This is a genomic window from Conexibacter stalactiti, from assembly GCF_033542075.1.
In the GTDB taxonomy this organism is placed as follows: domain Bacteria; phylum Actinomycetota; class Thermoleophilia; order Solirubrobacterales; family Solirubrobacteraceae; genus Conexibacter; species Conexibacter stalactiti.
On sequence record NZ_JAWSTH010000037.1, the window covers coordinates 1 to 53,354 of the forward strand.

The window sequence follows — 53,354 nt, forward strand, 5'->3', positions numbered from 1 at the left end:
CCGGTGGCGCAGCGGCGGCGACCGCCGCCGGCCCGGACACCGCGCTGCCCTCGGCGCGCAGCACCTGCAGCAGGCGCCGGAGCTCGTCGAGCGCCGCCGTCGTCGTGCGCGCGATCGCGCCCAGCGCGGCGAGCGCACGCTGCTCGTCGGCACCGAGCTGGGCGCGCGCGTCGCGCGCCAGGCGCGCGATCGCCGCCAGGTCGCGCGTGACGATCGCGTGCAGCTCGCGCGCGATCCGGCGCCGCTCGGTCTCGACGTCGTGCCGCAGCCGCTGCTCGTGCGCGGCGCCGGAGCTGGTCGCGAGCGCGGCGGCGCGCTCGGCCTCCTCGCGCCGCGTCCGCACCGCCCAGCCGGCGCTCAGCGCCAGCAGCAGCATCACGACGAAGACGATCACATCGTGGAGCGTCGCCGTGACCTCCTGCTCGCTGAGCGCGAACAGCGGCGGCATCACCACCAGCGCGAGCGCGACGACGGCGACCGCGCGGCGACGTGGACGACCGTACGCAGCGACGGCGTAGAGGCCGACGCCCATCCCGGGCAGCGGTGTGACCGCCTGGTAGGGCAGGAACGTCAGCAGGCCGTCGAGCACCAGCACGGCTGACGCCCACGCGAGCACGAGGAAGGGATGGCGATGGCGCAGCGCGAGCGGCAGCGTCGCGAGCAGGGCGAACGTCAGCCGCTCCCAGGCCGGCCAGGCGCTGGGGATCAGCAGCGCTTCGACGATCGCCCACGCGAGCAGGCCGACCGTGAACGCGATCTCCAGCCGAGACCCGAGCAGGCGACGCACCTGCGGACCGTAGCGAGCCCCTGCACCGGTCTACGCGCCGTTGGACGAGGTCGAGGGAACCCCCTCACAGGCCCCCGATTCAGGCCGCGCCCGCCGCGCCGCTCAGGCGGCCACGCGCACCAGCCGCACGCCGCGGCCGGGCACGAGCGTGACGCCGGTCGCGCGGATCGGCTCGGGCCGGCGGCTCGCCAGCCGCACGTCGGCGCGCGCGAGCACACGCAGGATCGTCGCCAGCTCGAACTGGGCGAAGCTCGCGCCGATGCAGCGGCGCACACCGCCGCCGAAGGGCAGCCACGCGTACGACGGGACGGCGCCGTCGAGGAACCGCTCGGGCCGGAACTCGCCGGGGGAGGGGTAGACGTCGGGCCGGTGGTGGGTCAGCACGATCGAGGCGATCAGCCCGGCGCCGGCCGGCACCTCGTGCTCGCCGATCCGCACCGGCTCGGTCACGACGCGGCCGACGAACGGCACGACCGGTCGGATCCGGAGGATCTCCTGGCAGACCGCGTTGACGTACTCGTCGTCGCCGTCGGGCCCGGCCGCGCGCATGCGCGCCAGCACGGCGGGGTGGCGCAGCAGCAGGTCGATCGCCCACGTCAGCGCGGTGGCTGTCGTCTCGTGGCCGGCCATCACGAGCGTCATCAGCTCGTCGCGCAGCTCCTCGTCGCCCATCGGGCTGCCGTCCTCGTGCGTCGCCTGCACGAGCATCGAGAGGATGTCGCGGCGCTGGTCGAGCTGCTCGCCGGGGACGCGGCGGCGGTCCGCGATCTCCGCCAGCAGCAGCGCGTCGACGGCGTCGCGGCGCAGCTCGAAGGTCTCGCGCAGCCGCAGCGGCCCGAAGTTGCGCTGCGCGATCGGACCCCAGAAGACGACGTGGCGGCTCGACTCGACCAGCGGCGGCAGCAGCCGGCGCAGGTCGTCCTTGCGCGCGGCGTCGGTGATCCCGAAGACGACGTCGAGGATCACCTCGAGCGTGAGCGCCTGCATCCGCTCGTCGAGCCGGAACGGGCGGCCGAGCGGCCAGCCGGCGACCTCGCGCTCGGCGAGGTCGCGGATCAGCTCGCCGTAGGCGCGCAGCCGCTCGCCGTGGAAGGGCGGCAGCAGCAGCTTGCGCTGCTGCATGTGCGGTGCGCGGTCGAGCGTCAGCAGCGACCAGCGGCCGAGGACTGCCCCCAGCGGGGCGTTCGAGAGGCCGGCGTGGAAGACGTCGGGCCTGCCCGTGACGACCTGTCTGACCAGCTCGGGCGAGCTGAAGACGATCCCGGCGCCCATGCCGGGGAAGCGCATCGTGAACGGCTCGCCGTAGCGGCGGTGGAGCCGCAGCGCGGAGCCGATCGGGTCGCGCGCGACCCGCGCCGCCTGCAGCAGCGGCGGCAGCGGCGAGCCGGGTGGGAGCGACGAATACGGTGGCGCGGGTGGAGCGGAAATCGTCGGGTCGATCGTCGTCGTGCTCATCGCACACCTCCGGAACGCGGGCGTACCGGTGATGATGCCCGTTCAGCGCGCGCGCCGCGCCGCCAAGTTGGCCGGCCAGCCAAACGCGCGGGAAATCCCTCAGACGATCTCGCGCAGCCGGCCGGTGCCGACGTCGAGCACGAAGCCGCGCACGAGCCCCCGGTCGAGCAGGAAGGGGTTCGCCTCGATCCGCGCGATCGACTGCCGCACGTCGGCATCGATGTCGGCGAACGCCTCCGCCGACCAGCTCGGCTTGATGCCGGTCTCGCGACGGATCTCGTCGCGGAAGCTGTCGTCGTCGAGCGCGTGCAGCTCGCAGTCGGTGTGGTGGATCAGGACGACCTCCTCCGTCCCGAGCTTGCGCTGCGAGATCGCCAGCGAGCGGATCGTGTCGTCGGTGACGACGCCGCCGGCGTTGCGCAGCACGTGCACGTCGCCGGGTGCCAAGCCGAGCAACGCGGCCGGGTCGATCCGGGGATCCATGCAGGTGACGATCGCGACCTTTCTGCGCGGCGCCGCGCCGAGGTCGGTCCGGGCATGGTCGGATGCCCGTTCCTCGGCCGTGCGCAGCAGCTCATCGGTGACGCTCAATGCGACCTCCAACGTCGCTCGGTGGCATCACCCAAAATAGAAGAAAACCGCCTGGCTTACCTGAGTTTGAGCGGCAAGCGCGCGCGGGCGCGACGCGCGCGCACGCACACGCGCGAGCGCCCAACCGCCCCAGGCGGTGGACATGTCGACCGCGCCGGCGAGCAGGAAGGCGACCGGTCCGGTCGCGAGTCGGGCGAGCAGCCTGGTGGTCACCCGCCCACGGTATCGTTCGGCGCCTCATGCCTGAAGCCCTCAAGACCAACGTCACCGAGCTGCCCGAGTCGCGCGTCCGCGTCGAGGCCGAAGTCTCCGCCGCCGAGGTGGAGAAGAGCCTCAACCGCGCTGCGAAGCAGCTGGCCCGCGACATGCGCGTCCCGGGCTTCCGCAAGGGGAAGGTCCCGCCCCAGGTCGTCGTCCGCCGCGTCGGGCGCGAGTACGTGCTCGACGAGGCCGTGCGCGCCTCGATCAACAGCTGGTACTCCCAGGCTGTCGACGCCTCCAGAATTCACCCGGTCGGCGAGCCCAGCCTCGACCTCGGCGATCTGCCGGGGGAGGGCGAGCCGCTGACGTTCAGCGTCGAGATCGGCGTCCGCCCGACGGCGGAGCTGGGCGACTACAAGGGCCTCGAGGTCGGTCGCAGAGAGCCCGGCGTCGACGAGCACCAGGTCGAGCACGAGCTCGATCACCTGCGCGAGCACCTCGCGAGACTCGAGACGGCCGAGCGCGAGGCGAGAGAGGGCGACTTCGTCGTCGCCGACTACGTCGGCTCGATCGACGGCGAGAACTTCGAGGGCGGCGAGGGTCGCGACCAGCTGATCGAGCTGGGCGGCGGCCGCCTGATCCCGGGCTTCGAGGAGCAGCTCACCGGCGCCAGAGCGGGCGAGGAGCGGGTCATCAACGTGACCTTCCCGGACGACTACGGCGCCAGCCATCTCGCCGGCAGAGAGGCGCAGTTCGCGCTGACGGTCAAGGAAGTCCGCGAGAGAGTCTTCCCGGAGCTGAACGACGACCTCGCCTCCGACGCCGCCGGCTTCGACACGCTCGACGAGCTGAAGGACGACATCCGCAGACGGATCGCCGAGCAGCAGGACCAGGCGATCGACAACGAGTACCGCGAGGCCGTGCTCGACGCGGCCGTCGCGAACGCGACCGTCGAGGTGCCCGAGGCGCTCGTCGAGGCGCGCGCGCAGGAGCTGTGGGACCAGACGGCCCGCACGCTGCAGGAGCGCGGCCTCTCCAAGCAGGCGTACATGCAGATGTCGGGCAGAAGCGAGGAGGAGATCCTCGAGGAGGCGAAGCCCGACGCCGAGCAGGCGCTCAAGCGCGAGGCGGTGCTGGCCGCCGTCGTCGCCGCCGAGCAGATCGAGCCGACCGACGAGGACCTCGCCGAGGCGCTGGAGCACACTGCCTCGCACGAGAACACGACCGGCGCGAAGCTGCTCGCCCGCGTCAAGAAGACGGGCAACGTCGACGCGCTGAGCGAGGACGTCGCGACGACCAAGGCGCTCGACCTGATGGTCGAGGCGGCCAAGCCGGTCGCTTGGAGAGAGCCGGCCGCCACCGTCACGGTGAGAGCGCCGGCCGCCAGAGGCGACGACGACAGAAGAGCGCCGGCCAGAAGAGCCGCGAGAGCCAGAGCGGCGGCCAGAAGAGCGCCCGCCAGAAGAGCCGCCAGAGCGAGAGCCAGAAGAGCCTCCGGCTCCGACGACTGACCCCTTTTGACGCGTTGCTGCGCCCCGACGCGTGCGTCGGTGCGCAGCTTTGCGACGTACTCCTGCACACCTGCAAAGCCGGTGGAAACCGGTTGCTAGACTCGCCCCACCGGACGGGCGCCAGAGCACTCGGCTCTCCCCGGAAGGATTCGAGCCGAGGAAGCGAAACAAAGCGAGGACTATGAGCCCCCTGGTACCGATGGTCGTAGAGCAGACGTCACGAGGCGAGCGCGCCTTCGACATCTACTCGCGCCTCCTCAACGAGCGCATCATCTTCCTCGGCACGCCCGTTGATGACCAGATCGCGAACCTGATCGTGGCCCAGCTGCTCCATCTGGAGTCAGAGGATCCCGACAAGGACATCTCGATCTACATCAACTCGCCGGGCGGCTCCGTGTACGCGGGTCTCGCGATCTACGACACGATGCAGTTCATCAAGCCGGACGTGCAGACGATCTGCGTCGGCATCGCGATGTCGATGGGCGCCCTGCTGCTCTCCGGCGGCGCGAGAGGCAAGCGCATGGCGCTGCCGAACGCCAAGATCCTGATCCACCAGGTGTCGTCCTCCTTCCAGGGACAGGCGACGGACATCGAGATCCACGCGAGAGAGATCATCGACATCCGCCGTCGTCTCGACGAGATCATCGCCTTCCACGCCGACAAGCCGGTGGATGAGGTCCGCAAGGACACCGAGCGCGACTACTTCATGAGCTCGGAAGAGGCGAAGAACTACGGGATCATCGACCGCGTGATCGCGCAGCACTAAGGTAAACGCGCGCAGGTGCCGACTCCTGGGGAGTGACCGACATGGCACGACCAACAGATTCCAACGAACAGCTTCTCTGCAGCTTCTGCGGCAAGTCGCAGCGACAGGTCAAGAAGCTGATCGCCGGTCCGGGTGTCTACATCTGTGACGAGTGCATCGATCTCTGCAACGAGATCATCGACGAGGAGCTGACCGCTCCTCCGACGTTCGACATAGAGAACCTGCCGAAGCCGCGCCAGATCTACGACGTGCTCAACGAGTACGTCGTCGGTCAGGAAGCGGCCAAGCGGACGCTCTCGGTGGCGGTCTACAACCACTACAAGCGCGTCCAGATGATGCAGTCGGACGACGACGACATCGAGCTGCAGAAGTCGAACATCCTGCTGCTCGGCCCGACCGGCTGCGGCAAGACGCTGCTCGCGCAGACGCTCGCGAAGATCCTCAACGTCCCGTTCGCGATCGCCGACGCGACCGCCCTCACCGAGGCCGGCTACGTCGGTGAGGACGTCGAGAACATCCTCCTGAAGCTGATCCAGGCGGCTGACTACGACGTCAAGAAGGCCGAGACGGGGATCATCTACATCGACGAGGTCGACAAGATCGCGCGCAAGGCCGACAACCCGTCGATCACGCGCGACGTCTCCGGCGAGGGCGTGCAGCAGGCGCTGCTGAAGATCCTCGAGGGCACGACCGCCTCCGTGCCGCCGCAGGGCGGTAGGAAGCACCCCCATCAGGAGTTCCTCACGATCGACACGACGAACATCCTGTTCGTCTGCGGCGGCGCGTTCGCCAATCTCGACAAGGTGATCGAACGACGGGTGGGGGCACAGGGCGTGGGCTTCGGCGCATCGATCCTGAACAAGGCCGACCGCGACCTCGGCAACACCTTCGAGGACTGCCTGCCCGAGGATCTCGTCCACTACGGCCTGATCCCCGAGTTCATCGGTCGTCTGCCGGTGATGTCGGCCGTCCATCAGCTCTCCAGAGCCGAGCTGATGACGATCCTGACCGAGCCTCGCAACGCGCTCGTCAAGCAGTTCCAGCGCTTCTTCCAGTTCGACGGGATCGAGCTCGTCTTCGCCGACGAGGCGCTTCAGTCGGTCGCGGACAAGGCGCTCGAACGCGAGACCGGCGCCCGCGGCCTGCGCTCGATCATCGAAGAGGTCCTCCTCGAGGTCCAGTTCGAGCTGCCCTCCCGCCGCGACGTGAAGAAGTGCGTCGTGACGAAGGAGACGATCGACAAGGGCCTCTCGCCGACGCTCGTCACCGAAGCCGTCTCCGACGACGGCGGCGAGGGCGACGGCGACCTGCGCGAAGAGTCGGCCTAGCGCCGACTCGTCCCGCGCGGCCACCCGGCCGCGCGGCAGATCGCTCAGCCGTTTCGGCGCACCCGTTTGACCGCTTCGAGCGCGTCGATGTCGGCGAGGTCCTGAGGCCGGCCGGCGGCGCGCTTCATCGCGAGCAGGTCGTCGATGTCGACGACGCGGATCTCCGCGCCGTCGAGGTCGATCACGTCCGCTCGTGCACGCAGCTGTTCGTAAGGCGCCGCACCGTCGGGTCTCACGAGCAGGTCGAGCGGACCCTCGGAGGTGTCGAGCGTGAGGATCGCCATCCGTCTGAGCGTCGGCGCGTCGGGGACGAACGGCACCTCCTCATCCACGCCTCGCAGCCGGGCGGCGAGATCGATCAGCGCGCGCCCGAGTCGCTCGAGGTTCGCGGCGTTGGTCGCGTACGTGATGTCGAGATCTTTCGTCGAGCGGCCGTAGCCCTGCACCGCGACGGCGACCCCGCCGATCACGACGAAGTCGACGCCGGCGCCCGCGAGCCGGTGCAGCAGCGCGACGAGCTGAAGCTCAGAGATGGCGGTCACGAGAACGTGCTCCGGCGCGCAGAAGGGTGTTCATCGTCGCGTTCTGCTCGTCGAGCGCGCGGATGCGATCGGCGGGCGAGAGCGCCAGTTGACGTCGGATCAGGCTCTCGTCGACGGTGTCGAGGCCGGTCGAGACCGCATGCAGCTCGAGCCGATGTCCGGCTGCCTGGAGCGCCCGCTGAATCGTCTCGAACGTCGGATTGGCGTCGGCCCGTTCGAGGCGCGCGACGACGGGCTGGGTGGTGCCGAGGCGCTCGGCGAGCTGGGCCTGGGTCAGGCCGGCGCTGTGGCGGGCGTCGCGGACGAGGGTGGAGGGCGTCATCGCCACATGCTCGATCGGATCGCTCATCGTGTCTACAGCATATGCCTTTGATGCAATATAGACCTGGCAGCACACCCGCTGCGAGGGGGCCGCAATACACTTCCGGCCACACATGTCTGAGCTGGAGACCAAGACCCGTTACGACGCCGCCGAGGCCGAGCCGCGCATCCTGCGCCGCTGGCTGGACTCGGGCCTCTTCCACCCGGAGCCCGAGGGCACGGCGGAGGAGAACTACTCGATCGCCGTCCCGCCGCCGAACGTGACCGGCGCGCTGCACATGGGACACGCGCTCAACGGGTCGATCCAGGACGCGCTGATCCGCTTCCATCGCGCGCGCGGGCAGCGCGCGAAGTGGATCCTCGGCACCGACCATGCCGGCATCGCGACGCAGAAGCAGGTCGAGAAGCAGCTCAGAGGGGAGGGGACCGGCCGCGAGGAGCTGGGCCGCCCCGCCTTCACCGAGCGCGTCTGGCAGTGGCGCGAGCAGTACGGCAACACGATCGTCGGCCAGTTCCAGCGGCTCGGCGCCTCGCTCGATTACGACGACGAGCGCTTCACGCTCGACGAGCGTTACGTCGAGGCGGTCCTGAAGGTCTTCGTCGACCTGTACGAGAAGGGCCTGATCTACCGCGACAACTACATGGTCAACTGGGATCCCGGCAGCAGATCGGCGATCTCGGACCTGGAGGTCGAGGAGCGCGAAGAGGTCGACACGCTCTACTACGTCGACTACCAGTTGGCGTCGGGCAACGGCACGATCACGGTCGCGACCGTGCGGCCGGAGACGATGCTGGCCGACACCGCGATTGCGGTCAACCCGACCGACGAGCGCTACGCGCCGCTGATCGGCGAGGAGGCGGTGCTGCCGCTCGTCGGCCGCCGCCTGAAGATCATCGCCGACGACTACGTCAAGCCCGAGTTCGGCACCGGCGCGCTCAAGATCACGCCCGGCCACGACCCCAACGACTTCGAGATCGGCCGCCGCCACGGGCTCGAGGAGCTGACGGTGATCGGCGAGGACGGCCGCATGACCGAGGCGGCCGGCGAGCGTTTCGCCGGCCTCTCCGTGAAGGAGGCGCAGGCGGCTGTCGTCGCCGCGCTGCGCGAGGAGGGCGCGCTCTCGCGCGAGGAGCCGTACACGCACGTCGTGCCGTTCTCGCACCGCTCCGGCGAGCGGATCGAGCCGCTGATCTCGCTGCAGTGGTTCATGAGAATGGACGAGCTGGCGCAGCCGGCGATCGACGCCGTCAAGGACGGCCGCGTCAACATCCATCCCGAGCGCTGGACGCGCGTCTACCTCGACTGGATGGAGAACATCCGCCCCTGGTGCGTCTCGCGCCAGCTGTGGTGGGGCCACCAGATCCCCGTCTGGTACCGCGGCGAAGAGACGTACGTCGGCACGACCGCGCCGGAGGGCGATGGCTGGGAGCGCGACCCCGACGTGCTCGACACCTGGTTCAGCTCCGCGCTGTGGCCGTTCGCGACGCTCGGCTGGCCGCACGACACGCCTGAGCTGAGGGCGTTCTACCCGACCGATGTGCTCTCGACGGCGCGCGACATCCTCTTCCTGTGGGTCGCGCGGATGATCATGATGGGCCTCGAGTTCGTCGGCGACGTGCCCTTCAGAGACGTCTACATCCACTCCGTCATCCAGGCGCCCGACGGCCGCCGCATGTCGAAGTCGCTCGGCACCGGGATCGACCCGCTCGACGAGATCGAGACGCACGGCGCCGACGGCGTCCGCTTCGGCCTGCTGGCGATGTCCTCCTCGCAGGACGTGCGCTACTCGGCCGAGAAGGTGCAGCAGGGCCAGCAGCTCGCGAACAAGCTGTGGAACGCCTCGCGCCTGATCCTCACGCGCGTCGGCGAGACGCCGCCCGCGGCCGCGGCGCGCCCGCGCACGGTCGAGGACCGCTGGATCCTCTCGCGGCTCGCGCGCACGCAGGCCTCCGTCGAAGAGCGGATCACCGCCTACGACTTCTCGCACGCCGTCCTGGGCCTCTACGACTTCGTCTACGGCGATCTCTGCGACTGGTACCTGGAGCTGGTCAAGCCGCGCCTCTACGAGGCCGAGGGCGACGAGCGCGCCGACCTCGAGGCGACGCTGCTGCACGTGCTGGGCGAGACGCTGCAGCTGGCTCACCCCGTGATCCCGTTCGTGACCGAGGAGATCTGGTCGCACGTGCCCGGCGCCGACGGCCTGCTGGCCGCGCGCACGGCGCTGCCGGTCGATCCCTCCGCGAGCGACGCGGAGGCCGAGAGAGCGATCGCGGACGCGATCGAGGCGGTGCAGGCGCTGCGCGGCTGGCGCGACTCGGTCGGCGCCCCCGCCGGCGCGCGGATCCCCGCCCGGATCGACGCCGCCGGCTACGGCGAGACGGCCGCGCACGTCGCGCGGCTGGCGCGGCTGGAGCTGAACGACCCGTCGGAGTTCGAGGAGGAGCCGGTCGCGCAGGTCTCCGTCCCCGGCGGCGCGGTGGCGATCTTCGCCAGCGACGCGGTCGACCTCGGCGCGGCGGAGAAGAAGCTGGAGGAGCGGCGCAAGACGCTCGCGGCCGAGATCAAGCGCTGCGAAGGCAAGCTCGGCAACGACGGTTTCGTCGCGAAGGCGCCGCCGGCGGTGGTCGACGCGGAGCGCGCGAAGCTCGCCGCGCTGCAGGAGGAGCTGGCCGCGCTGTGAGCACGCAGGCAGGAACCTGGACGCTGGAGGAGGCCGAGCGCTACCTGCTCGGGCTGGAGCTGTTCGGCATGCGCTTCGGTCTCGACCGCATGCGGCGGCTGATGACGACGCTCGACCAGCCGGAGCGCAGCTTCGACTCGATCCACGTCGTCGGCACCAACGGCAAGTCCTCGACGGTGCGGATGATCGCCGCGATCCTGGAGCGCCACGGCCTGCGCGCCGGCGCCTATCTCTCGCCGCACCTCGTCTCGTTCGTCGAGCGGATACGGATCGACGACCGCGACGCCGAGCCGCAGGCGTTCGCGAAGGCCGTCCAGCGGGCCGCGCACGCCGCCGCACTGGTCGACCGCAGCCAGCGCGACGACGACACCGTCACGCAGTTCGAGGCGCTGACGGCAGCCGCCTTCAGCGAGCTGTCGGCGCGCGCCGTCGACGTCGCCGTGATCGAGGCCGGCCTCGGCGGCCGCTGGGACGCGACCAACGTGCTGCCGAGCACCGTGCAGGTGCTGACGAACGTCGGGCTGGAGCACACCCGCTGGCTCGGCCCGACCGTGCGTGACATCGCGCGCGAGAAGCTCGCCGTCGTGCGCGACGGCGCCACGCTCGTCGTCGGCGCCGACCTCCATCCCGACGCGATGGAGGAGGCTCAGCTCGCGGCCGAGCGGCACGGCGCCCGGCTGGTGCAGGCGCCGGACGAGCCGGGCGTCGAGGTCGCCGCGCCGGGCACCTTCCAGCGCCGCAACTTCGCGCTCGCGCGCACCGCCGCGGCCGCCTACCTGGAGGCGGTCGGGCGCCAGCTCGACATCGCCGCCGTGCGCGCCGCCGCCGGCGCGGTGCTCGTGCCCGGCCGCATGCAGGTCGCCGGCCACGAGCCGCTGACGCTGCTCGACGGAGCGCACAACCCGGCCGGGATCGCCGCGATCGCCGAGTCGCTGCCGCAGCTGACGGCCGGCCGCCGGCTCGTCGCGGTGCTGTCGGTGCTCGACGACAAGGACGCGGCCGAGATGCTGCGCGCGCTGCTGCCCCATTGCGAGCAGGTCGTCTTCACGCGCAACCACAGCCCGCGCGCGCTGCCCCCGGCGACGCTCGCGTCGCTGGCGCAGCAGCTCGGCGGCCCGCCGAGCGAGCTGGAGGCCGACCCGCGCCGCGCCCTGGAGCGGGCACGCGAGCTTGCCGGGCCGGGCGGCGTCGTGCTCGCGACCGGCTCGATCTACCTCATCGCCGACCTGCTGCGCCCCGCCGGCCAGCGCAGCGCCTCGATCCTGTGAGCCCCGCCGACGAACCCCGCCCGCCTCGCTTCCTGCCGATGATCGGGCTCGTCGCCGCGATCGTCGCGGTCGTGATCCTCGTCTTCTTCGCGATCGGCTACCTCTTCGGCCGCATGTTCCTCGCATGACGAGAACCCGTTTGCCACGCCGCTTTGCAGGAGGTTCGCGACAGTCAGCGAATCGTCCTGTTGCGCCACCGTGGTGCCCCCGCAACCGGACCCCGGCTACACTCAGCCCGCAATCATGACCCCGTTCGCAATCTTCGGCATCGAGAACAGCGGCCTCAACCTGGCCGTCAACCTCGTGCTCCTCTTCCTCGTCGTCCTCTGGATCGCCCTGATCTACTGGACGTTCGCAGACGCGCGGCGGCGGATCGAGGATCCGATGCTGGTCGGCTGTGCGACGGCGGCCTCGCTGTTCCCGCTCGTCGGGACGCTCGTCTACATGATCGTGCGGCCGCCGGAGTACCTCGACGACGTGCGCGAGCGCGAGCTGGAGATGCAGGCCGCCGAGGCGCGCCTGGCGCAGCTCGGCTACCACCTCTGCCCGCATTGCGACTTCGAGGTGGAGAAGGACTTCCTGCGCTGCCCGAACTGCATGCGCAAGCTGAAGGACCCGTGCCGCAGCTGCGGCAAGCCGCTCGACCCGATGTGGAAGGTCTGCCCGTACTGCGAGACCGAGGTCGAAGCGACCGCCGCGGCACCGCGGCGGGCACGTCGCCGGCGCGTCGAGGACGTCGCCGAGCCGACGCAGTAGCAGCACCCCTCTCGAACTGAACCCCAAGGAGCCCCTCCCGATGAGCCGGACCCTGATCCTGGTCAAGCCGGATGCCTACGCCCGTGGCCTGACCGGCGAGATCCTCGCCCGCTTCGAGCGCAAGGGCCTCTCGATCGTCGCGCTGGAGAAGCAGACGCTGACCGCCGCGACGGCCGAGACGCACTACGCCGAGCACAAGGAGCGCCCCTTCTTCGGCGAGCTGGTCGAGTTCATCACCTCGGGTCCGCTCGTCGCCGCCGTGCTGGAGGGCAACGACGCCGTCAAGGCCGCTCGCCAGATCATCGGCGCGACCAACCCGCTCGAGGCGGCCACGGGCTCGATCCGCGGCGACTTCGCGACCGAGGTCGGCCAGAACCTCGTGCACGGCTCGGACTCCGACGAGTCGGCCGCCCGCGAGGCCGCGATCTTCTTCCCCAGCCTCTGAAGCTCCTTCTCGCATCCCGCTCTCCGCAGCGGAGAGCGATCCTGACGCAGCTGGGCATTCCCTTCGAGGTCTGCCCGGCTGACGTCGAGGAGCTGACCGCCGGCGACCCGGCCGTGATCGCGGTCGAGAACGCCGTGCGCAAGGCGACCGCGCTCGCCGACGGCGACGCCGCGACAGCCGGACACACCGTCCTCGGTGTCGACACGATCGTCGTGATCGAGGGCGAGATCCACGGCAAGCCGGCCGACGCCGCGCACGCTCGCCGGACGCTGGCGGCGCTCGCCGGCCGCCACCACGACGTGCTCAGCGGGATCTGCGTCGTCGAGCCCGGCGGGGAGCCGCGCACGGCGCTCGCGCGCACGCGCGTCAGCTTCCGCCCGCTCGATGCGGAGACGCTCGACTGGTACGTCGCGACCGGCGAGTGGGAGGGCCGCGCGGGCGGCTACGCGATCCAGGGCCGCGGTGCCGCGCTGGTCGCCGGAATCGACGGCGACTACCTGAATGTCGTCGGACTGCCGGTCGCGGCCTTCCTCGAGCTGCTGCCAGCGATCTTGCGAGAGAGCTCCTGAAGCCGCGATTTGCAGCGCGTTCGCGCCATCGCGGGCTCGTCACGCCCAAAGGGCGGCATCCCGCGTCCGCTACACTCCCGGCCGGGATGGGCCCCCGGCCGGACGCCGTGATTCGGCAACTCATGGGGGCCCTTTCTGACATCCCCCTCCTTCACCCATGGGCTTCTTCAGCTACTTGACCGGGTTCGGCGGCCGCGACATGGCCGTGGACCTCGGCACCGCCAACACTCTCGTCTACGTGCGAGGCCGCGGGATCGTGCTCTCCGAGCCGTCCGTCGTCGCGGTCGACTCGCGCTCGGGCGAGGTGCACGCCGTCGGGATCGAGGCGAAGCGGATGCTCGGCCGCACCCCCGGCACGATCTCCGCGATCCGGCCGCTCAAGGACGGCGTCATCGCTGACTTCGAGGTGACGGAGGAGATGCTGCGTCACTTCATCCAGAAGGTGCACCAGAACCGGTGGGCGCATCCGAGGGTTGTCGTATGCGTCCCGTCGGGCGTGACCGGTGTCGAGAAGCGCGCCGTCGAAGAGGCCTGCCTGTCGGCCGGCGCGCGCCAGGCGTACCTGATCGAGGAGCCGATGGCCGCGGCGATCGGGGCCGGCCTGCCGGTCGGCGAGCCGACCGGCTCGATGGTCGTCGACATCGGCGGCGGCACCTCTGAGGTCGCCGTCATCTCGCTCGGCGGCATCGTCGTCTCGCAGTCGATCCGCGTCGGCGGCGACGAGCTGGACGAGGCGATCATCAACTACGTCAAGCGCGAGTACAAGCTGCTGATCGGCCAGCAGACGGCCGAGGAAGTCAAGCTGGAGATCGGCTCCGCCTTCGAGATGGAGGAGGAGGTGCAGGCCGAGATCCGCGGCCGCGACATGGTCTCCGGCCTGCCGAAGACGGTCGTGCTGACCAGCGAGGAGATCCGCGCCGCGCTCGAGGAGCCGATCTCGCAGATCATCGACGCGGTCAAGGAGACGCTCGACCGGACTCCTCCGGAGCTGGCGTCCGACATCATGGACCGTGGCATCATGCTTGCAGGCGGTGGCGCGCTGCTGCAGGGGCTCGACGAGCGGCTGCGGCACGAGACGCAGATGCCCGCGCACCTGGCCGAATCACCTCTCACCTGCGTCGCGGTCGGATCGGGCCGCTCGCTGGAGGAGTTCGAAGCCATCCACCGCTCGCACAAGAATTCGAAGAACAACCGGCGGCGGCGGTACTAGATGCCCAGCCGCGCCGGTGCTTCCACCCCCTTGGAGACACGCGACCCGTGTATGACAGACAAGTTCGCCGCCGACGAGTCACGCTCATCGTGCTCGTCGTGGTCTCCCTGATCCTCCTCACCGCATACTTCGGCGAGGACGAGGGGAGCCCGCTCCACTCGGTGCAGCGTGGGGTGATAGCGGTCTTGTCGCCGATACAGGAAGGCGCCAGCCGCGCGCTCAAGCCGGCCCGCGACCTGTTCGGCTGGTTCGGCGACACGCTCGACGCCAAGAAGGAGCGCGACCAGCTCAGAAGACAGCGCGACGACCTGCTCGGAGAGCGGATCGACTACGAGGTCGCGATCGCGCGCAACAGACAGCTCGAGAGACTCGTCGGCATCCAGGGCACCTACGACCGCGACCGCTTCACGCCGGTCACGTCGCGGGTCGTCGGCCGCTCGATGAACAACCTGCTGCGCGACACGCTGACGATCGACGCCGGCACCGGTGCCGGCGTGCGCGTCGGCGACGCGGTCATCTCCGGCGACGGCCTCGTCGGCCAGGTCACGACCGCCGCGGGCAACACCGCGATCGTGACGCTGATCACCGATCAGAGATCGGCCGTCGCCGCGCGGCTGGTCAGAAGCGGCGACTACGGCCTGATCACGCCGTCGCTCGGCGATCCGCTCGACCTGCGGATGGACCAGCTCGACCGCAGAGCGAGCGCGGCCGTCGGCGACGTCGTCGTGACCGCCGGCACGATCGACGACAGACTCGAATCGCCCTACCCGGCCGACATCCCGATCGGGCGCGTCGAGAGCGTCGATCCCGAGGAGCTGGCCAACTCGAACCGCATCCATCTGTCGCCGTTCGCCGACATCCGCCACCTCGACTTCGTCCAGGTGCTGACCGGTGGCGGCGACAGCGGGGAACGGGCGCAGGCCGGACCGTGAGCATGACCGAGACCAACTGGCAGCTGCCGCTGCGGCTCGCGGCGCTCGGCTTCGTCGCCGTGATCGTGCAGATCGCGGCGATCTCGCAGATCACCGTCTTCGGCGTCAGCGTCGACCTCGCGCCGCTCGTCGTCGCCTCCGTCGGCCTGCTCGCCGGCTCGCTGCCGGGCGCGGTCTTCGGCTTCGCGGTCGGCCTCTTCGTCGACCTCGCGCTGGTGCAGACGCTCGGTGTGACCTCGTTGCTGTACATCCTGATCGGCTACGCCGCCGGCCGTCTGCGCGAGCTGCGCGATCCGGCCCACGGGCTCGTCCCGCTGTTCGTCGGCGCCGCCGCGACCGCGATCGCGACGATCGGCTTCGCGCTGCTGCAGTTCATGCTGGGCGTGCAGGCGCCGGTCAGCTGGCTGCTGCTGCGCCAGGTCGTCGTGACGATCCTGCTCGGCGCGCTGTTCGCGCTGCCGGTCTACGCGCTCGTGCGCCGCATCGTGCAGGGCTCGCTGCCCGACGACCCGCGCCGCCGCCGTCGTCGCGCCTACACGACCGGCGGCCTCTCGCCGCTCTCGCGACCCTCCCAGAGCCGCTGAACCGATGATGGAATCGCCCGAAAGCCGCAATCAGCTCTCGCCGCAGCTCGCGATGCGCGTCGCGCTGCTCGGCGGGATCGCGCTGGCGATCTTCGGGATCATCTTCTTCCGTCTCTGGTTCCTGCAGGTGCTCTCGGGCGACCAGTACCTCGCCGAGGCGTCGTCCAACCGCGTCCGCAACGTGACGATCCAGGCGCCGCGCGGCGAGCTGATCGACCGCAACGGCACGGTCCTGGTCGAGAACCGCAATGCCGTCGCCGTGCTGGTCTCGCCGGCCGCGCTGCCGGAGGACGAGGGCACGCGCGAGCGGTTGATCACGAGACTGAGCAGAGTCCTCGGCAGATCGACGAGACCCGAGAGATGCGAGCTCGGCAGAAGAAGATTCATGAGAATGCCGGTCGAGTGCGCGATCGACTCGCAGGCGGCGGTGACGCCATACGCCGACGCGATCGTCGAGCCCGACGCCTCGCGCGCCGCCTACTCCTATCTGGCGGAGCGGGCGAGCGAGTTCCCCGGCGTCTCGATAGAGAACGCCTGGCTGCGCGAGTACCCGCTCAAGTCGGTCGGCGCCCACCTCTTCGGCACCGTCGGCCAGATCGACGAGGACGGCCTCAGAAACCCCAACTACAGAGGGGTCAGAGGTGGCTCGATCGTCGGCAAGAACGGCCTTGAGTTCACCTACGACAAGTACCTGCGCGGCACCAACGGCGCGCAGCGGATCGAGGTCGACGCGCAGGGCCGCCCGAAGGGCAGACTGACGACTGTCGAGCCGGTCAAGGGCAGCGACGTGCAGCTGTCGATCGACGCGAGACTGCAGAGAGTCGGCCAGCAGGCGCTGCAGACCGGGATCGGGCTGGCGCAGGCGAACGGCAACCCCGCCAGCGGCGGCGCCTTCGTCGCGATGGAACCCAAGACGGGTGAGGTGCTCGCGATGGGCTCCGCCCCGACCTTCGACCCGAACGACTTCACGAGACCGATCTCGCAGAGAGAGTACGACCGCAAGTACACCGCGGAATCGGCGAACAGACCGCTCTTCAACCGCGCGATCTCCGGCGGCTTCGCGATCGGCTCGACCTTCAAGATCGTGACCGCGGCAGCGGCGCTCGCCGACGGCCAGATCACCGAGACGACCCCGTACAACGACACCGGCTCGTGGGTCAGCGGGCTGCAGAGACGGCGCAATGCCGGCGGCGCGGTCTTCGGCACCGTCACGATGGAGCGGGCGCTCGCCGTCTCGGTCGACACCTACTTCTACGAGCTGGGCGCCAAGCTCAACCGCGACCCGGCGAGATATCCGAGAGGCGGCGCGCTGCAGGACTGGGCGCGCAAGTTCGGCTTCGGCGCGCAGACCGGGATCGACGTGCCGAACGAGTACGGCGGTGTCGTGCCCGACTCGAGATCGGCCGACGGGCTGAAGGCGGCCGAGCGTGAATGCCGACGTGTGAGAAGAGTCGACTTCTGCGGCAAGGCGTATCTGGAAGACACCTGGACAGTCGGCGACAATGTCTCGCTCGCGATCGGCCAGGGCGACTTCGTCGGCACGCCGCTGCAGCTGGCGACCGCCTACGCCGCGCTCGAGAACGGCGGCACGCTCGTCAGACCGCACATCGGCGTCGCCGCCGTCGGGGAGGACGGGCGCCTGCAGCAGCGCTTCACCGTCGACCCGATCCGCAGATTCGAGATCCCGGGCCTGGCGACGATACGGCAGGGCCTGCTCGACTCCACCACCCAGCCCGACGGTACCTCGACCGACGTCTTCGAAGGCTTCGGCAAGCCCGTCTACGGCAAGACCGGCACCGCGCAGATCACCAACAGACCCGACCAGTCGTGGTACGTCGCCTACGTGCCGGATGAGAGAAGACCGATCGTCGTCGCCGCGGTGATCGAGGACGGCGGCTTCGGCGCCGAGGCGGCCGCGCCGGCGGTGCGGCAGATCCTCTCGCAGTGGTTCTACGGCAACCCGGGCCAGGTCAGAGCGGGCGGATCGGCGAGCTATTGAGCACGACACCGATACGTCGCAGCGTCGACCAGGCGACGCGCTCCTCCGCACGGCCGCGGCTGCTGTTCGACCCGCTGATGCTGGTCGCCACCTTCGGGCTGGTGATCGTCTCGGTGCTCGCGATCGGCGGCTCGACGCGCACCGACATCCCCGGCGCGCCTGACTTCTTCGCTCACCGGCAGATCGCCTATGCCGTCATCGGCACGGTCCTGATGCTGGTGATCAGCCGTTTCGACTACTCGCGCCTGCGTGAGTTCAAGATCGGCATCTACGGCCTGATGATCGCGCTCAACATCCTGCCGCTGCTGCTCGCCGCGGCAACCCGCGGCGCGCGCAGCTGGATCGAGCTGCCGTTCTTCAGATTCCAGCCGTCGGAGCTGGGGAAGGTGCTGTTGATCGTGGCATTGGCCGGGTTCATCGTCGATCGCACGCGCCGGCTCGGCGAGCGTGAGACGACGGCGCGGCTGATGCTGCTGGCGCTCGGCCCGGCGGCGCTGGTGATGGTGCAGCCGGACCTCGGCTCGGCGTCGGTCTACGTCGTCACGGCGCTGACGATGCTGTTCATCGCCGGCTCTCCCGGCCGCCACATCGCGGGTCTGATCGGGCTGTTCGCCGTCTCGCTCGTGCTCGTGCTGGCGGTCGCGCCGGCGGTCGGCGTCAACGTCCTGAAGCCTTACCAGGTCGACCGCCTGACGGGCTTCCTCAGCCCCAACGAGGACAACAACGAGACGACCTACCAGCTCAACCAGTCGAAGATCGCGATCGGCTCCGGCGAGAAGACCGGGCGAGGGCTCGACAGAGCGACCCAGACCGGGTTGAACTTCCTGCCCGAGCACCACACCGACTTCATCTTCTCGGTCGTGGGGGAGCGCTGGGGCTTCGCCGGCGCCGGCCTCGTGCTGTCGCTGTTCGCGCTGCTGATCTGGCGAACATTGCGATTGCTGACGATGGCGAAGAACCTCTTCGGCACGTTGATCGCGGCAGGAATCCTCGCGATGTTGATGTACCAGCTTCTCGTGAACGTCGGAATGACCATCGGCATCATGCCGATCACCGGCGTGACGCTCCCGCTGATGAGCTACGGCGGAGCCTCCTACTTGACAACATTCATCGCTCTTGGCCTTCTCCAGTCGATCCACATCCAAGCTCGGATCGCACAGGGATCGAAGGGCCGGGGGCTCGTCCTTTCATAAGGAATGCACACACCGTGAAGAAGCAAGTGCTTGTCAGCGTGGACCGGGGAGAGACCCGCGTCGCGCTGCTCGAAGCGACGGGTGACGTCGCTCCCCAGCCCAGAAGCGGCGGCCGCAGGCGCCGTAAGCCGGCCAACCCCGCCGCCGGCTACCGCGTGGCCGAGCTGTACCTGGAGCGCCGCGGCTCGCGCTCGATCGTGGGCAACATCTACAAGGGCAAGGTCGACAACGTCCTGGCCGGCCTCGAGGCCGCCTTCGTCGACATCGGCCTGGAGAAGAACGGCTTCCTGCACGTCGACGAGATCGTGCTGCCGGGCGTCGAGGTGGCCAAGCGCGGCCGCGGCGGCGGCGGCAAGGACGGCCAGAAGATCCACGAGCTGCTGAGACCGGGCCAGGAGGTCGTGGTCCAGGTCGTCAAGGATCCGCTCAAGACGAAGGGCGCGCGGCTCTCGATGGAGCTGACGATCCCGGGCCGCTACATGGTCTACACGCCGCAGGGCGAGGGTGTCGGCGTCTCCAGGCGGCTCCCGGACAAGGAGCGCGACCGGCTCCGCAAGGAGGCCGCCAGACTCGACCTCGACGGCGGCGGCGCGATCATCCGCACCGCGGCCTACGGCGCCAGACGCGAGGACTTCGAGCGGGAGATGCAGTACCTCTTCAAGCTCAACGAGGTGCTCGGCAAGCGCGTCGAGGAGACGCAGGCCCCGGATCTCGTCTTCCAGGAGGCCGACCTCTCGATCCGCGTCGTGCGCGACGTCTTCTCCGACCACTTCGAGCGCGCCGTCGTCGACGACCCGAAGCAGTACCAGCGGCTCGTCTCCTTCTTCACGCGCACCGCGCCGGAGCTGGTCGACCGCGTCGAGCTGTGGGAGGGCGAGAGATCGCCGCTGTTCGAGCGCTACGGCGTCGAGAGAGAGATCCAGGGGACGCTGACCAGACGGGTCGACCTGCCCAGCGGCGGCTATCTGATCATCGACTACGCCGAGGCGCTGACGGTCATCGACGTCAACACCGGCTCGTTCATCGGCCGCGGCAGAGGCGCGCGGCTGGAGGACACGATCACGAGAACGAACCTGGAGGCGGCCGAAGAGGCCGTGCGCCAGCTGCGCCTGCGCGACATCGGCGGCATCATCGTGATCGACTTCATCGACATGGCTCGCGCGCGCAACCGCGACGCCGTGCTGAAGACGCTGCGCAAGGCGCTCGACGAGGACCGCACGAAGACGTTCGTCGTCGAGATCTCGCCGCTCGGCCTGGTCGAGATGACGCGCCAGAACGTCACCGAGGGCGTGCGCGAGATCATGACCCGGCACTGCCCGACGTGCGGCGGCGAGGGCGTGATCCGCTCCGAGGAGACGATCGCGATCGACTTCGAGCGCAGACTGCGCGACCTCGCCTCCGAGCACGAGGCCGAGGCGCTGCTGCTGCAGATCAACCCGCGCGTCGGCGCGGTCTTCACCGGCAACGGCGCGCGGATCCTGCGCGCGCTGGAGGAGGAGACCGGCAAGTGGTTCCACTTCGAGGGCTCCGAGGGCCTGCCGCTCGACCACTTCGCGATCACCTTCGAGGGCTCGCGCGAGGACGTCGCCGAGCGCGCGCTGCCGTTCCGCGAGGGTGACGAGGTGCTCGTCTCGATCGTCGAGCCGCACATGTACAACGTCGACGACGCGGTCGCGAAGATCGACGGCTACATCGTCTCGGTGACCGGCGGCGGCCGCCACGTCGGCGAGAAGCGCCTGGTCCGGATCGACGAGGTCGGCCGCACGGCGGCGACCGCGACGCTGGTCGGAAACGGCGCGTCGGAGGGGGATGACAGCGGGGATTCCGCCGATGGCGTAGACTCATCTGCTCGGCGCCGCGGCCGCAGAGGCGGACGGCGCCGTTCCCGTGCAACGGCGGACTCTTCCGCTGCGACGACCGAGTGACCAGAGAACCCATGTACGCGATCGTGAAGACCGGCGGTAAGCAGTACCGCGTCGAGGAGGGCCAGCACCTGCTCGTCGAGCGGCTTGCCGCCGACGAGGGCGCCACGGTGCCCCTCCAGCCGCTGCTCTACCGCGGCGACGACGAGATCCTCGACGGCGACGACCTCGCGAAGGTCACCGTCGAGGCGAAGATCGTCGCGCACGAGCGCGGTCCGAAGCTGCGCGTCGTCAAGTTCAAGCCCAAGCGCGGCTACAAGCGCCGCAACGGCCATCGTCAGGACCTGACGAGAATCGTCATCACGACGATCAAGGCCGGCGCCGCCGCGAGAAAGACGGAGGCTGCGTAATGGCGCATAAGAAGGGCCTCGGCTCCTCTCGCAACGGCCGTGACTCGAACGCCAAGCGCCTCGGCGTGAAGGTGTTCGCCGGGGAGACCGTCTACGGCGGCGAGATCATCGTTCGCCAGCGCGGCACCAGATTCAAGCCGGGCGAGGGCACCGGCATCGGCAAGGACGACACGATCTTCGCGAAGTCCCCGGGCAAGGTCGACTTCAGAACCGGCCGTCGCGGCCGCGTGATCTCGATCCTCCCGGCCGAGGCAGCTGCCTCGCCGACCGAGTAGCAGCAAGAACTTCAGCAGTGCCTCACGAACGCCCCGGCAGCCGCCGGGGCGTTCGTCGTCGTGGGGCGCCCGGCGCTGGCCCGGGCGCCCCGCGTGTCTCCGCTAGGAGACGGCGATCGCCGTCAGCTGGCGCGACTTCGCGACCGCGGCCTCGCCATTGGTCGACCAGCAGTCGACTCTGACGGTCTGGCCGCTGCCGACCTCCGCGAAGCCACCGAGGTTCACGCGCCCCGGGAACGACGACATCGACATCGAGCTGCCGGAGTCGAGCTGCGCGCCGCCGACGAGCAGCTCGCAGGTGTAGTTCATGTTGTTGGAGGAGGCCGAGGCCACTCTCGGCATCGCGTCGAAGGCGTAGCCGCCGGCCGGCAGGGTCAGTGTCGAGACGGTCACGTGGCTGCCGTCGGCCGGCACGGCGAGGTCGGCGTCGGCGCCGTCCGCATACGCCGTCTGCGTGCCGGCGGGCCCTTCGGGACCTTCCGGCCCCTGGGGCCCTTCCGGTCCGATCGGGCCCTGGATGCCCGGCGTGCCGGGGATGCCGGGCGTACCCGGCGTACCGGGGGCGCCCTGCTCCCCGGGGGCGCCGGCCGCACCCTGCGCGCCTCTCTCGCCTTGGACGCCTCTTTCGCCCTGCGCGCCTCTTTCGCCTTGGGCGCCTTGCGCGCCGCGTTCGCCCGCCGTGCCCGCCGGGCCCTGCGGTCCGGCCGGGCCCTGTGCCCCGGTGGCGCCGGCCGGGCCGCGCACGCTCCAGGCGATCGCCTGCTCACCTCTGCCACAGCGTCTGCCCGCGGCCGGAACGCGCAGCGTGCGGTCGCTCAGCTTCACGCAGCCTCTGATCGATGTGGCCGCTCTCGCGCCCCGCGACTCGATCGCGTTGCCGGCGACGGCGACCCCGCCTGCGAGCGCCACCACCGCAACCGGCGCGGCGATCACGACCGGCACAGGCCGAAGCCCCCTGACCCAACGTTGCATGCTGCCTCCCTGTCGGTGGAAACGGCGATGCTAGGCGGGGTTGCCGTGGCGCGCAAACGCTAGTCCTGAGTGGTCAGACAGGCTGCTCGGTCGGGCGCAGCAGGATCTCGTTGACGTCGACGTGCGGTGGGCGCGTGACGGCGAACATGACCGCCTCGGCGACGTCATCGTCGGTCAGCGGGTTGGGCAGCGGCGCGCCGTTGTCCCAGAACGGCGTCTCGACGGCGCCGGGGGAGAGCAGCGTCGTGCGAACGCCGCTGTCGTTGAGGTCCTGGCGGACCGCCTCCGACATCGCCGTCACCGCCCACTTCGTCGCGGAGTAGAGCGAGCCCGGCATCGCCTTGCGGCCCGCGACCGAGCCCGTCAGCAGCAGGTGACCTCTGCTCTGCTTCAGCGCGGGGATCGTCGCGCGGACCGTGTAGGCGGCGCCGAGCACGTTCGTCAGCACCATCTCGCGCCACTGGTCGGGCTCGCCTTCGAGGAAGCCGCGTGGCCCGCCGAAGCCGGCGTTGGCGAAGGCGACGTCGATGCGGCCGTAGGCGTCGAGCGCGGCGGCGACGAGCGCCTGCTGCTGCTCCCACTCGGCCACGTCGGTGACGACGGCGAGCGCCCGCTCCGGGCCGCCCAGCTCGGCGGCGAGCGCCTCGAGCTTGTCGGCCGAGCGTGCGGCGAGCACGAGCCGGTAGCCGGCTCTGGCGGCGTGGCGGGCGGTCGCGGCGCCGATGCCGGTCGAGGCGCCGGTGATGAGGAAGACGGGATCGTCGGCCATCTGGGTATCAGCTCCAGGTCGGGGTTCTGCCGGGATGCTGCCCGATCTCGCCCGTCGTCGCGCGTGACGCGCCGGGCGTCCGGCGTCCGGGGCTGGCCGTGGGTTGCGGCCCGTGAAGAAGTTGTTTTGACTCATTCCAAACTTCGACTGAGTCCGCTATGGTCTGCCGCCGATGGACGTCGCCGCCGTAGAAGACCGTCTCCGCAGCGCTGGGCTGCGGGTCACCGCATCGCGCGTCGCCGTCCTCAGAGCCCTTACCGAGTCGCGCGACCATCCGCGCGTCGACCAGGTGATCGAGCGTGTCCACGCCTCCGGCGTGAGCATGTCCAAGCAGGCGGCCTACGACGTCTGCGAGGCGCTCCGCGCCGCCGCGCTCGCGCAGCGGATCGAGCTGCCGGGCGCGCCCGCCCGCTGGGAGGCGCGCGCCGGCGACAACCATCACCACCTGGTCTGCCGCTCCTGCGGTGAGACGCACGACGTCGACTGCGCGGCCGGTCAGGCGCCCTGCCTCGACCCCGTGTCCGCCCCGCCGGGCTTCGCGCTCGACGAGGTCGAGGTGACGTACTGGGGCCTCTGCTCCAGCTGCCAAGCGCAAACACGACGAGAGGAATCGGCTCGATGAGCGATGACCGCAGAGTTCTGACCAACCGTCAGGGACATCCGATCGCGGACAACCAGAACCAGCGCACCGTCGGTTCACGCGGCCCCGCAACGCTCGAGAACTACCAGTTCCTCGAGAAGATCAGCCACTTCGACCGCGAGCGCGTCCCCGAGCGCGTCGTCCATGCCCGCGGCGCCACCGCCTTCGGCGAGTTCGAGGCGTACGGCACCGTCGGCGGCGAGCCGATCTCCAAGCACACGCGCGCCAAGCTCTTCCAGGAGAAGGGCAAGAAGACCGAGGTCGCGCTGCGCTTCTCGACGGTCGCCGGCGGCCGTGACTCCTCCGAGGCGATCCGCGACCCGCGCGGCTTCGCGGTGAAGTTCTATACCGAGGACGGCAACTGGGACCTCGTCGGCAACAACCTCGGCGTCTTCTTCATCCGCGACGCGATCAAGTTCCCCGACTTCATCCACTCGCAGAAGCCCGACCCGGTCACCTTCGAGCGGCAGGTCGCCAACCGCGTCTTCGACTTCTGGTCGCAGTCGCCGGAGGCGCTGCACATGATCACGCTCGTGCTCGGCCCGCGCGGCATCCCGACCTCCTACCGCCACATGCAGGGCTTCGGCGTCAACACCTACAAGTGGGTCAACGCCGCCGGCGAGACGAAGCTCGTCAAGTACCACTGGCTGCCGAGACTGCCGGTGCAGTCGTGGACCGAGGCCGACGCCGCCGTCGCGCAGGGTCAGGAGCTGGGCGTCCACACGAGAGACCTCTACGCGGCGATCGCGCGTGGCGACTTCCCGCAGTGGGAGCTGAACGTCCAGCTGATGGACGATCACGACCACCCGGAGCTGGACTGGGATCCGCTCGACGACACGAAGACGTGGCCGGAGAACGACTTCCCGCTGCTGCCGGTCGGCCTGATGACGCTCAACCGCGCGCCCGAGAACTTCTTCGTCGAGAGCGAGCAGATCGCCTTCGGCACCGGCGTGCTCGTTGACGGGCTCGACTTCTCCGACGACAAGATGCTCGTCGGGCGCACGTTCTCCTACTCGGACACGCAGCGCCACCGCGTCGGCCCGAACTACCTCCAGCTGCCGGTCAACTCGGCGAGAGCGGCCGCACACGGCGTCAACACCAACCAGCGCGACGGCGCGATGGCGTACGGCGTCGACGGCCACGGCGCCGACCCGTCGATCAACTACGAGCCGTCGCTGCGCGCCGGCCTGCGCGAGGCCGACAAGCCGGCCCACCAGGCGCAGGGCCCGGTCATCAGCGGCCAGCTGACGCGCGAGCGGATCGAGCGCACGAACGACTACCAGCAGCCCGGCGAGCGCTACCTGCTCTCCGAGCAGTGGGAGAAGGACGAGCTGGTCGCCAACCTCGTCGGCAACCTGAAGCAGTGCGACCGCGCGATCCAGGAGCGGATGGTGTGGCACCTCTTCCTCGCCGAGGACGAGCTGGGCCAGCGCGTCGGCGACGCGCTCGGCATCTCCGCCGGCGACGTCAAGCACCTGCAGCCGGTGCCGACGCAGGGCTGGGGTCCGGCCGAGCAGAGCCGCCTCGACAACCTCGGCAGCAACGGCCCGCGCGACGTGGCCGGCCTCGTGATGACGCATTGCGTGCCGAATCAGCGTGTGCAGCTTGCTCAGGACGAGGAGCCGGCCGCGGTCTAGCCCGCGAGTTCCCACCGGCGTCGCGCGCTGTCGCGCGACGCCGTCGAACTCGCAATGCGAAGCACTCTGCCACCATGGACGCGTGCTTTCAGACCGCGCGAGAATTCACGTCCAGGCCGGCCGCGGCGGGGACGGCTGCATGTCGTTCCGCCGCGAGGCGGGGGTGCCGCTGGGCGGCCCCGACGGCGGTGACGGTGGCCGCGGCGGGGACGTGATCCTGCTCTGCGACGACTCGCTGCGCGATCTGCAGTTCTTCCGTCGCACCTCGCACTTCAAGGCGAAGAAGGGCGGCCACGGCCAGGGCAGACTGCGCCACGGCGCCGACGGCGACGACCTCGTCGTCAGAGTCCCGCCCGGCACGGTCGTCGTGCTCGACGATGGCACCCGCCACGACCTCGTCACGCCCGGCCAGCGCGCGATCGTCGCCAGAGGCGGCAACGGCGCGCGCGGCAACAAGCACTTCGCGACGCCGACGCGGCAGGCGCCGCGCTTCGCCGAGAAGGCGCCCGCCGGCACCGAGGGCTGGGTCGACCTGCACCTCAAGCTGCTCGCCGACGTCGGCCTCGTCGGGCTGCCGAACGCCGGCAAGTCGTCGCTGCTGAGCACGATCACCGCCGCGCGGCCGAAGGTCGCCGGCTATCCCTTCACGACGCTCTCGCCGGTGCTCGGGACGATCCAGAGCGACGACCGCCAGCTCGTGATCGCCGACATCCCCGGCCTGATCGAGGGTGCCAGCGACGGCGCCGGCCTCGGCCACGACTTCCTCGCGCACGTCGAGCGCACGCGCCTGCTCGTGCACGTGCTCGACCTCGCGCCGCTCGACGGCTCCGACCCGTTCGAGAACCACGCGACGATCGAGCAGGAGCTGGCCTCGCACGACTCGCGCCTCGCGTCGCTGCCGCGGATTCTCGCGCTCTCGAAGTCCGACCTCGTGACCCCTGGGGACGCCGAGGCGGCGGAGGAGCTGTGGCGCGAGCAGCTCGGCCCCGACGTGCCGATCATCCGCACGTCGAGCGCGACGCGCGACGGGCTCGACGAGCTGCGCAAGGCGCTGCTGCAGCACGTCCCGGTGACGCCGCCGGTCGAGGTCGCCGACATCGACGACCTCGCGGAGCATCGCGTCTTCAAGCCCGCCAGACCACGCGGCTTCGTCGTCGAGGTGATCGACGAGGGCGTCTTCAAGGTGATCGGCGACGGCGTCGACCGGCTCGTCGCCAGATACGACGTCGAGAACGAGGAGGCGATGGCCTACCTGGAGATGCGGCTGCGTTCGATCGGCGTCATCAGAGCGCTTGACGAGGCCGGCTTCGAGTCGGGCGACGACGTCGAGATCGGCGGCATCGTCTTCGAACTGGACGCCTGATGAGCTGGACCCTGCTCGGCGCGCCGCTGGATTCGGCCGGCGCTGGGGAGGGGGAGGAGCGGGCGCCCGCGGCGCTGCGGGCGGCCGGGATCGCCGAAGCGGTCGGCGCCGGTGCCGACCTCGGCGACGTGACCGAGCTGCTGCGCCCCGCCGAGCGCGATCCGCGCACCGGCGTGATCGCCTACGCGGCTGTGCTCGACGCCTCCGTCGCGCTGCGCGACGCCGTCGCGCGAGTGCTGCGCGGCGGCGAGCGGCCGCTGGTGCTCGGCGGCGACTGCTCGCTGCTGCCCGGCGCGCTCGCCGGCTGCCGGATCGCCGGGCTGGAGCCGGGGCTGTGGATGGTCGACGGCCACCCCGACGCGATGGACGGCGCCAGCTCGCCGACCGGCGAGGCCGCCGACATGGACTTCGCGATCGTCTGCGGACGCGGGCCGACCGCGCTCGTCGAGCTGGCCGCGCCGACGCCGCCGCCGCTGCTGGCGCCGGCCCGCGCGGTGGTGCTGGGGCTGCGGCCGCGCGGCATGGACCCCGGCAACGACGACGACCTCGCGCTGATGGACGAGACCGTCTGGTGGCGTGACGCGCCGTCGATCGCGGCCGCCGGGCCGCGCGCGGTCGGCGAGGAGGCGGCGCGCCGGCTGGAGGCGCCGCCGGTCCACGAGGACGCGCGCGCCGACGACGGGGCGGTCGCGGCCGCCTGGCTGCACCTCGACCTCGACGTGCTCGACGCCGCCGTGATGCCGGCCGTCAGCTACCCGCAGCCGCAGGGGCTGACGTGGGAGCAGCTGGAGCAGCTCGTGACCCCGTTGGCGGCCTCGCCGGCGCTGGTCGGGATGTCGGTAAGCGACCTGCAGGCCGACGCCGACCCCGACGGCGCGCTCGCCCGCCGCACGGTCGAGCTGCTCGGCCGGGTGCTGGCGCGCTGAGCGCCGCGCCGCGCGCGCCGCGACGCCGACACGCCGTAAGCTCCCCGGTCCCGATGGGAACCGTGGTCATCAAGCTCGGCTCGAGCATCGTCTGCGACGACGCCGGCCATCCGCGCCGCGAGGTGCTGGAGCACGTCTGCGACGAGGCGGCTGCCCTGCACGCCGCCGGTCGCGAGGTCGTGATCGTCACCAGCGGCGCGATCGCGCGCGGCATGGGCGTGATGGGGCTGGGGATGCGCCCGCGCGCCGTCGACGAGCTGCAGGCGGCCAGCGCCGTCGGGCAGGGCCAGCTCTACCGCGTCTACGACGAGCTGCTGAACGAGCGCGGCGTCGCGACCGCGCAGGTGCTGCTGACCTTCTTCGACATCAGCGCGCGAACCCACTACCTCAACGCCCGTCAGACGCTGCAGCGGCTGCTCGACTGGCGCGTCGTGCCGGTCATCAACGAGAACGACACGACGACGACGGACGAGATCTCCTTCGGTGACAACGACTTCCTCGCCGCGCAGGTCGCGGTCCTGCTCGGGGCCGAGCTGCTCGTGCTGCTGACCTCGACCGACGGCCTCTTCACCGCCGATCCGCGCCTGGACCCGAGCGCCAGAATCGTGCCGCTGGTGGAGGACTTCGAGGCGCTCGCCGCGCTCGACATCCGCCAGACGACCACGACGCTCGGCTCCGGCGGGATGCGCTCGAAGGTCGTCGCGGCGGAGATGGCGACGGCCGCCGGCATCCCCGCCGTCGTCGCCAACGGCCGCACTCCCGGCGTGATCGCTGCCGCCGCCGCCGGCGAGGCGGTCGGCACGCGCTTCCCGGCGCAGGAGGCGTCGTACTCCAGCTTCAAGCTGTGGCTGAAGTACGCGAAACGCTCGCGCGGCACGCTCGCCGTCGACGCCGGCGCCGCGCGCGCCCTGCGCGAGGGCGGCACGTCGCTGCTGCCGGTCGGCATCACCGGCGTCAGAGGCGGCTTCGACGCTGGTGACGCCGTCGAGGTCGTGCACGACGGCGAGGTCGTCGGCAAGGGGATCTCCAACTACGCCGCCGGCGAGCTGAGAAGAGTCGCGGGCCTCAAGTCGGCGCAGGCGCGCGAGCTGCTGCCGCGCGCCAGCGAAGAGGCGATCCACCGCGACTACTTCGTGCTGGCGTAGCGCAGGCCGCGGCGGGCGGGGCGCGCCCGGCGGCGCCGCGCGCGCGTCAGCCCCCGGCGGGCGCCGTGCCGTCGGCCGGCGGCGTCGCCTGCACCGGCGAGGGCATCAGCGGCCGGTGGACGGTGTCCGTCGGCGAGTTGCCGGGATCGCGGATCTTCCAGGTCGAGGGGCCGAGCGGGCCGGTCGTTCCGCCCATCTTCCCGATCGCGCCCCATGCGCCGCCGAAGCCGTACCACGGGCGCGCGCGGACGTCGACGACGTTCTCCCACGTGCGCCACTGCGCGCAGTCGCCGCACGCCATCGCGTGGTCGTAGATCGGCGCTCTGACGGGCGTGCCGCCGATCTTCGGCAGCGATTCGAAGTCGCCGTCGACCCAGTAGGTCGCGTGGCTGCCGAGCGCGCTGAAGGCGTACGGGTGCAGCCCGCCGTCGAGGCTGGAGCGGGTGACCGACGCCCACGGCACGTCGCGGTTCTCGTCGTGGAAGTGGTAGGTGACCGACAGCGGCTGCCAGCGGTCGGCGGCCGTCTCGCGCACGAGCACGCTGATCCGCTCCCAGTCGCCCTCGTGCACCAGCGCCTTCGTGACCGCGCCGGGGCCGGGCGGCTGGCTGAGGCCGTAGAAGAGCCAGTAGGTGATCCGCTTCGCGGGCTTGCCGTCGGGCGCCTCGTCGGGGTGCTGCTCGACGTAGAGCGGCGTCTTCGGCAGGTACTTCTGGCCGCTCTCCTCGAGCAGCTTGACCTTCGGAGCGCGCCATTCGTCGTCGACGTCGAGCGCGAAGCCCTCGCGCGGGCCCAACCCGGCCGGGCGGTCCTTCGTGTCGAACGGCCGGGTGTGGTCGGCGGCCGTTATCAGCGGGCCGTCATCGGCCTCTCTGCAGCGCTCGTCGGCGTCGCGGTGGGCGTACGCGTCGGGGCCGGCGAGCCGGCGCATGTCGAAGCTGCGCTCGCGCAGCGGGGTGCAGCCGCTGATCGCCCAGACCAGCCGCGAGTGCGCGACGAAGTCGTCGGCCGACATCGGCAGCGAGCGCTCGTCGGCGTGGAGGCTGACGAGCGGCGCGAAGGTGCGGACCGGGTCGGCGGTGTTGACCGGCTCGGCCACGTCGGCCGGCGCGGTCGCGGCGCGCAGGTCGGCCAGCAGCGACTGCGCCTGCCTGCGGCCGCTCTGGTCGTTGTCGAGTCCGGCCGGAGCGCGCAGCACGAGCGCGAGCACTCTGTCGCGGCGTATCTCGGCGATCCGCACGATCGGGGCGTCGGCGAAGGGGTGGTCGACCGCGCCGCCGCCGGGCAGCGGCGCGATGTAGACGCGGTCGCTCGTCTGTCCGACGTAGAAGCCGGCGAAGCTCGACGGTCTGCCGTCGGTCAGCAGCGCGACCGGCTCGAGCTTCGGCGTCACCCACGTGCGCACGACCGCGAGGCCGGCGCCCGCGACGGCGAAGGTGGCGAGCAGGATCCACGACAGCCCGATCGGCCGCGCCTTCGCGATCGCGACCGCGGCGGTGATCGCGCCGGCCAGCAGCAGCACGACGATCGCGGTCCAGCCGAGCGGGGCGTCGGCCGGCTCCGGCATCACCGCGACCATCCGCACGATCACGCCGAGCGCGATCAGCGCGAACAGCATCCACGCGAGCGCCTTCCTTCTCGCGCGCACGAGCAGCGCCAGCGGCAGCGCGCAGAGGATCGCGACGGCGACCGGCAGCGCGAGCGCGTGCAGGCCGGTGATCAGCAGCAGCTGCTTGGGCAGCAGGTTGAGCGCCTGGTCGGCGGGCATGTCGAGCGCCTCGAAGCGCAGCAGCACGATCGCCCCGCCCGCGAGCGTTGCCAGCGCGGCCAGCCCGGCCACTGCTCCCAGCAGCTGCAGCGCGACTCTCACCCGTTCGTTCACAGACACCCCTGGTCGGCCGTGGGGACGGGAAACTAGTTGATCTACACACCTCTTCGCAACGCGCTGACGGCGGCGACGGCGCACTGGCGTTCGCCCGCGCGATGCGGCATCATGAGGGGACCGTGACGCACCCGCGCCTGCACGCCGACCGACTTACGGACGCCATTCGCGTCCTCGTCGGCGTACGCGTATCCGGCTGAGCCTCGCGCTCGCCGAACCGCCGTCCGCTCCGCGCCAACGTCGCGCGGAGCACCGTCTCGCCCCTTCCGAACCAGGAGCCGCACATGCGCCTCGTCGCCCTCGTCGTACTCATCTCCGACCTCGCCACCACCGCTCATGAAGGGAGCGCCCGATGCGCGGCGCCGACGCCCTGACCAAGGCCCTCCTGCGCGAGGGCGTCGACACCGTCTTCGGGATCCCCGGCGGCGCCAACCTGCCGATCTACGACGCGCTCGTCGACTCGCCGATCCGGCACGTGCTGATGCGCCACGAGGCCGGCGCCGGCCACGCGGCGCAGGGCTACGCGCGCGCGACCGGCCGCGTCGGCGTCGCCTTCGCGACCTCCGGGCCCGGCGCGACCAACCTGCTGACGCCGATCTGCGACGCGCACATGGACTCGACGCCGACCGTCTTCGTGACCGGCCAGGTGCGCAGCGACCTGCTCGGCACCAACGCCTTCCAGGAGGCGGACGTGATCGGCATGACGGCGCCGATGGTCAAGCACGCGATCGCGGTCCAGTCGGCCGACGAGCTGCAGCAGGCGATCCACGACGCCTTCCACATCGCGCGCACCGGCCGCCCCGGCCCGGTGCTCGTCGACGTGCCCTCCGACATCGCCCGCGCGCCCGCGCGCGACCGCGAGCCGACGGCGCCCGACACGCCCGGATACCAGCCGCGCCTCAAGCCCAACGGCAAGCAGGTGCGGCTGGCCGCGCAGGCGATCGCGGCGGCACGGCGGCCGGTGCTCTACGCCGGCGGCGGCGTCGTGCACGCCGAGGGCGCGGCCGCGCTGGCCGCGTTGGCGCGGCTGGCGGACCTGCCGGTGGCGACGACGCTGATGGCGCTCGGCGCCTTCCCGGCCTCCGACCGCCGCTTCCTCGGCATGCTCGGGATGCACGGGACGAAGACCGCCAACTGGGCGGTCGACGAGTCGGACCTGCTGATCTGCGTCGGCGCCCGCTTCGACGATCGCGTGACCGGCGCGCTCGACCAGTTCGCCCCGCACGCGAAGGTGATCCACATCGACGTCGATCCGAGCGAGATCGGCAAGCTGCGCCCGGCGCACGTGCCGATCGTCGCCGACGCGCGGCTGGGGCTGGAGGCGATCGCGGAGGCGTACGCCGCGCAGGCACCGGCGGCCGACGCCGCTCGGTTGCGCTCGTGGTGGGAGCGGATCGACGCCTGGCGCGCCGACGAGCCGTTCGACGTGCCGGCGCCGGGCTGGAGCGGTGGCGAGGGACCGGGGGAGGGGGTCGACCCGCACGGCCTGCTCGACGCGGTCCAGCGCGCCAGCGGCGGCGAGGCGATCGTCTCGACCGACGTCGGCCAGCACCAGATGTGGGCCGCCAACCGGCTGCGCTTCGAGCAGCCGCGCCGCTGGCTGACCTCCGGCGGCCACGGCACGATGGGCTACGGCCTGCCGGCCGCGCTCGGCGCCCAGGCCGCGTGTCCCGGCGCGACGGTCGTCTGCGTCTCCGGCGAGGGCTCGCTGCTGATGAACGTGCAGGAGCTGGCGACGGCGGTCGAGGAGCGGCTGCCGGTGAAGATCGTGCTGATGCACAACGGCACGCTCGGGATGGTCCGCCAGCAGCAGGACATGTTCTGGGACGGGCGCCGCCAGGCGGTCGACCTCGGCGCCTCGCCCGACTGGCCGCTGCTGGCGCGCGCCTTCGGCGTCGACGGCCGGCGCGTGACCGAGCAGGACGACGTCGAGGGCGCCGTCGCCGAGACGCTCGCGAGCGAGGGTCCGGCGCTGCTGGAGGTGCGGATCGCGCCCGAGGCCGACTGCCTGCCGATGTTCAAGCCCGGAGGGCCCGCGCGCGAGATGATCGGGTGAGTACCCTATGAGCATGGCCATCAGCACGCCCACGATCTCAGTCGCCGACGTCTGCCTCGCCACGAAGGCCGCCGCCGGCCCGCTCGCCGCGCTCGGCTCGGACGTCAAGGATCGCGCTCTGCTCGCGATCGCGGACGCGCTGGTGGCCCGCACCCCAGAGATCCTCGCCGCCAACGCGCTCGACCTCGAGGCCGGGCGCGCGAACGAGATCGGCGACGCGCTGCTCGACCGCCTCGCGCTCGACCCCCAGCGGATCGCCGGGATCGCCGACGGCGCGCGCGCGATCGCCGCGCTGCCCGACCCGGTCGGTGAGACGATCGACGGCCACCGCCTGCCCAACGGCGTCGACGTGCGGCGCGTCCGCGTGCCGTTCGGCGTCGTCGCGGTCGTCTACGAGGCGCGCCCGAACGTGACGATCGACGCGGCCGCGCTGGCGCTCAAGTCGGGCAACGCGATCGTGCTGCGCGGCTCCTCCTCCGCGATCCACTCCAACCGCGTGCTGGCTGAGATCGCCGGCGAGGCGGCGACCGCGGCCGGCGTGCCCGCCGGCGCGATCTCGCTCGTCGCCGGCGGCGGCCGCGAGGAGCTGGCGGAGCTGGCGACGCAGGACGGCGTCGTCGACCTGATCTTCCCGCGCGGCGGCGAGGGGCTGAAGAACGCGCTGAAGGCGGTCGCGACCGTCCCGGTCATCTACGCCGCCTCGGGCAACTGCCACCTCTACGTCGACGCCTCCGCCGACCTCGAGATGGCGGCCGCGATCCTGCTCAACGGCAAGACGCAGCGGCCCGGCGTCTGCAACGCGCTCGAGACGCTGCTCGTGCACGCCGACGCGGCGCCCGAGTTCCTGCCGCGCGCGGCACAGCTGCTGCACGGCGCGGGCGTCGAGCTGCGCGGCGACGAGCGGGCGCGCGCGCTCGCCGGCCCCGGCGTGCCGTTCGGCGCCGCGACCGAGGAGGACTGGGCGACCGAGTACCTCGCGCTGACGATCGCCGTCAAGGTCGTCGACTCGCGCGAGGAGGCGATCTCCCACATCGGCCAGTACGGCTCCGGCCACTCGGAGGCGATCGTGACGCGCTCGACCGAGTCGGCGCGCGCCTTCCAGCTCAACGTCGATGCCGCCTGCGTCTACGTCAACGTGTCGACGCGCTTCACCGACGGCGGCGAGTTCGGGATGGGCGCCGAGATCGGCAACTCGACCCAGAAGCTGCACGCGCGCGGCCCGATCGGCGTGCGCGAGCTGACGACCTTCAAGTACCTGATCGAGGGCACCGGTCAGGTGCGCGGCTGAGCCCGGCGCCGCGCCCCGCATGCGCGTCGGCATCCTCGGTGGGACCTTCAACCCGCCGCATCTCGCACACCTCGTCTGCGCGCAGGAGGCTCACGCGCAGCTCGGCCTCGACCGCATCGTGCTGATGCCGGCCGGCGAGCCGCCGCACAAGCAGCTGAGCGCCGGCGACCCCTCGCCGGACACGCGCTACGAGCTGTGCCTGGCGGCCGTTCGCTCCGACGAGCGCTTCGTCGTCTCGCGCGCGGAGCTCGATCGTCCGGGCCGGTCCTACACGGTCGATACCCTGCGTCTGTTGCGCGAACGCGATCCGCAGGACGAGCTGACGTTCATCGTCGGCGGCGACATGGCCGCGAGCCTGCCGAGCTGGCGCGAGCCGGAGGCGGTGCTGGGGTTGGCGACGCTCGCCGTCGCCGAGCGCGTCGGCGCCAAGCGCGAGGCGATCGAGCGGGAGCTGGCGCCGTTGGCCGGCGCCGGTCGCGTGACCTTCTTCGACATGCCGCGGATCGACGTCTCGTCGTCGCTCGTGCGCGAGCGGGTCGCCGCCGCGCGGCCGATCCGCTATCTCGTGCCCGACGCGGTCGCCGAAGCGATCGACCGCAACGGGCTCTACCGTGCAGCGGGGGAGGTGACTACATGACACAACAGGAACTGACAGGAGCTGAGCTGGCCGCCGCGATCGCCGAGATCGCCGACGACAGAAAGGCGATCGAGATCGTCGAGCTGGACCTGCGCGGAGTGCTCGGCTATGCCGACTACTTCGTGATCGCGACCGGCAACACCGACCGCCAGGTGAAGGCGCTCCACGACGCCGTCCACGAGCAGCTCAAGCGCGAGCACGGCATGCTGCCGCGCCGCGTCGAGGGACTGCCGCAAGCGCAGTGGGTCTTGATGGATTATCTCGACGTGGTGGTGCACTTCTTCACGCCGGACACGCGCGCGTTCTACCGACTCGAGCAGCTGTGGGGCGAGGCCCCCGCCCGCGCGATCGGGTCGGGCGCGGAGGCGTGAGCCACGTGAGCCGCCGCAGGCACTGAGAAATCGAAGACGGGAGGCAGCATGGGGCGCAATCTGGCAAGCGTTCTGGTCGACACCGCCGAGAAGCACGGCGACCGGATCGCGGTCAAGCTCGACGACGTCGCGCTCAACTACGCGGTGATCGCCGAGGGCAGCGCCCGCATCGCCGGAATGCTCGCGGCGAAGGGCTTCGAGCCCGGTGACCGCGTCGGCCTGATGCTGCCGAACGTCCCGTTCTTCCCGCCGATCTACTACGCGATCCTGCGCGCCGGCGGCATCGTCGTGCCGATGAACGTGCTGCTGAAGGAGCGCGAGGTCAAGTACTACGTCGAGGACTCCGGCGCCAAGCTGCTGTTCGGCTGGCACGACTTCGCCACCGAGGCGAAGCCGGGCGCCGAGGCGGCCGGCGCCGAGTTCATATCGGTCGGGCTCGACTTCGCCCAGCAGGCGTTCGCGCACGATCCGGCCTACGGCGTCAGCGAGCCGGCCGACGACGAGACGGCTGTACTGCTGTACACATCGGGCACGACCGGCCAGCCGAAGGGCGCCGAGCTGTCGCACGCCAACCTGCTCGCGAACGTCGAGACGACGCTGCAGACGCTGATCCAGGTCGACGAGAACGACGTGATCCTCGGCGCGCTGCCGCTGTTCCACTCCTTCGGGCAGACCTGCGCGCTGAACGTCGCGACCGCTGCCGGCGCGACGCTGACGCTGCTGCCGCGGTTCGACCCGGTCAAGGCGCTGGAGATCATCGAGCGCGACAAGGTGACGGTCTTCGAGGGCGTCCCGACGATGTACAACGCGCTGATCTCGGTGCCGGAGGCCAAGCGCGCGGAGTACGACCTGTCGTCGCTGAGGCTGTGCGTCTCCGGCGGCTCGGCGCTGCCCGGCGAGGTGCTGAAGGAGTTCGACGCGGCGTTCGGCGCGAAGGTGCTGGAGGGCTACGGCCTCAGCGAGACCTCGCCGGTGGCGTCGTTCAACCACCCCGACAGAGCGCGCAAGGTCGGCTCGATCGGCACGCCGATCCGCGGCGTGGAGATGAAGGTCGTCGACGACTCCGGCAACGATCTGCCGACCGGCGAGATGGGCGAGATCGTGATCCGCGGCCACAACGTGATGAAGGGCTACTGGCGCAAGCCGGAGGCGACCGAGGCTGCGATCAGAGGCGGCTGGTTCCACACCGGCGACCTCGCGAAGATCGACGAGGACGGCTACTTCTTCATCCTCGACCGCAAGAAGGACATGATCATCCGCGGCGGCTACAACGTCTACCCGCGCGAGGTCGAGGAGGTGCTCTACGAGCACCCGGCCGTCGCCGAGGCGGCCGTCGTCGGCGTGCCCGACAAGGAGTGGGGCGAGGAGGTCGGCGCGGCGGTGGCGCTGAAGGAGGGCGCCCAGGTCGACGCCGACGAGCTGCGCGAGTACGTCAAGGAGCGCGTCGCGGCCTACAAGTACCCGCGCCGCGTCTGGCTCGTCCCGGCCCTGCCGAAGGGCCCGACCGGCAAGATCCTCAAGCGCGCGATCGAGGCGCCGGCGGAGTAGCCGGCGGGCGCGGAGCGGCGCCGGCGGATCAGCCGGCGCTGCGGCGCGCGTGGCGGCGGCGCGGGTGCGCCGCCGCCGGCATCCCTACGGTCTGACCGGTATCGACGGCGGCGCGCCGTCCTTGAAGAGCGTCGCGATCAGGATCTCGATCTGCACGTCGCCGCGGTTGGCGGCGTGGTGGATCGTGCCGGGGTTCTCGACGATCCACTCGCCCGTCTTGACCTGGCCGCGCTGGCCGGCTCTGATCGTGCGCAGCGCTCTGTCGCCGCGGTGGACGGTGACGGCGCCTCTGACGACCCAGTAGGTCAGCGTCCCTCTCGCGATGTTGGCGATCTGCGTGCCGGGATGGCGGTGCAGCGCCAGCTCCGCGCCGGGCGCGACGGTCACGCGCGAGAGGCCGAGCGTGCGGCCCGGGGCGCCGGGCGGGTCGGCGTCCTCGGCCAGGACGGTGCGCACGACCGGCTGGTCCTCGGCGATCAGCGCCGTCGTGGCGTAGGCGCTCGCGGCGGCGGTGAACGTGATGGCGATGACGAGCAGCAGGGCGGTGCGCAGGCGGACTGACACGGGTGAGAACTCCTCCGGTGGATGTGGACCTTCCCCGCCTCATCGGCAGATCTGCCGTTGAAGTGGAGTGGTTCGGCCGCAGGCGATACCGTGCCAGGACGATGGCTCCAGTTCGCTCCCCCCGCTCGCTCACCCCGCGCCACCTTGTCGCGGCGCTCCTGCTCGCCCTCGGCGCGCTGCTGTTGCGCGCGCCGTTCGTGCTCGCCGCCGCCGGCGGCGGCTCGTCGAGCTTCGGCGGGGGAGGCGGCGGCGGTGGCTTCGGCGGCGGCGGGGGTGGCGGCGGCTTCGGCGGCGGCGGCTCCGGGACCGGCAGCGGCGGCAGCCCGCTGCTGGTCGGCGTGATCTTCCTCGTCGTGATCGTCTTCTTCGTGATCGCCGCGATCTCGGCGGCGATGAAGGTGCGCCGCTACCGCAAGCGGCGCGAGGCACACGTGAAGAGAGTCCATCTGGCGGCCGCGGTCGCCGCCGACGACGACCCGATGTTCGAGCCCGACGCGGTGCGCGAGAGCGCCGAGCGGATGTTCCACAGCGCCCAGGAGGCGTGGGACGGGCGCGACTACGCGGCGCTGGAGCGGCTGCTGGTGCCCGACCTGATGGTCGAGTGGCGCCGCCGGCTGGAGGACTTCCGCGGCAAGGGCTGGCACAACCGCGTCGAGGTGCTGGGAATCGACTCGATCGAGTACCTCGGCCTGACCAACCGCGAGGGCCATCACGAGGACCGCGTCACGGTCCGCATCTGCGCGCGCCTCAGAGACTACGTCGTGCAGCGCAACGGCCAGATCCTGCACCGCAACGAGGAGGGCGACGACACCGTCTCGCTGACTGAGTTCTGGACGCTCGCCAAGCATCCGGGCGGCGAGGGCTGGATCATCGCGACGATCGAGACCGACGCGGAGGGCCAGCACGTGCTCGACGCCGAGATCGTCGCCTCGCCGTGGAGCGACGAGCGGCGCATGAGCGACGCCTCGCTGCTGGAGGTCGCCGCGCTCGACAAGCTGCCCGAGGGCGTCTCGACCGCCGAGGTCGCCGACCTCGACTACGCCGGCGAGGCGCGCACCGCCGCGCTCGACCTCTCGCTCGTCGACGGGCGCTGGGCGCCGGACGTGCTGGAGGCGTCGGTCCGCCGCGCCGTCGGTGCCTGGGCGGAGGCGGTCGACGGCGCCGACACGAGCCTGCTCGACGTCGCCTCGCCGGAGGCGGCGCAGGCGCTGCTGCACCCGGGCGACAGCTCCGGCCGCACGCGCCTGGTGATCCGCGGGCCGGTCGTTCGCCAGCTGACGATCACGGCGCTGAACCCGGCCGCCGAGCCGCCGACGATGACCGTCGCGATCGAGGTCCACGGCCGCCGCTACATCGAGGACCGCGACACCGCCGCGGTGCTCGCCGGCTCGAAGCAGACCGCGACCACGACGACCGAGCGCTGGACGCTCGCGCTCGCCGGCCCCGACGACCGCCCCTGGCAGGTCGTCGACGCGGCCGCCGGCAACGTCACCGCCTAGATGAGCCGCATGCGCGCAGCGATCACCGCGCTGGCCGGGGTGCTGGCGCTCGGCACGGCCGGCGGCGCGACCACGGTCGCGACCGCCGCGGAGACGACGCTCGGGGCCGAGGCGCGGCCGCCGCTGGCGGCCAAGCCGGCGATCGTCGGCGGTGTGCCGCAGACGATCCAGCAGGTGCCGTGGCAGGTCTTCCTCGAGGCGACGGTCAGCAGAACCGAGGCATACGACTGCGGCGGTTCGGTGCTCAACGAGACGCAGATCGTCACCGCGGCGCATTGCGTCATCAACCCGAGAACGCTGCAGAGATTCCCGGAGGGCGACATCGCGGTGATCGCCGGCGTTTCGAGCATCCCGACGAGCGAGAGAACGATCCAGAGACGCAGCGTCACCTCCTTCCGCGTCCATCCCGGCTACGTGCCGACGCTCGGTGGCGTCTCGCCCGACGACGTCGCGGTGCTGACGCTGGACGCGCCACTCGACCTCAGCGGCGCGGCGGTCAGAGCGATCCCGCTGATCGGCGGCACGTTCTACCCCGCGCTGGGGACCGGCGCGCTGATCAGCGGCTTCGGCCGCCAGGTCGCCGGCGGCACGCCCGACGGCAGGCTGTACGCGCTCGGCACCAGCATCGGCGATCCGCTCGCCTGCGGCGCCGAGGCGAACGCGACCGTGCTCTGCGTCACGAGTCCCACCGGCTCCGCCTGCGAGGGCGACAGCGGCGGCCCGCTGACGGTCGGCGCGGTGCTCGCCGGCGTTGCCAGCTTCGTCTCGACCAACGGCCTGACGGGCGAGTGCGGCGTCGGCTCGGTCAACGGCTACACCAACCTCGCCGCACCGGAGATCGCGCTGTTCGTGCAAGGCTCCGACACGCCGCCGGTCGCGCCGCGAGGCGGCCGCGACGTGAGCGCGCGCGGCGTCTTCCAAGCGCGTGGATCGATGACCTGCGCGCCCGGCACCTGGACCGACGCTCCGGTCTTCGCCTACTCCTTCATCGACACCAGCAGCGGTCAGCTGCTGCAGGCCGGCGCGAACGCCAGCTACACGCTGCTCGACACCGACGCCGGCCGCACGATCGCCTGCCAGGTCAGCGCGAGCAACGCCGGCGGCGTCGCGATCGCGCGCACGCAGTCCTCGCCGCCGATCGCGGTCGCGCCGGTGCCGCCCGTAGACGCCGAGCCGGGCCGCAGAGCGACGCCGAAGCCCGCGCTGCGGCTGTCGCTGACGGCCTCGCGCTCGCGCGCGGCCGCGGGCGCGAGCATCCAGCAGACGATCCACGTCGCCAACCGCGGGCGCGCCGCGGCCAGGGGCGTCGTCGTCTGCGCCGCGCCCGGCCGCGCGCTCAGCTTCACGAAGCTCCAGCGCGGCGCCACGCAGTCGCGGGGGAAGGCGTGCTGGAGACTCGGGACCGTCAGAGCGCGAACCACGCGCACGCTGCAGCTGACGGTGCGGCTGTCACGCGCGGCGAAGCCCGGGCGCACGGCCACGGCGATCACGCTGCGGTCGGGCAACGCGGGCAGCAGAGCGCTCTCGGCGCCGCTGCGCATCGTCCGCTGAGCGGCCCGGGGTGAGCGCTGCCGGGGCCGCCCAGCCCCGGCAGCGTCGCTCACCACCCCCCGGCGGTTTGGAACCCGTTGTGAGCCAGGCTCCCGAGCACGCGGCTTGCCGCGTTCGAGTTAGGGTAGCCTAACTCGCGTGCAGTCGTCGTCCCGCAGCGTTGGCCTCGTCCTCGCGATCGCGGCCCTCGCGGTCGCGATCTTCCTCAGCCTCGCGCTCGGCGCGCGCTCGATCCCGCTGTCGGAGGTGATCGGCGACCTCTTCCACCCGGACGGCTCGCAGAACGCGACGATCGTCCACGACCTGCGGCTGCCGCGCACGCTGCTCGGGCTCGGCGTCGGCGCCGCGCTCGGCCTCGCCGGCGCGCTGATGCAGGCGCTGACGCGCAATCCGCTCGCCGACCCCGGCCTGCTCGGCATCAACGCCGGCGCCGCGACCGCAGTCGTCGTCGCGGTCGGGCTGCTCGGCATCGGCGGGCTGACGGGCTACGTCTGGTTCTCGTTCGTCGGCGCCGGCGCGGCGGCGCTGGTCGTCTACCTGCTCGCGGCGGCCGGCCGCGGTGGCGCGACGCCGGTGCGGCTGGCGCTCGCCGGCACCGCCGTCACCGCCGCGCTGCTCTCCTTCACGCAGGCGATCACGCTGCTCGACAGAGACGCCTTCGACACATGGCGCTTCTGGTGGGTCGGCTCGCTCGCCGGCCGCGACGCCGAGACGCTCTCGCAGGTCGCGCCGTTCCTGATCGTCGGCGCGCTGCTGGCGCTGTCGCTCGCGCGGCCGCTGAACGCGCTCGCGCTCGGCGACGACGCCGGCCGCGCGCTCGGCGCCCACGTCAACCGCACGCGCGCGCTCGGCGGCCTCGCGATCACGCTGCTGTGCGGCGCCGCGACCGCCGCCGCCGGCCCGATCGCCTTCATCGGCCTCGCGATCCCGCACGTCGCGCGCGCGATCGTCGGCCCCGACCAGCGCTGGGTGCTCGCCTACTCGCTCGTGCTCGCGCCGCTGCTGCTGCTCGTCGCCGACGTGATCGGGCGGCTGGTCGTCAGCCCCGAGGAGCTGCAGGTCGGCGTCGTGACCGCCTTCCTCGGCGCGCCGATCTTCGTGCTGCTCGTCCGGCGCCGGCGGATCGCTCAACTGTGAGCGTCGAGGCTCCTCACCGGATCCTGCCCGGCCGCGTCGTGCGCCTGCGCGGCGGCGCGCTGGCGCTGCGCATCGAGCGGCGGCCGTTCCTCGTCGGCTGCGCGCTCGTCGTGCTGCTGCTCGCGGTCGCCGTGATCGGCGTCGGGACCGGCGACTATCCGCTCTCGCCCGCTGAGGTGATCGAGACGCTGCTCGGCGGCGGCGACCGCTCCAGCTCGTTCATCGTCGAGACGCTGCGGCTGCCGCGCGTGCTCTGCGCGCTGCTGGTCGGCGCCGCGCTCGGGCTCGCCGGCGCGCTCTTCCAGAGCCTCACGCGCAACCCGCTCGGCAGCCCGGAGGTCGTCGGCTTCACGTGGGGCTCGGCGGCCGGCGCGGTGCTCGTGATCACCGTGATCGGCGCCAACTCCGGCGCGGCCGTCTCCGGCGGCGCGGTCGCCGGAGGCCTGCTCAGCGCGGTGCTCGTCGTCGGGCTCGCCTGGCGCCACGGGATCCAGGGCTACCGCCTGATCCTCGTCGGCATCGGGATCGGACTCGTGATGCGCGCCGGCACCGACTACATGCTGACGCGGGCGAGATTCGAGGATGCGATCACCGCCGCCGTCTGGATCACCGGCAGCCTCAACGGCCGCTCCTGGGAGCAGGTGCGGCCGCTGGCGCTGGCGCTCGTCGTGCTGGTGCCGGTGGCGCTCGCGCTCGGCCGCACGCTGCGCGCGCTGGAGTTGGGCGACGACGCCGCGCGGGCGCTCGGCGCGCCGGTCGAGCGCGGTCGCCTGGCGCTGATCGTCATCGCCGTCGCGCTGACGGCGGTCGCGACGGCGGCAGCCGGGCCGATCGCGTTCGTCGCGCTGGCGGCACCGCAGCTGGCGCGCCGGCTGACGCGCGCATCCGGTCCGGGGCTGATCCCTGCGATGCTGATGGGCGCGCTGCTGCTGGAGGCCTCCGACTGCGCGGCGCAACGGATCTGGCCGGCGCAGCAGCTGCCGGTGGGGATCGTGACCGGCGCGATCGGAGGCTGTTACCTGGCATGGCTGCTCGCGAGCGAGTGGCGCGGAAGGAGGACCGCATGACGGAAGGACGCCCGCGCCTCTCAGGCAGCGAGCTGCGACTGGCCTACGACGACCGCGTCGTCGTCGAGAACCTCGACGTCGCGATCCCGGACGGCTCGTTCACCGTCGTCGTGGGGCCGAACGCCTGCGGCAAGTCGACGCTGCTGCGCGCGCTGGCGCGGATGCTGAAGCCGAAGCACGGCGCGGTCGTGCTCGACGGCGCCGACATCCGCTCGCAGCCGGCGAAGGACGTCGCGCGGCGGCTCGGGCTGCTGCCGCAGAGCCCGACGGCGCCGGACGCGATCACCGTCGCCGACCTCGTCGCGCGCGGCCGTTACCCGCACCAGAAGCTGCTGCGGCAGTGGTCGCCCGACGACGAGCGCGCCGTCTCGGAGGCGCTGACGGCGACCGGCACGGTCGAGCTGGCCGAGCGCTCCGTCGACGAACTCAGCGGCGGCCAGCGTCAGCGCGTCTGGCTGGCAATGGTGCTGGCGCAGGAGACGCCGCTGCTGCTGCTCGACGAGCCGACGACCTTCCTCGACGTCGCCCACCAGATCGAGGTGCTCGACCTCTGCGCCGACCTGCGTGAGCGGCACGGCCGCACGCTCGTCGCGGTGCTGCACGACCTCAACCACGCCTGCCGCTACGCGACCCACCTGATCGCGATGCGCGAAGGCGCGATCGTCGCCGAGGGCGCGCCGGGGGAGATCGTCGACGCGCAGCTCGTCGAGCAGGTCTTCGGGCTCGCCTGCCGGGTGATCCCGGACCCGGAGACGGGCACGCCGCTGGTGGTGCCGGCGGCGCGCCGCGTCCGCGTGCCCTGAGCGCGCCGCCCCACGGGGCCGCGCGCGGGCCTGCCTCAGGCCTTCGCGATCGCCGCGGCGACGCCCGGGACCGTTCTGTCGAGCGCGTAGGGGACGCTCGTGACGGTGCCGGCGGCGAGCGCCATCGAGGTGTCCATGTCGTCGACGACGTAGGCGCTGCCGCGTCTGACGACGTCGAGCTGCTGGTAGGTCGCCATTCTCGCCAGCGCGCTGCTGCTCGCTCTGTCATAGGCGAGCACGAGCAGCGCGTCGACGTCGAGCAGGTCGAACCGCTCCGCGCTGAGGTAGGCGTAGAACTGGTCGCCGACGAGGTCGGCGATCTCGGCCGGCTGTCTGAAGCCGAGGTTTCTGACGAGCCGGCCGCGCGTGTCGGTGTCGGCGAAGATCGACATTCTGCCGTCGGCGGTCGGCGTCACGACCATCACCGTCTTGCCCTCGAACTCGGGGTGCTCTCTGCGCACGCCGGCGTAGAGGTCGTCGAGCCCTCTGATCAGCCTCTCGGTCTGCGCTCTCATCCCGAGCGCGGTGCCGACCTGCAGCGCCTGCTCGTTCGGCGGGAGGCCGTAGGAGGGGTAGCCGGCCGGCGTCGAGACGATCGGCGAGATCTCGGCGAGGCGGTCGTGGTCGGCCGGTCTGAGGTCATGGCCGACGGCGAGGATCAGGTCGGGCTGCAGCGCGGCGATTCTCTCGAACGGGATCTCCTGGCCTTCGAACAGCTCCGGTCTGGCGTCGCCGAGCGCCTCCAGCGACCACGGGCCGACGCCGCGCTCCCACTCCGGGATCCACTTGATCAGGCCGACCGGCACGACCCCGAGCGCCAGCACCGTGTCGTGGTCGTTGTAGCCGTAGGAGACGACCCGCTCGGGCATCCGCTCGATCGTCGTCTCGCCGTATCTGTCTCTGACGGTGACCGGGAAGCCGCTGCCGGTGGTGGCGGTGGTGGCGGTGCTCCCGCCGCCGCTCGCGCTCGTCGTGGAGCCGGAGTCGTCGCTGCCGCAGGCGGCCAGCGCCGCGGCGGTGGCGGCGCCGGCGGCGCCGAGGATGAAGCTGCGGCGGGTGGGGCGGGGTGTCATTCGTCGATCCAGTCCTTCGTCGTGTCGTGCTTCCAGTAGCCGAGCACCGACATCTGCTCGCGGGCGATGCCGCGCTCGTCGCGCAGGTGGTCGCGGACGGCGCGCATCACGCCCGACTCGCCGGCGCCCCAGACGCGGCCGCCGCCGTCGGGCAGCGCCACCGCGCGGACGGCGTCGGCGAGCGCGAGCGACTCGCCGGGACCGGCGCCGTCGCGGTGGACCCAGTGGACGTCGAGGCGGCAGCTGCTGTGGAGCGGCTGGCGCTCGCTCGCGTCGGCGACCTCGACGAGCGCGATCGCGCGCTGGAAGGCGGGCAGAGACTCGGCGATCGCGGCGAGCGCGGGCAGGCCGGTCTCGTCGGCGACCAGCAGCGTCCAGGCGGCGCCGTCGGCGTGCTCGTGGTGCCAGTGGAAGCGGGGGCCGGCGTAGCCGAGGCGGTCACCGGGCCGCGCGGCGGCGGCCCAGCGGGCGGCGACGCCGTGGTCGCCGTGGGTGACGAAGTCGACCTCCAGCAGCGCGGCGGCGGGATCGTGGCGGCGGACGGTGTAGTTGCGCGCGTGCTGCTGCTCACCGCCGGGCGGGAAGCGCCAGCCGTCGGCCGGCAGGATCACGTCGGCGCCGTCGTGCGGCCAGATCAGCGTGACGATCTCGCCCGGCTGCTCGACGGGAAAGTCGGCGAGGGAAGGCGTGTGGAAGGCGATCCGCACCATCCGCGGCGTCAGCGTCGTGACGGTGCGGACCTCGGCGACGCCGGTGCGCAGGGGAAACGGGCGTGCCGGCGGGCGCCGGCGCGACGGAGTCGCGGCTGGAGTGGACAGGGGAGGCTCCTTCGGAACGACGTATTAGGGTGACCTAATAGTTAGGGTACCCTAAGCAGGCCTGCCCGCTCCGCGCGGGGGCCAAACGTCGGAGGAGCGTCACCTGGCACCCCGTGGCGGGGTGCCAGGTGACGCTCCTCGGGTGCGCTCAGCGCGTGGCGCGCGTGGTGGCGCGGAGGGTGGTCGGGGCGCCGCCGGCGCGCGGGGTGACGCGGACGCGGAGGGCGATGCGCGGGCGTCTGCCGGCTCTTAGCGCGCGGGCGATCGCGCGACGCGCTCTCGGCGTCAGTCTCACCAGCAGGCGCGCGCTGCCGCCCGCTCTCGCGGCACCCGTCGCGCGGCGCAGCGCGAGCGTCCGTCTGCCGACCTTCACGCTGCCGGCGGCGCCGATGCGGCAGGCGACGCGGCAGCGGACGCTTACGACGACGCCGCCGCGGCGCAGGACCCGCTGGGCGCGGAGTCTTCCGAGGCGACCGGCCGCGGCAGCCGACGGTCTTCTGGCGGTCGGGGTTCTCGTCTCCGGCACGGGCGTCCCGCCGCCGTCGCCGACCGGCGGCGTGACCGGACCAGTCGGCGGCGCCGCCGGCGCGCACGGCACCCGCGTGTCGGCCTCGACGAGCCGGTAGACCTTGCCGCCGCCGCCCGAGGTGGCGTAGACGCAGCCGCCCGCGTCCTCGCCGAAGGAGGTCAGCGACGGCACCGTGACGCCGACGGGCAGGTCGCTCGCCGCCGCGCCGGCACCCGGCACCGCGCTGCGCAGGTCGTTGGCGAAGTAGTCGCCGTAGACGAGCCGCCCGAACAGCGACGGCAGCGTCGGGTCGCGCACGACGTAGCCGGGGATGATCGAGTGGTAGCCGGCGTCGGCGAAGCGGTCGAGGATCGGCAGGATCGAGCCGTCACGCGAGCACGGCGTCGTTCTGCTGCCCTGCATGAAGCTGCCCTCGCAGGTCGGCCAGCCGAAGTCGCCGCCCTTGGCGCCGCCGGCCGCCGCCGCGACCCAGTTGATCTCCTCGGTCGTGCCCTGACCGACGTCGCCGAGCACGAGGTCGCCGGTCGCGCGGTCGAACGAGAAGCGGTACGGGTTGCGCAGGCCGACCGCCCAGATCTCGCCGCGCGCGTCGGTGCGGCCGTAGTACGGGTTGTCCGCGGGGATCGTGTACGAGCCGGCGACGCCGCCGCGCGGGTCGATCCGCAGCAGCTTGCCGAGCGGGCTCGTGAGCGACGGCGCGTTGCTGCTTCTGGCGCCGTCGCCGGGCGCGAGGTAGAGCAGCCCGTCGGGGCCGAACTGCAGTTGGCCGCCGTTATGGTTGCCGGCGCCGGGGTGGGGGAGGTTGAGCACCATCCGCCGCGAGGCCGGGTCGGCGGCGTCGCCGGTCGGCGCGCGCAGCTCGTCGACCTCGTTGTCGCCGGATCTGTTCGTGTAGTAGACGTAGAACAGCCGGCTGGTCTGGAAGTCGGGCGGGAAGGCGATTGACAGCAGCCCCTCCTCGCCGCCCGACTGCACGAGCGTGGTGAGGTCGGCGAAGACGGTCGCGACGCCGCCCTTGACGACCTTCACGACGCCGCTCTGCTCGACGACGTAGAGCCGTTCGCCGTCGCCGGGCGCGCCGGCCGCGTGGACCGGGGTCGAGAATCTCGGCCCCACGTCGTGCAGTCGCACGTCCGCGTTCGCGGCGCTCGCCGAGCAGGCGAGCGCGCAGGTGACCGCAGTTGCGGTCGCAAGCACCTCCCGAAGCCATCGCACGGCGCGGATACTGCCCGATCGCCGCACGTCGTAAGCTCCCGCCCATGAGCCTGAGCGGAGAGCACACCGTCGAGATCGCCGCCCCGCGCGAGCGCTGCTACGCGATCGCCGCCGACCTCGAGCGCGCACCGGAATGGCAGACGTCGCTCGTCTCCGTCGACGTGCTGGAGCGCGACGGCGACGGCCGCCCGACGCTGGTGGAGACCGTCTCCGACGCGAAGGTCAAGACGGTCAAGTCGCGCCTGCGCTTCAGCTACGCGCCGCCGCAGCGGATCGACACCGAGCAGGAGAAGGGCGACGTGAAGGCGCTCAGCGGCCGCTGGACCTTCGAGGAGATCGACGCCGGGCGCACACGCGCGACGTACGCGCTCGAGGTCGACCCCGGGCGGATGCTCGGGATGCTGCTGCGCGGGCCGGCCGTCGACCGCGTGCGCGAGATCCTGATCGTGCAGGCGGCCGAGGAGCTGAAGGTCCGCGCCGAGCAGCGTTGAGCTTCCGGGCGCGCGCCGGCCGCGCGTCCGCCTCAGCCGCCCGCGCGCGCGAACCGCTCCGCCAGGCGCGCGAAGAGGGCCCGCAGCTCCGGCGGCTCATGCACCTCGAACTCGACGCCGAGCATCCCGATCCGCGCCGCGACCCAGTCGAGCTCGTCGTCGCTGGTGCGGTACTCGCAGGTGTCGGGGCCGAGCGGCTCGAAGCCGCCGAACATCGACGGGAAGCGCTCGCTCATCTCGGCGGCGGTCGCGTGCAGCGTCACGCGCGCCTGCCAGCGGTGCGGCACCGAGGACAGCCCCTGCGTGACGTAGGCGACGGCGTCGCCGCCCGGCGGTTCGCGCGGCGCGAAGCGCGTCCCGGCCGGCGTCGGCCGCTCCAGCCGGTCGAGCCGGAAGGTGCGCCAGTCGCGGCGGTCGCAGTCCCACGCGACGAGGTACCAGCGGCCGTGCAGGTTGACGAGCCCGTGCGGCTCGACGCGCCGCCTGCTGGCGCTGCCGTCGCGGCCGGTGTAGGCGAACCGCAGCCGCTCGCGGTCGCGGCAGGCGGCAGCGATCGCGGTCAGCGCGTCGGGGTCGATCGTCGGCCCGGTCGCCGGCAGCGTCGCGGTCGCCGAGCGCAGCGCGGTGACGCGCCGGCGCAGGTGGGAGGGCAGCACCTGCTCCAGCTTCAGCAGCGCGCGCACGGAGGTCTCCTCGATCCCGGCGACCGAGGTGCTGGCGGCGCCGCTGAGCCCGACCGCGACGGCGACCGCCTCGTCGTCGTCGAGCAGCAGCGGCGGCATCGCGGTGCCGGCGCGCAGGCGGTAGCCGCCGGCCGGTCCGGTCAGCGCGTCGACCGGGTAGCCGAGCTCGCGCAGCCGCTCGACGTCGCGGCGGATCGTGCGGCCGGAGACGTCGAGCCGCTCAGCCAGCTCGTGACCGCTCCAGTCGCGCCGCGTCTGCAGCAGCGCGAGCAGCTTCAGCAGCCGTCCCGAGGTCTCCGTCATCTTGTTCCGAACGATGTCAGGAAATGCGGCCAGTAGCTGACCTAAACCTTCCGTAGGCTGCTGCGCATGCCATCGAATGCGCAGGATCAAGTGATGATGGAGGAGACGCCTCCGAGGGCTCGCACGGGCGAGCTGGCGATCAGCGTCAGAGGGCTGGTCAAGACGTTCGGTGACGTGCGCGCGGTGGACGGCGTCGATCTCGAGGTGGAGGCCGGCAGCGTGCTCGGCCTGCTCGGACCGAACGGCGCCGGCAAGACGACGACGGTGCGCGTCCTCACGACGCTGCTGAAGCCCGACGCCGGCGAGATACGCGTCGCCGGCCTCGACGCCGTCGCCGACGCGCCGCAATTGCGGACGCAGATCGGCCTCGCGGGGCAGTACGCGGCGGTCGACGAGAACCTGACCGGGGCCGAGAACCTGACGATGGTCGGGCGCCTGTACGGGATGAGCCGCGGCGCCGCGAAGGAGCGCGCCGCGCAGCTGCTCGACCGCTTCGATCTCACCGACGCCGCCAAGCGGGTCGCGAGAACGTACTCGGGCGGCATGCGCCGCCGGCTCGACCTCGCGGCGGCGCTCGTCGCCAGACCGCCGGTGCTGTTCCTCGACGAGCCGACGACGGGCTTGGACCCGCGCAGCCGCCTCGGCCTCTGGACGACGATCGAGGAGCTGGTCGCGGAGGGCACGACCGTGCTGCTGACGACCCAGTACCTCGACGAGGCCGACCGCCTCGCCGACAAGATCGCGGTGATCGACCGCGGCAAGGTGATCGCGCAGGGCACCTCCGACGAGCTGAAGGACCGCGTCGGCGGCGAGCGGTTGGAGGTGACGCTCGACGATCCGAGCCAGGCCGACGCCGCGGTCGCGGCGCTGGCGGCGCTGAGCGGCGACGGCCCGCCGGTCGTGGAGGGCGGGATCGTGAAGCTGACGGTGCGCGAGCGGCGCGGCGCGATCGTCGAGGCCGTCGACCGCCTCAAGAGCGCGGGCATCGGGGTCGACGACCTCGGCCTGCGCCGCCCGACGCTGGATGACGTGTTCCTGACGCTGACCGGCCACGCGGCCGAGTCGACCGACGACGAGGAGAAGAACGGATGAGGCGCTTGGTCTCCGACACGATGGTGATCGCGGAGCGGAACCTCGTCCGTCTGCCGCGCTCGCCCGACCTGCTGCTGGCGTTCACCGTCCAGCCGGTCATGTTCGTGCTGCTGTTCGTCTACGTCTTCGGCGGGGCGATCAACACGCCCGGCTACGACTACGTCGACTTCCTGATCCCCGGCATCATCGTCCAGAACATCGCCTTCGGCGGGTTCGTGACGGCGCTCGGGCTCTCGGAGGACCTCAACAAGGGCCTGATCGACCGCTTCCGCTCGCTGCCGATGGCGCGCCCGGCGGTGCTCGCGGGGCGCACGCTCGCGGACATCGTGACGAACACGCTGTCGGTGATCGTGCTCGTCGTGACGGGGCTGATCATCGGCTTCTCGTTCCACGCCAGCGTCGGCGAGGTGCTGCTCGGCTTCCTGCTGCTGCTGTGCTTCGGCTACGCCTTCTCGTGGCTGTTCGCGCTGCTCGGCATGCTGGTCTCCTCACCGGAGGCGGCCAACTCGATCGGCTTCATCGCCGTCTTCCCGCTGACGTTCATCTCGTCGGCGTTCGTGCCGGTCGAGTCGATGCCGGACGCGCTGCAGTGGTTCGCAGACGTCAACCCGTTCACGGTCGTCGTCGACGCGATGCGCTCGCTGTGGCTCGGCGCTCCGGCCGGCAACAGCGTCTGGGGCGGCTTCGTCTGGTCCGCGGTGATCATCGCGATCTTCGCGCCGTTGGCGGTTTGGCGCTATCGCAGCGCCGCCGGCAGAGCGTAAGCGCGAACAGCAGGACTGGAAGTGCACTGACGGATCTGGTTACGGTCGGCCGATGAGGAGATGTCCCCCCATCGGCCGCGCCGTCGCCTTCGGCGCAGCGGCCCTGCTCGCGCTGCCGGCCGCGGCGTCCGCCAAGGACTACGCCGCGACAGCGCTCAACGTCATCCCGTCCGGTCAGTGGGGCGGGATCGGCGCGCCGCCGGCCGCCAGCGACCAGGCGAGAATGTACGACGGCCTCACGCCGTTGTTCGACCAGGTCACGACCGACGACCTGGCGAAGTACTTCAAGCCGCAGACCTTCGGCACCGCCGGCCAGTGCCCGTGCACGGTCGAGCGAGTGCCGCGCAGAGGCGTGAGAATCGTCCGCGACGCGCAGAACGTGCCGCACATCACCGCCCGCAACCGGCTCGACCTCGACTGGGCCGCCGGCTGGGTGCTGGCGCAGGACCGCTCGCTGCTGCTCGCCGCCGGCCGCTACCCGGCCCGCTTCGCCGCGCTCGACGCGCCCGGGATCGACGCCTTCGGCCTCGTCACGTCGCTGAAGTCGGTCAGAGTGACCGAGCAGGCCGACCGCATCATCGACCGCGAGCAGACCGCGGCGCTGAAGGCGGCCGGCGCCGAGGGCCGCGCCGTGCTGCGCGACATCGACGAGTACGTCAAGGGCATCAACGCGCGGCTGGAGTACGACAGATCGGCGATGGAGCCGTTCGAGCGTGTCGACGTCTACGCCGTCAACGCGCTCGCCGGCCAGATCTTCGGCCAGGGCGGCGGCGACGAGACGCGTCGCTCGATGCTGCTCGACGGCCTCCGCAGACAGCTCGGCGCCGACGCCGGCACGCGCGTCTGGAACGACCTCGCCGAGCAGCTCGACGAGGACACGCCGACGACGATCTCCAAGCGCTTCGCCTACGAGAGAGTGCCGGCGAGAGCGAGCGGCAACGCCGTCGTCGACAACGGCTCGATGACGAGCAGCGCGCTGCGCGCGACCGCGACCTCCGCGACCGCGCACAGAGACATGTCGAACTTCCTGATCCTCTCCGGCAGACGCTCGACCAACGGCCATCCGCTGTTCGTCGCCGGCCCGCAGATCGGCTACTTCTACCCGGGCCTGACGCTGGAGATGGACCTCAGAGCGCCGGGCATCCAGGCGCGCGGCGCGGCGATGCCCGGCGGCGCCGGCAACCTGCTGATCGGGCGCGGGCAGGACTACGCCTGGTCGCTGACCTCGGCCGGCTCCGACACCAACGACCAGTTCGTCGAGACGCTCTGCGGCGGCTCGCAGACGAAGTACCTCTTCAAGGGCAGATGCCGCACGATGGGGTCGGTCAACGCCGGCACGATCAGCGGCCAGGGGGCGGTCAAATACCGCACGACCGTCCACGGGCCGGTGCTCGGCTGGGCGACCGTCGGCGGCAAACGCGTCGCGATCTCCTTCGCGCGCTCCAGCCGCGGCAAGGACGCGCTCTGGCAGATCGCCTTCAAGCGCCTGACCGAGGGCACCGTCACCGGCGTCAGATCGTTCTACGAGGCGGCGGCGACCTCGCCGTTCACGTTCAACGTCGGCTACGCGGACGACCGCGACATCGCGATGTACTCGACCGGCGCGCTGCCGCTGCGCGACCCGCGCGTCGACCCGCGCCTGCCGACGAAGGGGACCGGCGAGTACGAGTGGAAGGGCTTCCTCAAGCCGCTGGACCACCCGCACGTCGCCAATCCGGCGTCGGGCGCGCTGATCAACTGGAACAACAAGCCGGCGGCCGGCTTCGGCTCCTCCGACGCGCAGTGGTCCGACGGCGCGACGCAGCGCGTGACGATGCTGCGCGCCGGGATCGACAAGCGAGAGAAGCACGACCTCGCCTCCGTCACCGCCGCGATGAACGCGGCCGCGACGCAGGACCTGCGCGTGCAGGGGCCGCTGCTCGACGGCATCCACGCGCTGATCGCCGGCACCCCGGCGCCGAGCGCGCGGGCGCAGCGGCTGTACGACCTGCTGCGCGGCTGGCGCGCGGCCGGTTCGAGCCGCCTCGACCGCGACGGCGACGGCCTGATGGAGGCCGGCGCCGCCCCGCTGATCATGGACACGCTCTACCCGCGCCTGGCCGATGCGGTGCTGACGCCGGTGCTCGGCGCTGACCTCAACGCGCAGCTGGCGACGCTCGAGGGCACGACGAACTCGACGCGCAGCGGCTTCACCGGCGGGCGCATCAACTACGTCGACAAGGACCTGCGGACGTTGACGGGGACGAGATTCCGCTCCCCGTTCGCGACCCGCTTCTGCGGCAACGGCGACCGCGCCGCCTGCCGCGCGTCGGTCTGGAGAGCGATCGACGAGTCCGGTGCCGCGATCGCGCAGCTGAGAGGCAGCGAGGATCCGGCGCAGTGGACGTCCGACGCCAACGCCGAGCGGATCAGATTCTCGCCCGGCCTGCTGTCGACGACGATCCGCTACACCAACCGCCCGAGCGGGATCCAGCAGGTGATCTCCTTCGACGGGCACCGCAAGATCCGCAGATAGTCCGGAAGACTGGACGTGAGAGGCCGGCACGGATAGCGTGCCGGCCTCGATGCCACGGACGGGACCGCTGCGGGCGCTGCTGATCGGTGTGGGGACGCTCCTCGCGCTGGTCCTCGCGCTCGCGACGCCGGCCGGCGCCGCCACAGTCGCGCCGACGCTGACGTCCGCTGACGCGCCCGGCTTCCGCGTCAGCGGCAGCGGTGCGCGGGTCGCGCGCGGCGCCCTCAGCGGCGCGCTGCCGAGAGCGCTGCGCGGAGTGCCCGCGAGCGGCACGTCGCTGCGCGGCAGCGGCCGGCGGACGCTCGTCAGCGCCGTCTTCACGTTCAGTTC

General features: G+C 71.7%; 50 protein-coding genes. 36 read left to right on the top strand and 14 right to left on the bottom strand.

Annotated elements, in window-relative coordinates:
- The 4 genes from R7226_RS14825 to R7226_RS14840 form a co-directional block, all read right to left on the bottom strand.
- Positions 1–787, bottom strand: a 787-nt coding sequence (locus R7226_RS14825; RefSeq protein ID WP_318597954.1) for a histidine kinase dimerization/phosphoacceptor domain-containing protein, incomplete at its 3' end; no start/stop codon positions are given.
- A gap of 102 nt (positions 788–889) precedes the next feature.
- Positions 890–2,242, bottom strand: coding sequence for a cytochrome P450 (locus R7226_RS14830; RefSeq protein WP_318597955.1), 1,353 nt, complete (start codon positions 2,240–2,242; stop codon positions 890–892).
- A gap of 99 nt (positions 2,243–2,341) precedes the next feature.
- The gene (locus tag R7226_RS14835; protein ID WP_318597956.1) at positions 2,342–2,833 is read right to left on the bottom strand and encodes a beta-class carbonic anhydrase; all 492 of its coding nucleotides are present in this window, start codon (positions 2,831–2,833) and stop codon (positions 2,342–2,344) included.
- 27 nt (positions 2,834–2,860) lie between these two features.
- Positions 2,861–3,046 (bottom strand): hypothetical protein, encoded by a 186-nt coding sequence (locus tag R7226_RS14840; RefSeq protein ID WP_318597957.1) that lies wholly within the window; start codon positions 3,044–3,046, stop codon positions 2,861–2,863.
- 26 nt (positions 3,047–3,072) lie between these two features.
- Between R7226_RS14840 and tig the strand changes: the two genes are divergently transcribed.
- From tig to clpX, 3 genes are all read left to right on the top strand, one after another.
- Entirely contained in the window at positions 3,073–4,545 is a 1,473-nt protein-coding gene (tig, locus tag R7226_RS14845) for a trigger factor (protein WP_318597958.1), read from the top strand.
- Between the two features lie 181 nt (positions 4,546–4,726).
- On the top strand, positions 4,727–5,311 hold the full coding sequence (gene clpP / locus R7226_RS14850) for an ATP-dependent Clp endopeptidase proteolytic subunit ClpP (protein ID WP_318597959.1): 585 nt from the start codon (positions 4,727–4,729) through the stop codon (positions 5,309–5,311).
- Between the two features lie 41 nt (positions 5,312–5,352).
- Positions 5,353–6,639 carry an ATP-dependent Clp protease ATP-binding subunit ClpX gene (gene clpX / locus R7226_RS14855; protein ID WP_318597960.1) on the top strand — a complete coding sequence of 429 codons (1,287 nt, stop codon included), beginning with the start codon at positions 5,353–5,355 and terminating at the stop codon, positions 6,637–6,639.
- A gap of 44 nt (positions 6,640–6,683) precedes the next feature.
- Here the strand turns inward: clpX and R7226_RS14860 are convergent, their stop codons facing one another.
- Positions 6,684–7,181, bottom strand: coding sequence for a nucleotidyl transferase AbiEii/AbiGii toxin family protein (locus tag R7226_RS14860; RefSeq protein WP_318597961.1), 498 nt, complete (start codon positions 7,179–7,181; stop codon positions 6,684–6,686).
- A complete protein-coding gene (locus R7226_RS14865) occupies positions 7,165–7,530 on the bottom strand; it encodes a helix-turn-helix domain-containing protein (RefSeq protein WP_318597962.1) in 366 nt (121 codons plus the stop codon). Before R7226_RS14865 ends, R7226_RS14860 begins: the two co-directional genes overlap by 17 nt.
- A gap of 85 nt (positions 7,531–7,615) precedes the next feature.
- Here R7226_RS14865 and R7226_RS14870 point away from each other — a divergent pair, with 85 nt between their 5' ends.
- The 13 genes from R7226_RS14870 to rpmA all read left to right on the top strand — a co-directional run bounded on the left by R7226_RS14870 (position 7,616) and on the right by rpmA (position 21,686).
- Entirely contained in the window at positions 7,616–10,183 is a 2,568-nt protein-coding gene (locus R7226_RS14870) for a valine--tRNA ligase (protein ID WP_318597963.1), read from the top strand.
- On the top strand, positions 10,180–11,451 hold the full coding sequence (locus R7226_RS14875; RefSeq protein WP_318597964.1) for a bifunctional folylpolyglutamate synthase/dihydrofolate synthase: 1,272 nt from the start codon (positions 10,180–10,182) through the stop codon (positions 11,449–11,451). Before R7226_RS14870 ends, R7226_RS14875 begins: the two co-directional genes overlap by 4 nt.
- 243 nt (positions 11,452–11,694) lie before the next feature.
- The gene (locus R7226_RS14880; protein ID WP_318597965.1) at positions 11,695–12,207 is read left to right on the top strand and encodes a zinc ribbon domain-containing protein; all 513 of its coding nucleotides are present in this window, start codon (positions 11,695–11,697) and stop codon (positions 12,205–12,207) included.
- Between the two features lie 40 nt (positions 12,208–12,247).
- On the top strand, positions 12,248–12,652 hold the full coding sequence (ndk, locus tag R7226_RS14885) for a nucleoside-diphosphate kinase (RefSeq protein ID WP_318597966.1): 405 nt from the start codon (positions 12,248–12,250) through the stop codon (positions 12,650–12,652).
- A complete protein-coding gene (locus tag R7226_RS14890; RefSeq protein WP_318598001.1) occupies positions 12,649–13,221 on the top strand; it encodes a Maf family protein in 573 nt (190 codons plus the stop codon). The genes ndk and R7226_RS14890 overlap by 4 nt, the downstream gene beginning before the upstream one ends.
- Before the next feature lie 157 nt (positions 13,222–13,378).
- A complete protein-coding gene (locus R7226_RS14895) occupies positions 13,379–14,431 on the top strand; it encodes a rod shape-determining protein (RefSeq protein ID WP_012934128.1) in 1,053 nt (350 codons plus the stop codon).
- A 98-nt stretch (positions 14,432–14,529) separates the two neighbouring features.
- Positions 14,530–15,363, top strand: coding sequence for a rod shape-determining protein MreC (gene mreC, locus R7226_RS14900; protein ID WP_318597967.1), 834 nt, complete (start codon positions 14,530–14,532; stop codon positions 15,361–15,363).
- Between the two features lie 2 nt (positions 15,364–15,365).
- Positions 15,366–15,947: a rod shape-determining protein MreD gene (gene mreD / locus R7226_RS14905; RefSeq protein ID WP_318597968.1), complete on the top strand. Its 582-nt coding sequence runs from the start codon at positions 15,366–15,368 to the stop codon at positions 15,945–15,947.
- A gap of 7 nt (positions 15,948–15,954) precedes the next feature.
- A complete protein-coding gene (mrdA, locus tag R7226_RS14910) occupies positions 15,955–17,946 on the top strand; it encodes a penicillin-binding protein 2 (RefSeq protein WP_318597969.1) in 1,992 nt (663 codons plus the stop codon).
- A complete protein-coding gene (rodA, locus tag R7226_RS14915) occupies positions 17,892–19,139 on the top strand; it encodes a rod shape-determining protein RodA (RefSeq protein ID WP_318597970.1) in 1,248 nt (415 codons plus the stop codon). Before mrdA ends, rodA begins: the two co-directional genes overlap by 55 nt.
- 38 nt (positions 19,140–19,177) lie before the next feature.
- The gene (locus R7226_RS14920) at positions 19,178–21,064 is read left to right on the top strand and encodes an Rne/Rng family ribonuclease (protein WP_318597971.1); all 1,887 of its coding nucleotides are present in this window, start codon (positions 19,178–19,180) and stop codon (positions 21,062–21,064) included.
- 11 nt (positions 21,065–21,075) lie between these two features.
- A complete protein-coding gene (rplU, locus tag R7226_RS14925) occupies positions 21,076–21,411 on the top strand; it encodes a 50S ribosomal protein L21 (protein ID WP_404827851.1) in 336 nt (111 codons plus the stop codon).
- A complete protein-coding gene (rpmA, locus tag R7226_RS14930; protein ID WP_318597973.1) occupies positions 21,411–21,686 on the top strand; it encodes a 50S ribosomal protein L27 in 276 nt (91 codons plus the stop codon). The genes rplU and rpmA overlap by 1 nt, the downstream gene beginning before the upstream one ends.
- 102 nt (positions 21,687–21,788) lie before the next feature.
- On the opposite strand, the gene R7226_RS14935 is transcribed toward rpmA, so the two are convergent.
- Both R7226_RS14935 and R7226_RS14940 read right to left on the bottom strand, forming a co-directional pair.
- The gene (locus R7226_RS14935; protein WP_318597974.1) at positions 21,789–22,628 is read right to left on the bottom strand and encodes a collagen-like domain-containing protein; all 840 of its coding nucleotides are present in this window, start codon (positions 22,626–22,628) and stop codon (positions 21,789–21,791) included.
- 103 nt (positions 22,629–22,731) lie between these two features.
- Positions 22,732–23,427, bottom strand: a complete 696-nt coding sequence (locus R7226_RS14940; RefSeq protein ID WP_318597975.1) for an SDR family oxidoreductase — start codon at positions 23,425–23,427, stop codon at positions 22,732–22,734.
- A 172-nt stretch (positions 23,428–23,599) separates the two neighbouring features.
- Between R7226_RS14940 and R7226_RS14945 the strand changes: the two genes are divergently transcribed.
- From R7226_RS14945 to proB, 5 genes are all read left to right on the top strand, one after another.
- On the top strand, positions 23,600–24,049 hold the full coding sequence (locus R7226_RS14945; protein ID WP_318597976.1) for a Fur family transcriptional regulator: 450 nt from the start codon (positions 23,600–23,602) through the stop codon (positions 24,047–24,049).
- A complete protein-coding gene (locus tag R7226_RS14950) occupies positions 24,046–25,704 on the top strand; it encodes a catalase (protein WP_318597977.1) in 1,659 nt (552 codons plus the stop codon). Before R7226_RS14945 ends, R7226_RS14950 begins: the two co-directional genes overlap by 4 nt.
- Before the next feature lie 82 nt (positions 25,705–25,786).
- Positions 25,787–27,067 (top strand): GTPase ObgE, encoded by a 1,281-nt coding sequence (gene obgE / locus R7226_RS14955; protein ID WP_318597978.1) that lies wholly within the window; start codon positions 25,787–25,789, stop codon positions 27,065–27,067.
- A complete protein-coding gene (locus R7226_RS14960) occupies positions 27,067–27,993 on the top strand; it encodes an arginase family protein (protein WP_318597979.1) in 927 nt (308 codons plus the stop codon). The genes obgE and R7226_RS14960 overlap by 1 nt, the downstream gene beginning before the upstream one ends.
- A 53-nt stretch (positions 27,994–28,046) precedes the next feature.
- On the top strand, positions 28,047–29,138 hold the full coding sequence (gene proB / locus R7226_RS14965; RefSeq protein ID WP_318597980.1) for a glutamate 5-kinase: 1,092 nt from the start codon (positions 28,047–28,049) through the stop codon (positions 29,136–29,138).
- 46 nt (positions 29,139–29,184) lie between these two features.
- On the opposite strand, the gene R7226_RS14970 is transcribed toward proB, so the two are convergent.
- Entirely contained in the window at positions 29,185–31,020 is a 1,836-nt protein-coding gene (locus tag R7226_RS14970; RefSeq protein ID WP_318597981.1) for a hypothetical protein, read from the bottom strand.
- Between the two features lie 352 nt (positions 31,021–31,372).
- Here R7226_RS14970 and ilvB point away from each other — a divergent pair, with 352 nt between their 5' ends.
- From ilvB to R7226_RS14995, 5 genes are read left to right on the top strand one after another with little or no spacing between them, the layout of a single operon-like run.
- Positions 31,373–33,076: a biosynthetic-type acetolactate synthase large subunit gene (gene ilvB, locus R7226_RS14975; RefSeq protein WP_318597982.1), complete on the top strand. Its 1,704-nt coding sequence runs from the start codon at positions 31,373–31,375 to the stop codon at positions 33,074–33,076.
- 13 nt (positions 33,077–33,089) lie between these two features.
- Entirely contained in the window at positions 33,090–34,364 is a 1,275-nt protein-coding gene (locus R7226_RS14980; protein WP_318597983.1) for a glutamate-5-semialdehyde dehydrogenase, read from the top strand.
- 19 nt (positions 34,365–34,383) lie between these two features.
- Positions 34,384–35,001 carry a nicotinate-nucleotide adenylyltransferase gene (gene nadD, locus R7226_RS14985; RefSeq protein WP_318597984.1) on the top strand — a complete coding sequence of 206 codons (618 nt, stop codon included), beginning with the start codon at positions 34,384–34,386 and terminating at the stop codon, positions 34,999–35,001.
- On the top strand, positions 34,998–35,372 hold the full coding sequence (gene rsfS, locus R7226_RS14990; protein ID WP_318597985.1) for a ribosome silencing factor: 375 nt from the start codon (positions 34,998–35,000) through the stop codon (positions 35,370–35,372). Before nadD ends, rsfS begins: the two co-directional genes overlap by 4 nt.
- Before the next feature lie 48 nt (positions 35,373–35,420).
- Positions 35,421–36,920, top strand: a complete 1,500-nt coding sequence (locus tag R7226_RS14995) for a long-chain-fatty-acid--CoA ligase (RefSeq protein WP_318597986.1) — start codon at positions 35,421–35,423, stop codon at positions 36,918–36,920.
- Between the two features lie 84 nt (positions 36,921–37,004).
- On the opposite strand, the gene R7226_RS15000 is transcribed toward R7226_RS14995, so the two are convergent.
- Positions 37,005–37,484, bottom strand: coding sequence for a cupin domain-containing protein (locus R7226_RS15000; protein ID WP_318597987.1), 480 nt, complete (start codon positions 37,482–37,484; stop codon positions 37,005–37,007).
- A gap of 101 nt (positions 37,485–37,585) precedes the next feature.
- Between R7226_RS15000 and R7226_RS15005 the strand changes: the two genes are divergently transcribed.
- The 5 genes from R7226_RS15005 to R7226_RS15025 all read left to right on the top strand — a co-directional run bounded on the left by R7226_RS15005 (position 37,586) and on the right by R7226_RS15025 (position 43,541).
- Entirely contained in the window at positions 37,586–38,983 is a 1,398-nt protein-coding gene (locus R7226_RS15005; RefSeq protein ID WP_318597988.1) for a Tim44-like domain-containing protein, read from the top strand.
- Positions 38,984–38,992: 9 nt separating this feature from the next.
- A complete protein-coding gene (locus tag R7226_RS15010) occupies positions 38,993–40,534 on the top strand; it encodes a S1 family peptidase (RefSeq protein ID WP_318597989.1) in 1,542 nt (513 codons plus the stop codon).
- Positions 40,535–40,672: 138 nt separating this feature from the next.
- Positions 40,673–41,671 (top strand): FecCD family ABC transporter permease, encoded by a 999-nt coding sequence (locus R7226_RS15015; RefSeq protein WP_318597990.1) that lies wholly within the window; start codon positions 40,673–40,675, stop codon positions 41,669–41,671.
- Positions 41,668–42,738, top strand: coding sequence for a FecCD family ABC transporter permease (locus tag R7226_RS15020; RefSeq protein ID WP_318597991.1), 1,071 nt, complete (start codon positions 41,668–41,670; stop codon positions 42,736–42,738). The genes R7226_RS15015 and R7226_RS15020 overlap by 4 nt, the downstream gene beginning before the upstream one ends.
- Entirely contained in the window at positions 42,735–43,541 is an 807-nt protein-coding gene (locus R7226_RS15025) for an ABC transporter ATP-binding protein (protein ID WP_318597992.1), read from the top strand. The genes R7226_RS15020 and R7226_RS15025 overlap by 4 nt, the downstream gene beginning before the upstream one ends.
- Before the next feature lie 35 nt (positions 43,542–43,576).
- Here R7226_RS15025 and R7226_RS15030 read toward each other — a convergent pair whose 3' ends face one another.
- From R7226_RS15030 to R7226_RS15040, 3 genes are all read right to left on the bottom strand, one after another.
- Entirely contained in the window at positions 43,577–44,614 is a 1,038-nt protein-coding gene (locus R7226_RS15030; RefSeq protein WP_318597993.1) for an ABC transporter substrate-binding protein, read from the bottom strand.
- A complete protein-coding gene (locus R7226_RS15035) occupies positions 44,611–45,432 on the bottom strand; it encodes a siderophore-interacting protein (RefSeq protein ID WP_318598002.1) in 822 nt (273 codons plus the stop codon). Before R7226_RS15035 ends, R7226_RS15030 begins: the two co-directional genes overlap by 4 nt.
- Before the next feature lie 148 nt (positions 45,433–45,580).
- Positions 45,581–47,158 carry a PQQ-dependent sugar dehydrogenase gene (locus tag R7226_RS15040; protein WP_318597994.1) on the bottom strand — a complete coding sequence of 526 codons (1,578 nt, stop codon included), beginning with the start codon at positions 47,156–47,158 and terminating at the stop codon, positions 45,581–45,583.
- Between the two features lie 62 nt (positions 47,159–47,220).
- On the opposite strand from R7226_RS15040, the gene R7226_RS15045 reads away from it, so the two are divergent.
- Positions 47,221–47,667: a type II toxin-antitoxin system RatA family toxin gene (locus R7226_RS15045; protein ID WP_318597995.1), complete on the top strand. Its 447-nt coding sequence runs from the start codon at positions 47,221–47,223 to the stop codon at positions 47,665–47,667.
- A 32-nt stretch (positions 47,668–47,699) separates the two neighbouring features.
- On the opposite strand, the gene R7226_RS15050 is transcribed toward R7226_RS15045, so the two are convergent.
- Positions 47,700–48,653: a helix-turn-helix transcriptional regulator gene (locus R7226_RS15050; RefSeq protein WP_318597996.1), complete on the bottom strand. Its 954-nt coding sequence runs from the start codon at positions 48,651–48,653 to the stop codon at positions 47,700–47,702.
- Between the two features lie 96 nt (positions 48,654–48,749).
- Here R7226_RS15050 and R7226_RS15055 point away from each other — a divergent pair, with 96 nt between their 5' ends.
- The 4 genes from R7226_RS15055 to R7226_RS15070 form a co-directional block, all read left to right on the top strand.
- Positions 48,750–49,745, top strand: a complete 996-nt coding sequence (locus tag R7226_RS15055; RefSeq protein WP_404827852.1) for an ATP-binding cassette domain-containing protein — start codon at positions 48,750–48,752, stop codon at positions 49,743–49,745.
- Entirely contained in the window at positions 49,742–50,509 is a 768-nt protein-coding gene (locus R7226_RS15060) for an ABC transporter permease (RefSeq protein ID WP_318597998.1), read from the top strand. Before R7226_RS15055 ends, R7226_RS15060 begins: the two co-directional genes overlap by 4 nt.
- 52 nt (positions 50,510–50,561) lie before the next feature.
- The gene (locus R7226_RS15065; protein WP_318597999.1) at positions 50,562–53,024 is read left to right on the top strand and encodes a penicillin acylase family protein; all 2,463 of its coding nucleotides are present in this window, start codon (positions 50,562–50,564) and stop codon (positions 53,022–53,024) included.
- Positions 53,025–53,073: 49 nt separating this feature from the next.
- The coding region (locus R7226_RS15070) for a hypothetical protein (RefSeq protein ID WP_318598000.1) at positions 53,074–53,354 on the top strand (281 nt) is incomplete at its 3' end.

What these genes read in the sequence shown, in the direction of transcription:
- R7226_RS14830 (WP_318597955.1), bottom strand. Translation starts at nt 2,242, where the DNA reads ATGAGCACGACGACGATCGACCCGACGATTTCCGCTCCACCCGCGCCA.
- tig (WP_318597958.1), top strand. Translation starts at nt 3,073, where the DNA reads ATGCCTGAAGCCCTCAAGACCAACGTCACCGAGCTGCCCGAGTCGCGC.
- clpP (WP_318597959.1), top strand. Translation starts at nt 4,727, where the DNA reads ATGAGCCCCCTGGTACCGATGGTCGTAGAGCAGACGTCACGAGGCGAG.
- clpX (WP_318597960.1), top strand. Translation starts at nt 5,353, where the DNA reads ATGGCACGACCAACAGATTCCAACGAACAGCTTCTCTGCAGCTTCTGC.
- R7226_RS14865 (WP_318597962.1), bottom strand. Translation starts at nt 7,530, where the DNA reads ATGAGCGATCCGATCGAGCATGTGGCGATGACGCCCTCCACCCTCGTC.
- R7226_RS14870 (WP_318597963.1), top strand. Translation starts at nt 7,616, where the DNA reads ATGTCTGAGCTGGAGACCAAGACCCGTTACGACGCCGCCGAGGCCGAG.
- R7226_RS14880 (WP_318597965.1), top strand. Translation starts at nt 11,695, where the DNA reads ATGACCCCGTTCGCAATCTTCGGCATCGAGAACAGCGGCCTCAACCTG.
- ndk (WP_318597966.1), top strand. Translation starts at nt 12,248, where the DNA reads ATGAGCCGGACCCTGATCCTGGTCAAGCCGGATGCCTACGCCCGTGGC.
- R7226_RS14895 (WP_012934128.1), top strand. Translation starts at nt 13,379, where the DNA reads ATGGGCTTCTTCAGCTACTTGACCGGGTTCGGCGGCCGCGACATGGCC.
- mreD (WP_318597968.1), top strand. Translation starts at nt 15,366, where the DNA reads ATGACCGAGACCAACTGGCAGCTGCCGCTGCGGCTCGCGGCGCTCGGC.
- mrdA (WP_318597969.1), top strand. Translation starts at nt 15,955, where the DNA reads ATGGAATCGCCCGAAAGCCGCAATCAGCTCTCGCCGCAGCTCGCGATG.
- rplU (WP_404827851.1), top strand. Translation starts at nt 21,076, where the DNA reads ATGTACGCGATCGTGAAGACCGGCGGTAAGCAGTACCGCGTCGAGGAG.
- rpmA (WP_318597973.1), top strand. Translation starts at nt 21,411, where the DNA reads ATGGCGCATAAGAAGGGCCTCGGCTCCTCTCGCAACGGCCGTGACTCG.
- R7226_RS14940 (WP_318597975.1), bottom strand. Translation starts at nt 23,427, where the DNA reads ATGGCCGACGATCCCGTCTTCCTCATCACCGGCGCCTCGACCGGCATC.
- R7226_RS14945 (WP_318597976.1), top strand. Translation starts at nt 23,600, where the DNA reads ATGGACGTCGCCGCCGTAGAAGACCGTCTCCGCAGCGCTGGGCTGCGG.
- R7226_RS14950 (WP_318597977.1), top strand. Translation starts at nt 24,046, where the DNA reads ATGAGCGATGACCGCAGAGTTCTGACCAACCGTCAGGGACATCCGATC.
- R7226_RS14960 (WP_318597979.1), top strand. Translation starts at nt 27,067, where the DNA reads ATGAGCTGGACCCTGCTCGGCGCGCCGCTGGATTCGGCCGGCGCTGGG.
- proB (WP_318597980.1), top strand. Translation starts at nt 28,047, where the DNA reads ATGGGAACCGTGGTCATCAAGCTCGGCTCGAGCATCGTCTGCGACGAC.
- ilvB (WP_318597982.1), top strand. Translation starts at nt 31,373, where the DNA reads ATGCGCGGCGCCGACGCCCTGACCAAGGCCCTCCTGCGCGAGGGCGTC.
- R7226_RS14980 (WP_318597983.1), top strand. Translation starts at nt 33,090, where the DNA reads ATGGCCATCAGCACGCCCACGATCTCAGTCGCCGACGTCTGCCTCGCC.
- nadD (WP_318597984.1), top strand. Translation starts at nt 34,384, where the DNA reads ATGCGCGTCGGCATCCTCGGTGGGACCTTCAACCCGCCGCATCTCGCA.
- rsfS (WP_318597985.1), top strand. Translation starts at nt 34,998, where the DNA reads ATGACACAACAGGAACTGACAGGAGCTGAGCTGGCCGCCGCGATCGCC.
- R7226_RS14995 (WP_318597986.1), top strand. Translation starts at nt 35,421, where the DNA reads ATGGGGCGCAATCTGGCAAGCGTTCTGGTCGACACCGCCGAGAAGCAC.
- R7226_RS15005 (WP_318597988.1), top strand. Translation starts at nt 37,586, where the DNA reads ATGGCTCCAGTTCGCTCCCCCCGCTCGCTCACCCCGCGCCACCTTGTC.
- R7226_RS15010 (WP_318597989.1), top strand. Translation starts at nt 38,993, where the DNA reads ATGCGCGCAGCGATCACCGCGCTGGCCGGGGTGCTGGCGCTCGGCACG.
- R7226_RS15025 (WP_318597992.1), top strand. Translation starts at nt 42,735, where the DNA reads ATGACGGAAGGACGCCCGCGCCTCTCAGGCAGCGAGCTGCGACTGGCC.
- R7226_RS15030 (WP_318597993.1), bottom strand. Translation starts at nt 44,614, where the DNA reads ATGACACCCCGCCCCACCCGCCGCAGCTTCATCCTCGGCGCCGCCGGC.
- R7226_RS15045 (WP_318597995.1), top strand. Translation starts at nt 47,221, where the DNA reads ATGAGCCTGAGCGGAGAGCACACCGTCGAGATCGCCGCCCCGCGCGAG.
- R7226_RS15050 (WP_318597996.1), bottom strand. Translation starts at nt 48,653, where the DNA reads ATGACGGAGACCTCGGGACGGCTGCTGAAGCTGCTCGCGCTGCTGCAG.
- R7226_RS15055 (WP_404827852.1), top strand. Translation starts at nt 48,750, where the DNA reads ATGGAGGAGACGCCTCCGAGGGCTCGCACGGGCGAGCTGGCGATCAGC.
- R7226_RS15060 (WP_318597998.1), top strand. Translation starts at nt 49,742, where the DNA reads ATGAGGCGCTTGGTCTCCGACACGATGGTGATCGCGGAGCGGAACCTC.
- R7226_RS15065 (WP_318597999.1), top strand. Translation starts at nt 50,562, where the DNA reads ATGAGGAGATGTCCCCCCATCGGCCGCGCCGTCGCCTTCGGCGCAGCG.